47 protein-coding genes and 3 pseudogenes (1 of these 50 running past the window's edge) are annotated in these 57,671 nt (G+C 35.5%); 32 read left to right on the top strand and 18 right to left on the bottom strand.

The genetic code is table 11. The features are described 5' to 3' along the window. Nucleotides 1-287, bottom strand: the beginning of a protein-coding gene (gene rlmN, locus CICURV3402_RS04725; protein ID WP_158380055.1) for a dual-specificity RNA methyltransferase RlmN. Its footprint begins 892 nt before the window's first position; the window shows 287 of its 1,179 coding nt (coding positions 1-287); the start codon lies at nucleotides 285-287; its stop codon lies off the left edge, out of view. Between the two features lie 59 nt (nucleotides 288-346). Beyond that, complete coding sequence (gene ndk, locus CICURV3402_RS04720; RefSeq protein WP_158380054.1) at nucleotides 347-772, bottom strand: nucleoside-diphosphate kinase; 426 nt, start codon at nucleotides 770-772, stop codon at nucleotides 347-349. A gap of 926 nt (nucleotides 773-1,698) precedes the next feature. Between ndk and CICURV3402_RS04715 the strand changes: the two genes are divergently transcribed. Both CICURV3402_RS04715 and CICURV3402_RS06785 read left to right on the top strand, forming a co-directional pair. Further along, a complete protein-coding gene (locus CICURV3402_RS04715; RefSeq protein WP_158380053.1) occupies nucleotides 1,699-1,800 on the top strand; it encodes a M15 family metallopeptidase in 102 nt (33 codons plus the stop codon). A 709-nt stretch (nucleotides 1,801-2,509) separates the two neighbouring features. Next, nucleotides 2,510-2,575, top strand: a complete 66-nt coding sequence (locus tag CICURV3402_RS06785; protein ID WP_235667676.1) for a DUF4354 family protein — start codon at nucleotides 2,510-2,512, stop codon at nucleotides 2,573-2,575. Between the two features lie 486 nt (nucleotides 2,576-3,061). Here the strand turns inward: CICURV3402_RS06785 and CICURV3402_RS06780 are convergent, their stop codons facing one another. The 5 genes and pseudogenes from CICURV3402_RS06780 to CICURV3402_RS04690 form a co-directional block, all read right to left on the bottom strand. Then, nucleotides 3,062-3,238, bottom strand: coding sequence for a hypothetical protein (locus CICURV3402_RS06780; protein ID WP_235667668.1), 177 nt, complete (start codon nucleotides 3,236-3,238; stop codon nucleotides 3,062-3,064). A gap of 111 nt (nucleotides 3,239-3,349) precedes the next feature. After that, nucleotides 3,350-3,418: pseudogene (locus CICURV3402_RS06775) on the bottom strand (hypothetical protein); the annotation flags it as partial. Nucleotides 3,419-3,576: 158 nt separating this feature from the next. Continuing rightward, nucleotides 3,577-4,299, bottom strand: coding sequence for a 16S rRNA pseudouridine(516) synthase RsuA (rsuA, locus tag CICURV3402_RS04700; protein ID WP_158380117.1), 723 nt, complete (start codon nucleotides 4,297-4,299; stop codon nucleotides 3,577-3,579). 28 nt (nucleotides 4,300-4,327) lie between these two features. Further along, a complete protein-coding gene (gene pgl / locus CICURV3402_RS04695) occupies nucleotides 4,328-5,332 on the bottom strand; it encodes a 6-phosphogluconolactonase (protein ID WP_158380052.1) in 1,005 nt (334 codons plus the stop codon). A 16-nt stretch (nucleotides 5,333-5,348) separates the two neighbouring features. After that, nucleotides 5,349-5,489, bottom strand: a complete 141-nt coding sequence (locus tag CICURV3402_RS04690) for an AcrZ family multidrug efflux pump-associated protein (RefSeq protein WP_158380051.1) — start codon at nucleotides 5,487-5,489, stop codon at nucleotides 5,349-5,351. Nucleotides 5,490-5,720: 231 nt separating this feature from the next. Between CICURV3402_RS04690 and CICURV3402_RS04685 the strand changes: the two are divergent. The 5 genes and pseudogenes from CICURV3402_RS04685 (at nucleotide 5,721) to CICURV3402_RS04665 (ending at nucleotide 9,278) form a co-directional block, all read left to right on the top strand. Next, nucleotides 5,721-6,609 (top strand): annotated as a pseudogene (locus CICURV3402_RS04685) (coproporphyrinogen III oxidase). Nucleotides 6,610-6,932: 323 nt separating this feature from the next. Further along, nucleotides 6,933-7,361 (top strand): 50S ribosomal protein L13, encoded by a 429-nt coding sequence (gene rplM / locus CICURV3402_RS04680; protein WP_158380050.1) that lies wholly within the window; start codon nucleotides 6,933-6,935, stop codon nucleotides 7,359-7,361. Nucleotides 7,362-7,375: 14 nt separating this feature from the next. Beyond that, nucleotides 7,376-7,768 carry a 30S ribosomal protein S9 gene (rpsI, locus tag CICURV3402_RS04675; protein WP_158380049.1) on the top strand — a complete coding sequence of 131 codons (393 nt, stop codon included), beginning with the start codon at nucleotides 7,376-7,378 and terminating at the stop codon, nucleotides 7,766-7,768. A 201-nt stretch (nucleotides 7,769-7,969) separates the two neighbouring features. Further along, a complete protein-coding gene (gene sspA / locus CICURV3402_RS04670; protein WP_158380048.1) occupies nucleotides 7,970-8,710 on the top strand; it encodes a stringent starvation protein SspA in 741 nt (246 codons plus the stop codon). Between the two features lie 94 nt (nucleotides 8,711-8,804). Next, complete coding sequence (locus CICURV3402_RS04665; protein ID WP_235667667.1) at nucleotides 8,805-9,278, top strand: ClpXP protease specificity-enhancing factor; 474 nt, start codon at nucleotides 8,805-8,807, stop codon at nucleotides 9,276-9,278. A gap of 600 nt (nucleotides 9,279-9,878) precedes the next feature. Here the strand turns inward: CICURV3402_RS04665 and CICURV3402_RS04660 are convergent. Next, entirely contained in the window at nucleotides 9,879-10,049 is a 171-nt protein-coding gene (locus tag CICURV3402_RS04660; RefSeq protein WP_187306958.1) for a hypothetical protein, read from the bottom strand. Between the two features lie 60 nt (nucleotides 10,050-10,109). Here CICURV3402_RS04660 and yaaA point away from each other — a divergent pair, with 60 nt between their 5' ends. Beyond that, entirely contained in the window at nucleotides 10,110-10,286 is a 177-nt protein-coding gene (yaaA, locus tag CICURV3402_RS06770) for a peroxide stress protein YaaA (protein ID WP_235667666.1), read from the top strand. A gap of 346 nt (nucleotides 10,287-10,632) precedes the next feature. Here the strand turns inward: yaaA and nadC are convergent, their stop codons facing one another. Next, a complete protein-coding gene (gene nadC / locus CICURV3402_RS04650; protein ID WP_158380046.1) occupies nucleotides 10,633-11,616 on the bottom strand; it encodes a carboxylating nicotinate-nucleotide diphosphorylase in 984 nt (327 codons plus the stop codon). A gap of 84 nt (nucleotides 11,617-11,700) precedes the next feature. Continuing rightward, complete coding sequence (locus CICURV3402_RS04645) at nucleotides 11,701-13,065, bottom strand: amino acid permease (protein ID WP_158380045.1); 1,365 nt, start codon at nucleotides 13,063-13,065, stop codon at nucleotides 11,701-11,703. Between the two features lie 335 nt (nucleotides 13,066-13,400). Between CICURV3402_RS04645 and CICURV3402_RS04640 the strand changes: the two genes are divergently transcribed. The 10 genes from CICURV3402_RS04640 to CICURV3402_RS07680 all read left to right on the top strand — a co-directional run bounded on the left by CICURV3402_RS04640 (nucleotide 13,401) and on the right by CICURV3402_RS07680 (nucleotide 26,931). Further along, nucleotides 13,401-14,093 (top strand): SPOR domain-containing protein, encoded by a 693-nt coding sequence (locus CICURV3402_RS04640; protein ID WP_158380044.1) that lies wholly within the window; start codon nucleotides 13,401-13,403, stop codon nucleotides 14,091-14,093. Between the two features lie 87 nt (nucleotides 14,094-14,180). Continuing rightward, nucleotides 14,181-14,717 (top strand): ATP-dependent protease subunit HslV, encoded by a 537-nt coding sequence (gene hslV / locus CICURV3402_RS04635; protein WP_158380043.1) that lies wholly within the window; start codon nucleotides 14,181-14,183, stop codon nucleotides 14,715-14,717. Nucleotides 14,718-14,723: 6 nt separating this feature from the next. Then, on the top strand, nucleotides 14,724-16,058 hold the full coding sequence (gene hslU, locus CICURV3402_RS04630) for an ATP-dependent protease ATPase subunit HslU (RefSeq protein ID WP_158380042.1): 1,335 nt from the start codon (nucleotides 14,724-14,726) through the stop codon (nucleotides 16,056-16,058). A gap of 847 nt (nucleotides 16,059-16,905) precedes the next feature. Next, nucleotides 16,906-17,199, top strand: coding sequence for a hypothetical protein (locus CICURV3402_RS04625; protein WP_158380041.1), 294 nt, complete (start codon nucleotides 16,906-16,908; stop codon nucleotides 17,197-17,199). Nucleotides 17,200-20,591: 3,392 nt separating this feature from the next. Beyond that, complete coding sequence (locus CICURV3402_RS04620; protein WP_187306957.1) at nucleotides 20,592-20,801, top strand: hypothetical protein; 210 nt, start codon at nucleotides 20,592-20,594, stop codon at nucleotides 20,799-20,801. A 115-nt stretch (nucleotides 20,802-20,916) separates the two neighbouring features. After that, nucleotides 20,917-21,111 (top strand): hypothetical protein, encoded by a 195-nt coding sequence (locus CICURV3402_RS04615; RefSeq protein ID WP_158380040.1) that lies wholly within the window; start codon nucleotides 20,917-20,919, stop codon nucleotides 21,109-21,111. Nucleotides 21,112-22,939: 1,828 nt separating this feature from the next. Then, entirely contained in the window at nucleotides 22,940-24,394 is a 1,455-nt protein-coding gene (phrB, locus tag CICURV3402_RS04610; RefSeq protein WP_158380039.1) for a deoxyribodipyrimidine photo-lyase, read from the top strand. Then, on the top strand, nucleotides 24,384-25,127 hold the full coding sequence (locus tag CICURV3402_RS04605) for a type 2 GTP cyclohydrolase I (RefSeq protein ID WP_158380038.1): 744 nt from the start codon (nucleotides 24,384-24,386) through the stop codon (nucleotides 25,125-25,127). Before phrB ends, CICURV3402_RS04605 begins: the two co-directional genes overlap by 11 nt. A gap of 154 nt (nucleotides 25,128-25,281) precedes the next feature. After that, nucleotides 25,282-26,568 (top strand): serine--tRNA ligase, encoded by a 1,287-nt coding sequence (gene serS / locus CICURV3402_RS04600; protein ID WP_158380037.1) that lies wholly within the window; start codon nucleotides 25,282-25,284, stop codon nucleotides 26,566-26,568. Between the two features lie 291 nt (nucleotides 26,569-26,859). After that, complete coding sequence (locus tag CICURV3402_RS07680) at nucleotides 26,860-26,931, top strand: hypothetical protein (protein ID WP_407079081.1); 72 nt, start codon at nucleotides 26,860-26,862, stop codon at nucleotides 26,929-26,931. Between the two features lie 2,432 nt (nucleotides 26,932-29,363). On the opposite strand, the gene CICURV3402_RS07675 is transcribed toward CICURV3402_RS07680, so the two are convergent. The 3 genes from CICURV3402_RS07675 to CICURV3402_RS04590 all read right to left on the bottom strand — a co-directional run bounded on the left by CICURV3402_RS07675 (nucleotide 29,364) and on the right by CICURV3402_RS04590 (nucleotide 31,152). Beyond that, the gene (locus tag CICURV3402_RS07675; RefSeq protein ID WP_235667675.1) at nucleotides 29,364-29,762 is read right to left on the bottom strand and encodes an exodeoxyribonuclease VII large subunit; all 399 of its coding nucleotides are present in this window, start codon (nucleotides 29,760-29,762) and stop codon (nucleotides 29,364-29,366) included. Between the two features lie 313 nt (nucleotides 29,763-30,075). Continuing rightward, complete coding sequence (locus CICURV3402_RS07670; RefSeq protein WP_235667674.1) at nucleotides 30,076-30,261, bottom strand: exodeoxyribonuclease VII large subunit; 186 nt, start codon at nucleotides 30,259-30,261, stop codon at nucleotides 30,076-30,078. 741 nt (nucleotides 30,262-31,002) lie between these two features. Continuing rightward, entirely contained in the window at nucleotides 31,003-31,152 is a 150-nt protein-coding gene (locus tag CICURV3402_RS04590; protein WP_187306956.1) for a hypothetical protein, read from the bottom strand. 1,667 nt (nucleotides 31,153-32,819) lie between these two features. Here CICURV3402_RS04590 and mgtA point away from each other — a divergent pair. Both mgtA and cspE read left to right on the top strand, forming a co-directional pair. Further along, a complete protein-coding gene (gene mgtA / locus CICURV3402_RS04585; RefSeq protein WP_407079080.1) occupies nucleotides 32,820-35,516 on the top strand; it encodes a magnesium-translocating P-type ATPase in 2,697 nt (898 codons plus the stop codon). 303 nt (nucleotides 35,517-35,819) lie between these two features. Then, nucleotides 35,820-36,038, top strand: a complete 219-nt coding sequence (gene cspE, locus CICURV3402_RS04580) for a transcription antiterminator/RNA stability regulator CspE (protein WP_158380036.1) — start codon at nucleotides 35,820-35,822, stop codon at nucleotides 36,036-36,038. A 215-nt stretch (nucleotides 36,039-36,253) separates the two neighbouring features. Here the strand turns inward: cspE and CICURV3402_RS07200 are convergent, their stop codons facing one another. Continuing rightward, a complete protein-coding gene (locus tag CICURV3402_RS07200; protein WP_268904304.1) occupies nucleotides 36,254-36,376 on the bottom strand; it encodes a hypothetical protein in 123 nt (40 codons plus the stop codon). A 910-nt stretch (nucleotides 36,377-37,286) separates the two neighbouring features. Between CICURV3402_RS07200 and CICURV3402_RS04575 the strand changes: the two genes are divergently transcribed. The 6 genes from CICURV3402_RS04575 (at nucleotide 37,287) to CICURV3402_RS04555 (ending at nucleotide 41,197) form a co-directional block, all read left to right on the top strand. Next, a complete protein-coding gene (locus CICURV3402_RS04575) occupies nucleotides 37,287-37,424 on the top strand; it encodes a hypothetical protein (protein ID WP_187306955.1) in 138 nt (45 codons plus the stop codon). A gap of 386 nt (nucleotides 37,425-37,810) precedes the next feature. Continuing rightward, entirely contained in the window at nucleotides 37,811-37,969 is a 159-nt protein-coding gene (locus CICURV3402_RS04570) for a hypothetical protein (protein ID WP_187306953.1), read from the top strand. 616 nt (nucleotides 37,970-38,585) lie between these two features. Next, nucleotides 38,586-38,714 carry a phage tail tube protein gene (locus tag CICURV3402_RS06750; protein ID WP_235667665.1) on the top strand — a complete coding sequence of 43 codons (129 nt, stop codon included), beginning with the start codon at nucleotides 38,586-38,588 and terminating at the stop codon, nucleotides 38,712-38,714. 739 nt (nucleotides 38,715-39,453) lie between these two features. Continuing rightward, nucleotides 39,454-39,633: a hypothetical protein gene (locus CICURV3402_RS04560; RefSeq protein WP_158380033.1), complete on the top strand. Its 180-nt coding sequence runs from the start codon at nucleotides 39,454-39,456 to the stop codon at nucleotides 39,631-39,633. Between the two features lie 703 nt (nucleotides 39,634-40,336). Next, nucleotides 40,337-40,459: a hypothetical protein gene (locus tag CICURV3402_RS07195; protein WP_268904303.1), complete on the top strand. Its 123-nt coding sequence runs from the start codon at nucleotides 40,337-40,339 to the stop codon at nucleotides 40,457-40,459. A gap of 591 nt (nucleotides 40,460-41,050) precedes the next feature. Continuing rightward, nucleotides 41,051-41,197 (top strand): hypothetical protein, encoded by a 147-nt coding sequence (locus tag CICURV3402_RS04555; RefSeq protein ID WP_187306952.1) that lies wholly within the window; start codon nucleotides 41,051-41,053, stop codon nucleotides 41,195-41,197. A gap of 1,686 nt (nucleotides 41,198-42,883) precedes the next feature. Here CICURV3402_RS04555 and CICURV3402_RS07665 read toward each other — a convergent pair. Further along, nucleotides 42,884-43,096, bottom strand: a complete 213-nt coding sequence (locus CICURV3402_RS07665; protein ID WP_222837050.1) for a DNA cytosine methyltransferase — start codon at nucleotides 43,094-43,096, stop codon at nucleotides 42,884-42,886. A gap of 1,258 nt (nucleotides 43,097-44,354) precedes the next feature. Between CICURV3402_RS07665 and CICURV3402_RS07375 the strand changes: the two genes are divergently transcribed. The 5 genes from CICURV3402_RS07375 (at nucleotide 44,355) to CICURV3402_RS04530 (ending at nucleotide 49,006) form a co-directional block, all read left to right on the top strand. Next, the gene (locus tag CICURV3402_RS07375; protein ID WP_320410067.1) at nucleotides 44,355-44,591 is read left to right on the top strand and encodes a primase C-terminal domain-containing protein; all 237 of its coding nucleotides are present in this window, start codon (nucleotides 44,355-44,357) and stop codon (nucleotides 44,589-44,591) included. Nucleotides 44,592-46,333: 1,742 nt separating this feature from the next. After that, a complete protein-coding gene (locus CICURV3402_RS06745) occupies nucleotides 46,334-46,459 on the top strand; it encodes an MbeB family mobilization protein (protein WP_407079079.1) in 126 nt (41 codons plus the stop codon). A 90-nt stretch (nucleotides 46,460-46,549) separates the two neighbouring features. After that, complete coding sequence (locus CICURV3402_RS06740; RefSeq protein WP_235667664.1) at nucleotides 46,550-46,696, top strand: hypothetical protein; 147 nt, start codon at nucleotides 46,550-46,552, stop codon at nucleotides 46,694-46,696. Between the two features lie 248 nt (nucleotides 46,697-46,944). After that, a complete protein-coding gene (locus tag CICURV3402_RS04535) occupies nucleotides 46,945-47,097 on the top strand; it encodes a hypothetical protein (RefSeq protein WP_187306951.1) in 153 nt (50 codons plus the stop codon). 805 nt (nucleotides 47,098-47,902) lie between these two features. After that, on the top strand, nucleotides 47,903-49,006 hold the full coding sequence (locus CICURV3402_RS04530) for a cupin domain-containing protein (RefSeq protein WP_158380031.1): 1,104 nt from the start codon (nucleotides 47,903-47,905) through the stop codon (nucleotides 49,004-49,006). A gap of 664 nt (nucleotides 49,007-49,670) precedes the next feature. Here the strand turns inward: CICURV3402_RS04530 and CICURV3402_RS04525 are convergent. Both CICURV3402_RS04525 and CICURV3402_RS07190 read right to left on the bottom strand, forming a co-directional pair. Next, a pseudogene (locus tag CICURV3402_RS04525) lies at nucleotides 49,671-50,059 on the bottom strand (Rpn family recombination-promoting nuclease/putative transposase). Nucleotides 50,060-50,124: 65 nt separating this feature from the next. After that, nucleotides 50,125-50,247, bottom strand: a complete 123-nt coding sequence (locus CICURV3402_RS07190; RefSeq protein ID WP_268904302.1) for an Rpn family recombination-promoting nuclease/putative transposase — start codon at nucleotides 50,245-50,247, stop codon at nucleotides 50,125-50,127. 4,281 nt (nucleotides 50,248-54,528) lie between these two features. Between CICURV3402_RS07190 and CICURV3402_RS04520 the strand changes: the two genes are divergently transcribed. Continuing rightward, nucleotides 54,529-54,744, top strand: a complete 216-nt coding sequence (locus CICURV3402_RS04520) for a hypothetical protein (RefSeq protein WP_158380029.1) — start codon at nucleotides 54,529-54,531, stop codon at nucleotides 54,742-54,744. A gap of 152 nt (nucleotides 54,745-54,896) precedes the next feature. On the opposite strand, the gene cyoB is transcribed toward CICURV3402_RS04520, so the two are convergent. Then, nucleotides 54,897-56,888: a cytochrome o ubiquinol oxidase subunit I gene (cyoB, locus tag CICURV3402_RS04515; protein WP_158380028.1), complete on the bottom strand. Its 1,992-nt coding sequence runs from the start codon at nucleotides 56,886-56,888 to the stop codon at nucleotides 54,897-54,899. Nucleotides 56,889-57,671: the final 783 nt, after the last annotated feature.

Raw genomic sequence — 57,671 nt, 5'->3', positions numbered from 1 at the left:
GCACGAATTTCTGCGATTTTTTGTAATTTATCACGTAAATGTTTGTTGATATCTGTCATTAAAGAAAAATCATCATAACAATAATGATAGATCCACTTCATGATTTGATCAGCTCGAAAAGGTTTTTCACCTATTTTGATAAAAAAATCTCGTAATTTTTGTCGATTAAAATTCAGCAAATTGATTTTTTTGTTAGTGGGTTTGATAGTCTGCAGTGTGTTTTCAGATGGGATTATGCTTATAGGAATATCTGATAACGAAACAGAATACGGTTTTAATTGAGACATAAAAATGATCGCCTTTTTTAAAAATAGATCACAGATATTTATCTTTTAAATAAATGATTTTATCTAGAAAAAATTTCGTCAAATTTAAAAAAATAAGCAATCTCACGTTCAGCAGATGCAAGGGAATCTGATCCATGAAGTGCATTGTCTGTCAGGCTGTCTCCAAAATCTGCACGAAGGGTTCCTGCTAAGGTTTTTTTAGGATCGGTTTCACCCATGATTTCACGATTTCGTTTGACTGCATTTTCGCCTTCAAGGACTTGGATCATAACTGGGCCTGATGTTATTGATTGAATTAAATTCGTAAAAAAATCGCGGTTTTTGTGTTCTACGTAAAAACTTTCTGCTTGCTCTATCGTTAGAAGTAGCATTTTTGCTGAAATTATTTTCAATTTCGCCGTTTCAAAACGGGTGTAAATTGCGCCGATTACATTTTTAGTAACCGCTTTCGGCTTGATGATAGAAAAAGTACGTTCTACTGCCATAGAAAATTCCTGATGATTGAGCTGGTTTTTATATCACATAAAGATAATTCAAAAAGCTTAACACAGGTTAAAATGAAAACCTTCTTTTATTAAAGTGAATCGAACTTAAGTTTTAACTTTGAGATCTAGATCTATTGTTTTTAATTTAAAGCCTCAATTTTAAATTAAAAAATACCGATTAAAGTCATCATAGGAGTTAAATCCCAGCATCGAAGTGTTCAGCATTTCATTATTGTGATTTTTAGTGGCATTAGATTAACTTCTTGTAGAGAAATATAATAGAATTAAATTATTTTTATCATGAATAAATATATAGAGTACATGATCGCGTATTTCATATTAATTTATAGAAAAATTGAAGTTTAAAAATGTACTTAGTACTGGCACACTGATGTTGACTGGAATGATTTTTGATCATGTACTAATGCGAATAGCAGTGTCAGTATGTGATCGGCTAAGGAATGTGCCAATATGTAAAGTAGGGATACAATTACGAGTTCTCATCCTATGAGCTATAATCTTCTACGTCGTGTCAATTTTAGATACGTCAACTGTAACGGGGTGATAAAAACTGGCAACATTGTTTTTCTTGATTCTATTGCAGAATAAGTCGAAGAAATTTTGCCTGAATTATTCAAACAACGGTTTTTCATTCATAAGACCGTGGTTAGAGAACATTATCAAGGTAATGACGAAGCATCTATGGTTGATAACAAGACATCCGATTTTAATGGGCGTTCAATGACAGGTGGAGCCTCGTAGTTGAAGCACGTCTATGACGTCTCCATTGATATCAACTTATTGTAAAATCCTTATATGTTATATCTCGAGCAGGGTAGTGTAGTGCTAATATACTTCTTTTCAGCAGTAGCAAATTTTTTGTAAACAGAAATAATAATCGTTACAATAAAAAGCAACGAGCAGGCATGGTAGAAAATGTGATCGATGTTTTTGCTGGCTACGGTTTCATCATATGGGGTGGCGATTGGGATACTCAACTCTTGTTGACCATCAACACTTTAAAGTAGGAAGTTACAATTTTATTCATAAAATCATCAATCAATCGCCTTACTCTGCTCTTCAAATGTTTAATCAGTATATTCATCATTATAATGATTAATATCAAAACATATTCAATAAAGACTATGTGTCAAAATGTACCATTTGTATAAACGCAGTTTATCGGTGAAAAATATTTTTCATATAGAAATAAAAATATATCTGAGAATAAGAAATATTAAATATTTTTAATAAAAATAAAATAACCTAGATTATTGTTTGCTCTCTGATGATACAAATGTATCAATATTTAAACAGACATATATCCTACCTTACTGCCTTTTTAAGTTTTACCCTTTTTTCTTATAACTGAAAAATTTCTTTTCAATCAATAGATTGAAGTTGAATAAAAAATCGCTCAGTTGTAAAACCGAAATTTTTCCATATAATCATTTAAAGTAATAAAATGTATTTTCATTAAAAATGATGATACAAAAAATTATTTTACCTCTCTATAAATGAGAGAGAAATTTTTATTATGTCAATTTTATTGCTGGATGCTGTTTGACAGCGGCGGCAAAAACTGTAAATAAAATCAACGTTTTTTCTACCGTAAAATCAAAATGAGCTCTTTCTATAGATAGACAACATACTTATACAAAAACATTTCATGTTGCTTTAAGCAATAATACTCAACAAGATATATAACGATCAACTTTATGCTTTAAAAGCCTCGATTTGCATGGAAAAGAATTTAAAATTGATACAGTAGATAAAAAATTAATTCCAAATAAGTTAAAATAGGAAAATTAGTGAAAGAAATCGCCATTTTTGCATCGGATGATGCTTCAGTTTGTGACGAAAATATAGTAAGGTTCGCAAACGAGCGTGATAAAAAAGTTTAATTTTACTGGTTTTGTCTTACTTCGAGTCAAAAGCAAGTGGAAATCATATACTAAATTGACCTTATTCAAATAATATATCAAACAGTGAAATAAGAAAACACTGGCTATACATGACAGAGATAAAAAGAACACGCCGGTTGAGCGGACATATGCCCAGCCCACTGGCATGTTTTATCAATCCTTTTTGTTTTGTTTAATCAATCAAAATAGTTTCAGATGCTTGAGCGGAATAAAACATATCTCAACAACGACTGTTGTTTAAAAAGAGATAGGCTGGTAAAGCAGGTACATCACCAAACAGACCAGATGTGGTGACATTGATGATCAACTAAAAAGAGTTGCCTTCGAGGGTGTTTATCTCCGATATTTTTATTTTATCAAGGCCCTAAAATAACTCTTCTAATTTTTGAGCGTGACTCAAAGTACGACGGTTAGTGATAACGAGCTCGCAAGCCTCTTTCAATAATGCATAGATGATGCCCTCTGACGCCACTCCAGCTCCAACTAATAAAATATGAGCCCAATGAATTAACAGATTTAATCTTTTTGAATCAGTTAACAAACGTACCCCATCTGTGTTATCACCAAATAATTGATTTTTATCTAAAAGCTTTAATGTATTGACAACTCCGGTGCATTTTGCATGTTCTCTGTGTTGATCAAAAAGCTGGTATGCTCGTTCTTTTAAAGACGTTGTAATATTCGCACCGACCCCACCTTGGGTGAAGAAATCACTGACGATGGATTCAAAGTTTTCGTAAGGAACTTTTCTTTTTCAGTAAACATGAGGAATGACGACCTGCTCTGCGAAGCTTTGATGAATTTTGGGAGATAGGTTGTGTTCAAGAGGGTGACTAAAAATCGCATAGCTTTTGACAATTAGCTCTTTAGCTAAAGGAATTATGATCTCTGATCTATATGTTCAAATGAAATTATGCTGTTTATTTCTTGTTTTGTTAGTAAACGATACTGACCCGGCATCAGTGCTTCATCCAATTTAATACTGCCAATCTGCATACGGTGTAATTCTGTGACATGATGACCTATCGCCGCAAACATGCGTTTAACTTGATGATAACGACCTTCAGTGATGGTCAATTCTATTGATTGAGGTGTTACAATTTTAAATTGTGCAGGACGCGTTAGAGTTTTTTCATTTTTAAGGCGCAAACCGTCCAAAAACTTCTGTGTTGGATCGTGAGAAATTGGAGAAGCCAGAGTTACACAATAGGTTTTTTTACAATGATATTTTGGTGAAGTCAGACGATGCGACCACTGACCATCATCCGTCATTAACACTAATCCTGTGGCATCTATATCTAGACGTCCTACGGCGTGCAGTTCACTAGACACTGTTTCATCAAAAAAATCATTCACGACAGGATGATGAGGATCTTTGGTAGCACAGAGATATCCCTCGGGCTTATTGAGCATAAAATAATGCCCCATTATAGGATATTTCAATAATTTCTGATCAAACAACACGTTTTGTTCAGGTAATAATTTGACTGCTCCGTTCGTTATTACTTTTGAATCTAGTATAACCCGTTTTGCTTTTAAGGCCCGTGTCACCTGTTTTCGACTTTTTCCCAATTGATGAGACAAAAAACGGTCTAATCGCATTGAATGAATTGCATTCATGATAACGTTTTTAGGATGTTTCTAAATTTAAAATACTGATCCACATAGGGCCTTTGCCGACAGGGTAACGAGACAGGAGTGACAATTTTCCTATTAATGAATGAATAAGATAAACAGCAATTGTATTTGAAATCTGTCCTGCAGAGATTAAAAACTGTCCACTGTGATCGATATTAAATCCTCTTGGCTGTGCCTCTGTTGCTTGATAGCCTACGAAGGAAAGTACAATCCCCTCTTCTGAGACTTTAAAAATACTCAGCATATGAGAAGTGCGATCAGTGGTATACAGGTAACGCCCATCAGGTGTCATATGAATATCAGCCGCCCAAGGTTGACCAACAAAGCCTTCAGGTAAAGCGTTCACTGTATTAATTAAGGTATAATTTTTGTCTTTATCCCTGATCAAATACAGATCAATCGAGTTTTTTAATTCATTGATACAGTAAGCGATCCTATTGCTAGGATGAAATGCCATATGTCGAGGTCCGGCACCTTTTGATGTGATGAGCTCAGTTTGATAATGGGGGCTCAATATCCCTTCTATACTCAATTCAAAAAGTTTTATCCGATCTTCTTTTAAACAGGGAATGAACAATACTTTACCTGTGAGATCAAAATTAACTGAATGAGGCGCGCCTAAATTAGTTAATTGTTCACTCCATTTTTGCACAATCCCTTGCTGATCAATCGGGCTGATACTGACAGAGTTTCCACTGTAAGAAGCGGACAATAAAAAACGTCCGTCTGGATCTGTTGTGATATATGTAGGTCCGGCCGGTAAAGCTGCAGTGCTAACTTCCTCTAATTGACCGTCATCAGCGATATGATAAGTGACGATAGAAAATTCAGGTCGCACTCCCGCGTATAAATGGCTTTTATTCGGGTTGATGGCCATAGGTTGTACTTGCCCTGGGACTTTTTTTGTTTGGATCAGGGTTAATTTGCCAGATAAATTTAATTGAAAAACATCAATTTGGTGGCTCTCAGAACTTGCTACATAAACGATTTGTCGCATCCTAACTCCTTGTTTTTTAAAGCGAAGATGAGTGGTCATTTTTGTATGATATTAAGTTAAAAAATTTGCCAAAACCATAAATCAGCGACAGAATGATAGTGATCATCACAGGCACTATGAGTAAGAAAAATAAGAAACTTATTAATAATTCAAACATGATTAACAAATCCCAAAACGTAATTTAATTGATATTGACAATTAAGATAGTCAATTAATTTATCGATCGTCGTTAATTGAATGGTCGTTAAATATATAATAGACTATTTACAAAACTTATTATGGTATTAAGTTTTATAAAACATACCTATATATGTATCACAACAACCAACTAAAAAACTGTTTATAAAACTCAGCTTATCAAATCCTTCTAAAGGCAATCATTTCAGTGATAAATTTCAAAGCAATAGATGAAATTAAAATTTTTTTGCTTTTTTTGCAGAAAAAATTTGTGAAGACATCAAAAAAGTCGAAAACGATGGGAGTGTAAAAGTAATAAAATGGGCAAAAACGCAGGAGGGGTGGCATTAGCTATATGCTTTCAGGCGGCTTGGTGTTGGAGCAGGCGGGCGTTAATTTTTCAGAAGTTTTGGCTCATCCCTTCCTGTCTCTGCAACCTTATCTCCCCCAGAATTAGCAGGATATGCTTATCGAGCATTCGGGTTTTTGATTATTATCCATCCTATCAATTCGTATATACTGATAAGTCATGAAAACATTCGATTTTTATGGCTAAAAAACCGGGAGTTCCTCCCGTTTGGTGATTTTATGTGAGTGTTGATCTTAACCAATTTTACGGTTTTGAAGAGGATGTTCGTTATTAGCATGAGAAAGCCTGCGATCTCTGCCAACCTTTTTGTGATAATCGGTATAAAGAATATAAAATGCTGTGATGATTATTTTTCTCAAATACCGTAACGAGGAAATAGGTATTGGTGGATTATTTTTTGATGATCTGAATAAGCCTTATTTTTTAAACTGCTTTGAGTGTATCCAAGCGGTAGGAAATGGCTCTTCAAAGGCTTATTTTCCTATTGTTGAACATCGTAAAATATCTTCTTTGGGAGAAAAAGAATGTCAACTGCAGCTTTATCGCAGAGGCCGTTATGTAGAATTTAATTTAGTTTGGGGCAGAGATACTCTTTTTGGTTTACAAAGTGGTGGCGTACTGAATCTATTTTGATGTTATTGCCCACGACACGATGGTTCGTTGGGAATCAAATTATCAACCTGAGCCGAATAGCCCTGCAGCTGCTTTATACCAAGATTTTTATCCGTAAAGGATTGGCTGGCTTTTCCTAGGAGCACCGTTCATGGAGGATTTTCACCCAGAAACACATGATTTTTAAATCATTAAGAATTGCTGATAATAATATTTTGTGTTTAAAACTGAACTTAAGTTAAAAACCATTCGATTTTTAGCATTAAATTATCTATAATCTAAGGCTCCCGCCTTACAGTATCAATGGCTCCCAAAATTATATCCACCTACTATTCGAAGGGATAGATTAGTCGGAATTAATCTTGGTTTAAACGAAAAAACAGGTTTGAACGATTAAACCTTCACCAGTTTGTGACTTAATGATTAATTGAGTAAGTTTCAATGAAAACTTTTACAGCTAAAAAAGAGACAGTAGAGCGAGAGTGGTATTTAGTTAACGCAGATGGAAAGACATTAGGTCGTTTTGCAACTGAGTTAGCTCGGCGTCTCAGAGGAAAACATAAGCCAGAATATACCCCTCATGTTGATACTGGAGATTATCTTGTTGTGATTAATGCAGAAAAAATTTCTGTAACAGGCAAGAAGTGTAAAGATAAAATTTATTATCGCCATACAGGATACGTGGGTGGTATCAAACAAACCACATTTGAAGAGATGATTGCCCGTCATCCCGAACGGATCATTGAAATTGCCGTTAAAGGGATGCTTCCCAAAGGCCCTCTCGGGCGTGCCATGTACCGTAAACTAAAAGTTTACAAAGGGGCTACGCATGATCATATTGCGCAGCAGCCAAAAGTTCTAAACATTTAATCGAGATAATAGCAATGCCTAAGAATCAATATTATGGCACTGGTCGCCGAAAGAGTTCTGCAGCTCGAGTTTTTATAAAACCTGGCAGCGGTAATATCGTCGTAAACCAACGCAGTCTAGAAGTATATTTCGGGAGAGAAACTGCTCGCATGGTCGTTTATCAACCATTAGGGCTATTGAATATGATGAATAAATTTGATCTATATATCACGGTAAAAGGAGGCGGAATCTCAGGTCAAGCTGGGGCTATTCGCCACGGTATTACGCGTGCACTTATGGCTTACGATGAGTCTTTAAGACCAGAACTGCGTAAAGCAGGTTTTGTGACGCGCGATGCCCGTGAAGTTGAGCGTAAAAAAGTAGGATTCCGTAAAGCAAGACGGCGTCCACAATTCTCGAAGCGTTAGTACTTACTTTTTAAGTATCATTTTAATGATTTAAATAAACCTTATCAGGTTCCCTGTTAGGGATTATTTATCTTTTTTGTTTACATGTATTTATTACTAAGCCTATCTCGATCTGATCTGTAAAACATCCCTACAAAATGACCAAAGTCTGGTAGACTCTATTGTCTTTGGAATAACTATTTTAAAAGTTTGGAGATTTTTATGTCTGTTGCCGCTAATAAATGTTCGGTAATAACGCTTTTTTCAGGGTCCACAGACATCTTTAGCCATCAAGTTCGTATTGTACTGGCAGAAAAAGGAGTCAAAGTTGTCATTAAATATGTTCAAGAAAATGAACCTCTTCCTAAAGATTTTATCGCACTTAATCCTTGTGCTAGCCTGCCAACTTTAGTAGATCGTGATCTCATCTTGTATCGATCAAGCATTATAATGGAATATTTAGATGAACGATTCCCCCATCCCCCTCTGATGCCCGTTTATCCAATGATTCGTGGACATGCTCGCTTGATGATGCACCGTATTGAAAATGATTGGTACAGTCTATTTGATAAAATCCAAAAAGGGCCAGCTTCTGAAGTAGCATCGGTTCGCCAACAATTAAAAGAAGAATTATTAGCATTAGCTCCGATGTTTCAGCAAAAACCTTATTTTATGAGTGATACATTTAGCTTAATAGATTGCTATTTAGCGCCTCTATTATGGCGTTTGCCTGAATTAAATATCAAGTCAGAGGAACTTGTAACTGGCGTAAAAGAATTAAAAAATTATATGACTCGTATTTTTGATCGTGATCCGTTTCTTACAGCTTTGACCGAAGCTGAATCTCAAATGAATCTTTTTCATCAAGAGACTGATTTCAACACGCTCACCAAAGCGGTGAATTCAAGGCGATCTGAGTACTGTCATCAGAATCTATATAGAAGTCATAAGGATAAAGAGTGACTTGTTTATTAAAGAAAAGACAACCACAGAAGTCGCCGCCTGAAGTCAATTTCACAACAGATATAATGATAAAGTAATGACGGGAATTTTCACTATGATCCCACGACGTCCCTATTTATTACGTGCATTTTATGATTGGTTAATCGATAATCACTTGACTCCTTATCTGATGGTAGATGCCACTTCTGAAGATGTCATAGTACCTAGAGAGAGCGTTCAAGATGGTCAAATTATTTTGAATATTGCACCCTCTGTTGTTTTCGATTTGTCATTAACTAACAAAGAAGTTTGTTTTGATGCTTATTTTAGTAGTGTGCCTTTTTCTATAGTAATCCCTATCAGCTCAGTATTAGCCATCTATGCCCAAGAAAATGGATTGGGCACTTTATTTGAAGTAGAAATATTTGAATCAGCAGAAGTGCAGATATCGCATCATTTCTTAAATCTGGTCGACACTTCTATAAATACAGAAAAAAATACAGAAGAGGCATTAGGAGTTAAGAGGAAAATACATTCCCATAGAAAAAAATCAAAAAGTCAGCCTCCTACTTTGAGAATTATTAAATAGAGACTAACAATTTCAATTCAAAAAACAGATTTCCTTATTAAGTATTTTTGAGTGAATGCCAACTGAGTAACGATTTGGGCGATCAGTTTATAAAAAGTAGAAGCGATATCCTGTATGAAAAGGGTTTTGTCTTTTGAATTAAAAGCAGACAGAAGTGTTGTAATCACATCAGGGGGTGATATCGCCATCATTGCTCATTTGAATATTTTTTAATTTTTCTCTTTCTGCCGCCTGAAATGCTCGTTATGTATTAAATGAGAGAGTTTTTTAATGCAAGATCTGAAATAGTTAATTGTATCCCGTTTTTTCTTGAATTAGTATTTGTATTTTTTCTATTTTTGAGCCGTATTGAGCTTTGCAGCTTTTTTGATGGTAACTGAAAATTAATTTTCAAATCCATTCTTTGACGTTTTAAGATAGTATATCTTCGCCTTCTGTTATTGCCTTGAATTCATCATGACAAATATGACATATAGCCAAAGTATCATTAGATACGGTGATCTTCGATCATGGTATGACCATCGTTATAGCTAATTAATAAATATTATCACCCACACCCCCTGAAAGGAAATCATCTCCTATGCCATCACAAATAAAGTTTTATCCATGATAAATAAATATTTTATCGCCTTCTGCATTTTCATAGAGTACTTTATTGCCTGTGCCCGTTGCAATAATACGGGTATGCCTCTCACCGCTATGCAAAATATTTTGATTATGTCTAGCATCACCTGCACAAGAATCAAATTTTTTCAGTAAAAAGAGCTGCACCTGTTAAAAAAGCATATCCTCCTTTAAATGATGCAAAGCATTTTAAGAAATGGACACCTGATGTCAATTTGTAAAAATACACGCCACGCGATTTTAGATTTTAAAGGTGATGTTTATGCGGGTTTACAAGAGAAACATTTCACTCCGTTAGAATTTGATTTTGCTCAGCGAAATTTACGGATTTTATCTGGGCTTTATGATGTGCTTTGCCATCTGGATTTGATACAAGCCTATTGATTAGAGACAAGAACGAAGCGCATCAATGCTAAAGGTAAAGAGCTATATACTTTTTGGTAAAATAATTTAACTAAGACACTCCATCAGGCGATCAAATACAAAGATCAAGGCGACAATATTATCATCAATTTAGCCTCAAAAGAGTATTTTTAAATCTTAAAACCACAAAACTGGCCGGCGCATATCATAGAACCAATTTTTCTCGATGAAAAAATGGAAAATATAAAATAATCAGTTTTTACATATAAAAAGCCATAGGAATAATGAGCCGTTTGATGATTGAAAATCAGCTGACTGATAAAGAAAAAACGCATGATATTGATTCGGATGGTTATCAGTTTGATCCTCATTTATCTTCTAAAACGGACTGTATCTTTAAGCGTTTAGAAGCGTCGATATTCTCGTTTCTGGAATCACAAAAACGCATGGACATATCCAATGCTTGAATATTTTTTGTTAAATCGCCTACAGAAATGTAATCAATCCCTGTTTTGGCATAGCTCCGTAAGGTTTTTTGAGTGACATTACCAGAAACCTCTAACAAAGGACGATATTGAATAGCGTTTTTCATCACCGCTTTATCACGGATTTCAACGGCTTGTTGCATCATTAAAATGGTAAAATTATCTAGCATAATAATATCGCTCTGAGTTGATAAAGCCTTTTTGAATTCATTTAAAGATTCGACTTCAATCTCAATGGGTAATTTAGAATTTAAGGTTTTTGCCTGTTTCACCGCATTTTTGATACCACCTAAGGCAATGATATGATTTTCTTTGATCAAAAAAGCATCATTAAGATCGAGCCTATGATTGTCGCCACCTCCACAAAGCACCGCATATTTTAAAGCAGTACGTAAACCCGGTAATGTCTTGCGCGTGTCTAAGATTTTAGTGTCCAGCCCTGATAACAACTTGACGTAATTATTGACTTTGGTAGCAACACCAGAAAGTGTTTGTATAAAATTTAAGGCTGTCCGTTCCCCAGAAAGCAAGGTAGACACAGGCCCGAAGAGTTGACATAAAATTTGATTGGTTTTTAAAAGATCGCCGTCTTTGACCAGCCAAGTGATGGTGATCTTGGAATCTAATTGAATAAAAACTTCTTCTAGCCAAGCTTTCCCACAAAATATTCCGTTTTCACGAGTGATAATTTCAGCGGATACATGTTGATTTTGTGAAAAAAGTTGTGATGTGAGATCCAGTTGAGGATTCACTTGCCCAGCGAGATCTTCTTTTAAAGCGTCCGTCACCCTGCTAGGGATGTCATATTTCAATCTCTCTAGCAATAATTTACGCCTGATGTTTGTATTTTTAAGTCTATTTGGCATCAAAACTCCAAATTCTAAATAATAAAAAATTGATTGGTAAAAATTTTTGTAGGTTTTGGGGTTGACTCAAAATAAAATAAAAATCTATGTTACAATTTTATGAAAATAATTTTTTATCCAATAACTGAAACATAAAAAAGCAATCCAGACTGGAATTAATATGACAGAAATTTGCATAACAGGTGTTAGATACATGATCACTAAAATACCGACCAAAAAGATCAAGCAAACATAATTACTCAATGGGAATAAAGGCGATTTAAATTTTGGGGTTAATCCTTCACTTTGTTTTTCTACCCGAAATTTTAAATGTGAAAAACTGATCATTGCCCAGTTAATAACTAGAGTAGAAACTACAAGCGACATCTGCAACTCGAATGCTTTTCCAGGAATTAGATAATTAATAATGACACATAAACCAGTGCTAAAAGCAGAGACGCCAATTGCGATGACGGGGGCTCCTTTTTTACTCACTTTCAGTAAAAAATGAGGCGCATTTTGTTGTTTTGCCAAACCAAACAACATTCTACTATTACAGTAAACACAGTTGTTATAAACGGATAAAGCAGCCGTTAAGACGATGAGATTTAATATACTTGCCACTAAATTGCTGTTTAATTCGTGAAATATTAACACGAACGGGCTACCGTCTTCGACTACCTTGCGCCAAGGATAAAGTGACAACAGAACAAAAAGCGATCCAATGTAAAATAATAAAATGCGATAAATTACTTGATTTGTTGCTTTTGGAATACTGTATGCAGGATTTTTTACCTCAGCGGCTGTCATGCCAACCAGCTCTAAGCCACCGAAAGAAAACATAATCACGGCCATCGCCATCACGAGACCCATCATTCCATTTGGGAAAAAACCGCCTTGTATCCATAAATTAGTGATACTGGCATGCTCTCCTCCATGACCGCTGACTAACAAATAGACTCCAAAAATAATCATAGCCAAAATAGCCACAATTTTAATCCCAGCAAACCAAAATTCCATTTCACCATAAATTTTAACGTTCGATAGATTAAGGATGTTAATGAGAACAAAAAAAACATCGGCTGATATCCATATTGGAATTTCAGGCCACCAGTACTGTATATAAATACCGACTGCAGTTAATTCAGACATACCTACTAAAATAAACATGACCCAATAATTCCATCCCGCTGAAAAACCTGCAAAACGGCTACAGTATTTATTCGCAAAGTGACTAAATGAAGCTGCAACGGGTTCTTCGACTATCATTTCACCTAACTGACGCATAATCAAAAAAGCCACAAAGCCAGCAATAGCATAGCCTAATAGTACAGAGGGTCCCGCCATTTTTATCGTGTGAGCTATTCCAAGAAATAATCCCGTGCCTATTGCTCCTCCGAGCGCAATAAGTTGAATATGCCGGTTTTTAAGTTCACGTTTGAGCTCTATGTTTTTTTTATTGACACTCATTATGACATCCTTCATTTTTTATTGTGATTAGTGATCATGAAAGTGTGCCACCCTCATGTAATTTAGTACAACGTTGGTGGAGGCTATTAAGACGATTTAAATAGACGCCCTTTATACGTTTTTAAAATCCTTTAATACTAATAGATCTTTTTTTGTAAAAAATAGGGATTTGTCATTTTAATCTAAGAAATGATATGAATAGTTTAGCAAAATGAGCCTATTTCAGTAAAATAACCAATAAAATTGATTATCTGGTTTGAACCCTTATTTATTCAAAACTCTCTGATCTACAAAAATGTCAAATAAATCTTGCAGCACAGCGCGGAATAATAACAGTGATACGAAAAGATTATGTCCGAAGAGATGATTCTCAAATAATCTATAAAAGACAAAAAAAGAAATTAAATCGCGTTGGGATATCAAAGGCTGTAGTTACATTAGGTATTGCATTAGTAGTGATATTAATTGGCTGCTTTTATTTTATTTCACGAGATAAACCCAAAAGCATAAAGCTGTTAATGACTCAAAATATTAATACTAATTCTTTACTCCCTTCTAAGCCGCAAGAGCGTTGGTACTATGTTAAAGAATTGAAAAATCGTCCAATAGATGTATTGACGTCCTCAGAATCTTTTTATGATAACAATCCAAAAGTGCAAATTCCTTTGACACATGAACAACATGAATTGTTAAAACAGATTCAGTTTGATATGCGTTATACAGGAACTCAATTGCCCATCGTTTTAGATACTACAACGCCAAACATTCAAGCAGCCAGAAAAGAGATGATGAAAAAATCTCCAAAAAGTCAATGGTTACAATGCGCTGCTTTTCGTGAAGTTTACCAGGCCAATCAGCTTCGAGTACAGCTTGCATTAGAAGGAATGGAAAGTAAAATTCATTCATTAGATGGTTGGAATCGCGTGTTATTGGGGCCTTATAAGAATGCATCAGACGCTAGACGCGCTTTTCAAAAATTAAAAAAAATAGGAATAAATACCTGTATTTCTATTAATGATAGGGGTTGAAAAACGTTACTCTTCACCCAATCTATACTTGCTGTATTTTTGATATTTTGTATATCATTTTATTCAACCGATAGTGGAGGCTTTCTGGTGACAACAATCGTAAGCGTGCGCCGTCATAATCATGTTGTCATCGGTGGTGACGGTCAAGTGACTTTGGGAAACACAGTCATGAAAGGCAATGCAAAGAAAGTACGTCGTTTGCATCATGATAAAGTCATTGCTGGTTTTGCAGGGGGAACTGCCGATGCGTTTACTTTATTCGAATTATTTGAAGCAAAATTAAAATTTTGTGGTGGCCAGCTAACTAAAGCGGCTGTTCAAATGGCAAAAGATTGGCGTACAGATCGTATGCTCAGACGTCTAGAAGCATTGTTAGCTGTAGCAGATGAAACAGCCTCTTTGATCATTACTGGTAATGGCGATGTGATTCAATCTGAAGATGATTTAATTGCGATTGGTTCTGGCGGCCCTTATGCTCAAGCTTCAGCTCGAGCGCTACTAGAGAACACAAATTTGAGCGCGCGTGAAATCGTTAAAAAATCACTGACCATTGCAGGAAATATTTGTATTTATACAAACCAATATCCGACCATAGAAGAATTAACAATTAAAACTAAGGGATAGATAAGTATGTCTGACATGACTCCAAGCGAGATCGTAAAAAAGCTGGACGATTATATCATTGGCCAAGATGACGCAAAGCGTGCAGTTGCGATCGCTTTGCGTAACCGTTGGCGTCGTATGCAACTTGATACAGAATTACGTCAAGAAATCACGCCAAAAAATATTTTGATGATTGGTCCTACTGGTGTTGGTAAAACTGAAATTGCTCGTCGCTTGGCTAAATTAGCAGATGCTCCCTTTATTAAGGTTGAGGCAACAAAATTTACTGAGGTAGGCTATGTTGGAAAAGAAGTGGAGTCCATCATTCGTGATTTAACTGACACAGCAGTAAAAATGGTACGTCATCAGGCTATTGAGAAAATGCGAGATAGGGCAAAAGAACTTGCTCAAGAACGTATTTTAGATATTTTAGTATCTCCTGCGAGGAATTCTTTAGGTCAAGTCGAAGGATCACAAAATACCTCTACTGCTCGGCAATTTTTTCTTGAACCTTTAATAAAAGGTGAGCTGAATGAGCAAGAAATTGAAATTGATTTGGCAGTAACACCAGTGGATATAGAAATTATGTCTCCTCCTGGTATGGAAGAAATGACGAATCAATTACAATCTATGTTTCAAAATATGTCGAGTCAAAAACATAAGATACGGAAAATTAAAATCGGTGATGCATTAAAATTACTGATTGATGAAGAAGCCTCGAAATTAGTTAATCCTGAAGAGCTTAAACAGGTTGCTATTCACTCTGTGGAACAAAACGGAATTGTATTTATAGATGAAGTGGACAAAATTTGTAGACATGGTAGTAGTACATCAACCTCTGATGTATCTAGAGAAGGTGTTCAGCGTGATTTATTACCATTGGTAGAAGGTTGTACTGTTTCTACCAAACATGGCATGGTTAAAACAGATCATATCTTGTTTATTGCGTCTGGGGCTTTTCAAGTAGCTAAACCCTCTGATTTAATTCCTGAATTACAAGGGCGATTTCCGATTCGTGTTGAATTAAAATCGCTGACTCCAAAAGATTTTGAACGTATTTTGACTGAGCCTAGCGCATCTCTTACTTATCAATATAAATCTTTGATGAAAACAGAAGGGATCAAAATTGAATTTACCAAAGATGGAATTACTAGTATTGCTGATGCGGCAGGTCAGGTGAATGAAAATACAGAAAACATTGGAGCTCGTCGTTTACACACGATATTGGAACGCGTCATGGAAGATATTTCATATGACGCTGATAAAATTAAGAAAAAATCAATTACTATTGACTCAAAATATGTTGACACACATCTCAGTAAATTAATTAATAACGAAGATCTGAGCCGTTTTATTCTTTAATATTTTTTATTTGTTTGAAGGACTCGACCTTATATCACAACTATAAAGAGTTGAGATACAAGTCTTATTTGATAAAATACCTTATTCTCAAATTTAACGTTTGTCAGGAATAGAGCAACACGGCAAGAACATTTTACTCCTAAACGGCCTGCCATAGCACTGACGATTACTCATAATAGTAAAGTAAAGAATGACTACAATGCAGATTTAGTAATGGCCTTTGTGGATTCAAAGGCCCGTTGGAGGCTTTTTGTTGAAAAAGCTGATATCTCTATTGGGTTCAAACCATTTTCGCTTTTAATTTCTTAAAATTTTCGTTGATCATTACTGCATTTTTTCATTGGCTTAAATAATATTATCCGCAATTTGATTAACTTTCTCTTGTGTTAAATCGGTATTAATAAAAAGGGCTTAAATTAATTCATGGCGATCAATTTTTTTGTATTATTATTTGATTGCGTTTTTTTAGATGATCAAGTAATATTGAACGATCTGATCTGAATCGTTAGGATTCATCGCAATTTGTTTTAATGATTGAGCAAGTTCTTTCTTTGTTACCTGTAATTATTTTTTTAAAAATTCGGATTTTAAGATTAAAATATTACTTTTATATAAAAGTTGGATAACATTTTTTAATATTTTGAGGGCTCAGTTAAACATAAGTTTTAAAATTTTTAAAAAATCTGCTTCCCTGTTTCGATCATTTTTAAGAGACTATTACCGATAAAATCGCTTGTGACAGAGACGATATTACCTGTTATTTATGTGATAGAGCCTAAGAAGTTTCCTGTTTATTTAATAGCACTTTTAATTAAGATACTTCCTTAAAATAATAGCAAAAAGAAGTTTGGTTGCCCAGACGGGAAAATCATGCATAAAACCATTTATAGAAGCTAATTTTCTGGAAATAACAGTCCCAAAGAATACGCTAATCATGAGCGCAATAGCAGACTATATTGCTACGGTAGTTGCCACACCTTTAACAGGTTCACTAGATAGGGGATCTGTAATGGAAAGTCCGAAGCTAGTACTTAAAGTGAAAAATAAGAGCGAAGCCGATAAAACGGTAATAACATCAACTAAAATACTACAACAGGAAATTCCTTCCATCATTTTTAAATCTTTTTATTTCCATACCTAAAGCTCCTTTAATGTGCATATCTATTAAATAAATGTTAGCGAAAATAAGTATAGACAGCATTAAATAATCTGCATGAATTAAAAGTGTTTTTAGATAAAATAACTTATTATTCCAAAATTAAACTATGACTACTATGAAAAATTATTCCATACCGTACTGAATGTAATTTGACCACTAAAGTTTTAATATGATTACATCTTAAATATTGGGAAAAATTGCTAAACATTATGTAAAAATCCGTCTTTTTTTAGTTTGTGTATAAATCATTTTTTGTTTTATGAGCTAAAATATATTGACTCAATGACTTGGGATAATTTTTATTATCAGTTTGTAGAATTTAAATTGATATAAATAATTTCATAAAAATATATTAAAATGACTCTATATCTTCCGATACCGAACACTTCTTTATCTGATTTAAATTATGGTCTGCACTTTGTGATAAAAATTCATTTGGTTTTAGTCAATATAAGGATTTTTTTAGAAAAACAAAAGATAAAATCTACTATATTAATGTTGTATCAAAAGATTATAATAAAAAGGAATTATGTGTTGCTTTGTCTATTTAATATATAATTGAATAACATAAGTTTAGTTTAAGGAGCTGTGGCGGTAAAGGCTATATTTTATGATTAAAAAGTTTGGCAGACAGTGATAATGAAAATAATTTAAAAACAAAAGGAAATGAAGATATCTATAAAATTGAAAAATATTAAAAATCAACTTCGTCATCAACATCTTTCAAGTGAACTTGAAAAAATCATCAGGTTATATAGCAGCCAAAATATTGAAATTACAGGCAGGCAACTTTTATATCAAAAATCTAATTTTTACGATTGAAATCAATATATTAAATCAACTGCCTCTTCTTTAATTTCATTAGCCAATGAAGAGTATTCAGAAAGTATCAAAAGAAATGATTGATAAATCAATATGGCGTATTTTTTAAAAATGTCATGCCTTTAAAATCACGTTTAAAAACATATTTTTCTACTTTTTAAAATCATTTTTTGATCCTAATCTTGGTGCTTATTTTAAATACGACTTGATCAAACGGGAAGAAATTATATAAATTTGAAGATACAGAAGCAGGAGAGAAGACTAAAATAGAATATACGTGTTTAGTATAAAAGATAATTCAGCTTATAATGGTATTTAGAAAGAAGGACAATCACAGAAAAAAAGACATTTGATCAAATCTTTAGTGAAAAAAAATTCAAGTAAATTTTTATCCTAACGTGACAGGTTAATTCGTGTCTTATACTTTGAATGATGAGAATAAAATCCATGAAATTACTTTTAAAAGAATGAATCATAAACACTAGGAATGCACAACAGTCTCTCCTATCATAATTTTCATCAAATACGTGAAGCGGTTCTACGTAGAATTAATAAAAATGACATTTATTATAAATGAATATTTCAAAAACTATTTAGAGCATTTATAATCTTTCACAGATTGCATCGGGCGTGTTAAATAAGTCATGAAAATCATCAATGATATTGCCAATCAAAAATTAGATTTTTAATCTATTAAAAAGATAAAGAAATATTAAATTTATTAAAAAGTTTTTTCAAATATACAGATCGACTTTTTAATTATAAAGAGTTTATCAAAATTTGTTTTGATCCATTAAAAATGTTGGATATTAAAAGCCAAAAAATTATTAATAATTAACAGTGTTGAAAAGGAATTTAATATACTGAGTGATCAAGAAGCCTTAGTAAATTCCTGTTATTTAAGTGTAATTCAAAAAATTAAAATATTTAATTTTTATGGCCTCTAAAAAGGATATCCCATTCTGGGATTCAAGTGAATATTAGTGAGTATTATTGCACATAAATCTGTTTATATTACAAATAATATTTATATTGGTTTTTAATTTGGTATGATTGAGTTACTTAAAAAAATAAAAAACAAATTCCAAAAAAATTTTTCGTTAAAAATGACAGTTTTGATGTAATGAGTGATGATGATAAAAAATTAAAAGAATTTGAGGATTTATGCAAATCTTTTTAAAAATATAAAAGAAAAACCAATAATATTTTTTAAAAATCCCCGAAATTCATTTTTACCTATGAATCCTGCAAGTTATTTTTTGAGTTTTACTCAATTGAATTATGGACATATCCTGGTTTTAGATATCACCCGAAACAATCAAGATAATACGATGACATTATATGATCCGATGATTGACGATATAACAATAAAGATGTTTATTAACATAATACTGCATTGCATCAATTTCTTAATGATTATCTGGATTCTAAAGTCATGATTAATCGAACCCGAGGTCAATTAGATGGGTTTAAAAAATTTCGAGGCAATTATTATTTTAATAATAATGACATTAACTGAAAATACGTTAACTAATTTACATCAATATGAATCATATGGAGCAATTTATCTCTAATTTATCGCCTTGATAAACAACGTATTTTTGAATTACACAATGACTTTAAATGAAGTGACTGTGTCTCCTTCTTTAATTTATAAAATGAAGGAAAATAACGCGCTCCCTATTTAAAAAATATTTTTTAACAGTTAATGATATAAAAAGTGAACAGAATCGATACTTTTATACAAATCTCTAATTACTTTCATGGCATGTATATAATCATTAAAATTAGACATTTTTACAAAATAAAATTAACCACAAAAGAGATAAAAATATTATAAATTTAAAAAGAAGCCCGTATCCCTCTCTTTTTTAGCATAAGTCTCGATCTTGTGCAATATAGTCTTCATAAACTACATATTAATCTATCGAAATACTTAAGCATCAATTACCACTTTATTCTCCTCGTATCTAAAAAGGCGTGAATCAGTAGATCCAGTTTCTCCCTTTTATCAATATGAGGTTAGGTTTATTCATTTCTTCTTTGATTTTTATTATGCATATTTTAATTTTAAAAAATATTCAACGCTGTTGATCCAAAAATCCGGCAAGATTTGATGGTCAATCATTCTTTATTACTGTTAAGTGGCGGGCTTGTCGTAGGTATGAGTCTGAGCGCGATTTTTAAATAAAAGAGTGTCTTTTTAAGCTGATCTACTGCAGAAAAACTTGTTATGATGAGCAGACTAATAGGGATCCATAGGCGGAGTAGCTATTCTGGTCACCTCGTAATTATATGTTTTTTGTCAGTTAGAAGATATAAAAACTATTTTGAACTTAATACAGAAGAGTTTTTGAAAAATTGCGCACGTCCATTTGTGGGATTAGACCCCACTGTCGAATTATAAAATAAAGAATTAAAACAAAAAAGTAAATATGCGGAACGTGAAAAATATTATCAAATGTTGTACGTACATGCTCAAAAATATTATAAAAATTATCACTTCAAAAAATTAATATTTATTTTATAGTCAACAATATTTTAAGATAGAAATGAGACCGTATAAATTATTCATTTATAATAACTGGAATGAGACTTTACTTAGTCTGCACTATTTAACGGAAATAAAAGATAAATTTTATCCTAAAGAAGTCAATCAATTTATTGCTGATAATGTTCATCAACATAAAGATATAGAGATTAAGGATAGCGAATATCATTATCCTGAGCATTCAGCTTTAACAATAGTAAACGGTAAATGATCATATCAATGTGAATGAGGATGATTAAAATAACGCCAAGGTTAAAAAACATTTTTGGATAATCCGGACATTTTTTAAGAGGAATCGAAGGCTTTATTTGATGTCAGTAATGAGGATGATATTACGGTGGGGTATCGTCAAAGAAAAAATATTTTTTAAAATCAGCTACTGCTACAAACAATATACAAGAGGAGATAAAGTCGATATTTTTTACTTATCAAAGCCGGATTTATTGGCATCAGCTAGTTATTTTAATAGTTTAGGCGGCGAAGATATTATGAATTACTTATCAAGATTTTCCAGAGTATAGTCATTATTTCATTCATTTAACTTTAGGAGAAACTCATTTTTCATCATACTAATGATGAAAAGTTAATAGAAACGATAGAATATATCGAATAAGCTTATGGCAATCCAAAAACCAATGATGAATTTAAAGGAAAGCATGCAGATAATTATCTGCATGAAAGAGGCGGGCGGAAACGATCAAATTTTGGGATATTTAGGCGATGCTGTTCTGACTTTTGCATAAAGCTATATTCATGGCGGTAAGGGCAATGATCATTATATTTTTGCTACATTCGACCTCTAAAAATGTCATCGCCCATATTTATGATACTAAAGATGATTTTTCATTTTTCAGTTTATATCATCAAGTCAATGACGTCTCCTTCGTTCTTTTAGAACGACATAATAAGATTTATTCCCTCAAAATAACGTATCTTAATCAAAATTAGATAGAAACCATATGCTTTATACATGATATTCATTCATTTGAATGAGGGAGATATTGAGAAAAAATATTTAGTATTAAATAACGAATATCTATTTTCTACTTTAGATGGTTTTTTATGAATTCCTCATTGGCCCAACATCATATAGCAAAATGCTGAGGGTATTTTCCTTTCTCTCCTCAATTTAATGCACAATATAATCTATTGGATGATATTTAATATCACTCTGATATTCCCTCTTTTTCAAAAGAAAAAATGCAGGTCTCATTTCAAAAAAATACTTAACAAGATTACCCCGTTGTGGGTGACAAAAAAGTCATTTTCCCTGAAATCGTTAAATTGATAATGATAGATACTACTTGCAACGATCAATTCGTCAGTAATGCTAAGCATAATTTATTCGTCAATCGTAGAGGTAAAGATAAATTAGAAAGGAGAGGGAGAAAAAGACATTTATCGCATTGAATAACTGGATGTTCATAAACGTATAATATAGATCAATAATCATGACAATATAGCGGATCTCGACTATGACCGTACCTGTGGTAATTGAACAAATGAATATCTTCGCTTAGGTAGATTATGACATCATAATAAGTACCTGACCTTCACAGAAGAGCCAATTATTAAAATAAGTTTTAAGGGATTTATGCAAAGTCAATCCTATCGCCATATCACCATGATGTATAGTCTGCAGCAATTATATCATTTAGAGGTCGACAAAACACATAAAATTTATTTGGGTCAATATAAACCTTATCCTATTCACATAGAACATGTGCTAATTTATTACTGATAGATATTAACTAGCGTATCTGTTCTAGAGAGGTGATTGAGGCGATATAGACGTCTAATATTGAGTATACTATATTTTTATAGCCCTCATATTTATCTAAAAAAGAATACGAACTGCGTAAAGGATAAAATATCCGTTTTGCTTAAAAAAACAATGTACCTATTATTGATGAATATTACGACACAGACAATTGGTTTTCCCATGCACAAAGCATGGGAAAAGCGCCTGAATGAGGTATTTGCGGCATCATGTGTTTTGGTGTTTCAAGCACACTGCGCTCTATGCTTTTGAACATGTCTATGACAGTATATCGAGTTATCTTGGGATTTCACGTTGGAAAGATATGCAACAAATTAACGCATGCGGCTCCGCGCTGCGTGAAAATACCCTAATTTAATCTATTGGGACTACCATTGGCGTAAAAATAATGGCTTTGCACGCATGATTGAGATTATACAAACGAGGGCGTTTTTATCAAAAGGAACACTGTGGTTGCATTTATTCGCGTCGTGATATGAATGCGCATAGAAAAAATTACGGGCGGGATCCGAAAAATAGGGATGCTTTATTACGGAGATCAATAAAACATTTCATCAAACGAGGAAAAAATGCCCACACATTTAGTCTGGTTACGTCATGACCTGCGTGTCACAGACAACAGAGCATTAAATGCCGCTTGTCAACATTCTCAAGCAAAGGTGTTGGTGGTGTTTATTGCAACACCTATTCAATGGAAAACGCACCATATGGCACCGCGTCAAGCGGCTTTTTTATTGGCGCACCTTAAAGCCGTGCAAGCGCGGCTTATGGAGCTTGATATTCCTTTGCATTATCATGAATGTGATGATTTTCAAGATGCAGTAAAATGGCTGATCAATTTTTGTAATCATCACAAAGTAGATAAACTTTTTTACAATTATCAATATGAGATAAACGAATCTCGCCGTGATCACGCGCTTGAAAAAAAACTGCGCCATCAGGTGATTTGCCAGGGGTTTCATGATGCGGTGCTTTTACCACCTGAAAAGGTTTTAAAAGACAATGGTCAAATGTATCAGGTGTTTACGCCTTTTCGCCACGCATTTTTGAAACAATTACCGCTAAGTAATCTGAGCTCTATTCCTGTACCCAAAAAGCGTGATGCTCCCCAGATGCGAATTTCTCTTACTGACCTTTCTTTTGATTATCCTCTCTTAGATTTTGATACCAAACTATTTCCGATAGGCGAAGCCGCCGCTCAAAAACAATTAACACGTTTTTGCGATGCAAAGGTAAGTGCATATCATAATGCACGCAATATACCTGCCATTACAGGAACGAGTGGTTTATCACCTTATTTAACGCTTGGGATCTTGTCACCAAGACAATGTCTGGGTTGTTTGCGCGATGCGTTTCCAGAAGGAATCGTGAATCACAAGGGCGCTTTTGATTGGCTCAATGAACTGATTTGGCGCGATTTTTATCGCCATCTTTTAATGGCGTATCCTCGTTTGTCTCAGGGTCATCCTTTTATTGGTTGGACAAAATTTGTGAAATGGCATCATTCAGATAATCTTTTTAAAAAATGGCAGCAAGGGCGCACAGGTTATCCCATTGTAGATGCGGCGATGCGTCAACTCAATACTACAGGTTGGATGCACAACCGTTTACGGATGATTACGGCGAGCTTTTTAGTGAAAGATTTGCTGATAGATTGGTGTTTAGGGGAACAGTATTTTATGTCTCAATTACTTGATGGAGATTTAGCTGCGAATAACGGGGGTTGGCAATGGGCGGCTTCTACAGGCACAGATGCAGTGCCTTATTTCCGTATTTTTAACCCAAACACTCAGGGAAAACGTTTTGATCCAAAAGGCGAATTTATTCGCCATTGGTTACCAGAATTAAGCGCAGTACCAGAGAGTGAGATTCATCAACCTGAGTCTTGGGCGGGCAAAAATCAAAAAAATGTAGATTATCCTTCTCCTGTAGTCGATCATAAACAGGCAAGACAAGCGACATTATCCGCTTTTATTGCCGCTAAAAATTTGTCTGAGGAAATGGAACGCAATCATGCTCAATAAAGAATTAGAAAAAAAGATTGACGAAGAGTTAAAATCAGAGCAATTTCAAGATTATGCACCCAATGGGTTGCAAGTGGAAGGGAAAAGAGAAATTAAAAAAATCATCACAGGGGTGACAGCTTCGCAAGCTTTGTTGGATATAGCGGTTGCGCGAAATGCGGATGCTGTCCTGGTCCATCATGGATATTTTTGGAAAAATGAGCCTGTGGTTATCTGCGGCATGAAGCACCGGCGCCTCAAAACATTACTCACACATGACATTAATCTTTATGCCTACCATCTCCCGTTGGATGCACATCCTTCACTAGGCAATAATGCAAAACTGGCCGAGTTGCTTGGTATTACCAGCATGGGAATGATAGACCCATTAGTGCCTTACGGTGAATTTGCAGTGCCTGCTGACGCCATGCATGTAAAAGAAATATTGGAAAAAAAACTTCAGCGTCAGGTGTTGCATTGTGGTGATTCTGGGCCTGTGTATATCAAGCGAGTTGCGTGGTGTACTGGTGGGGGGCAGGGATATCTCCAGAAAGCGGCTGAATTTGGCGTAGATGCATTTATTACGGGCGAAGTCTCTGAGCAAACCGTTCATATAGCGCGTGAGATGGAGTTGCATTTTTATGCGGCGGGGCATCATGCGACAGAGCGTTATGGTATTCAGGCATTAGGGGAGTGGTTAGCTAAGTGTTATTTATTAGAGGTATTTTTTATTGATGTGCCGAATCCTGCATAAGTTTATGCATTCAATATTCTGCTTCAGTCATTTTGGATCCAAACTAAAACGTTTTATTCGAATTGATATTTTTTGAGCAAAAACCACGTTATAATCGTTATTAAAAATCCCTTAATTGTACACAAATGTTCACCTAAAATAGGCAGATAAATACATGCTTGATCCACATCTTTTACGTAAAGAGCCTCATATTGTTTCTGAAAAACTAGCTAGAAGACATTTTTCTCTTAACTTGGGTATGCTATTTGATCAAGAACAACATCGCAAAATGCTACAGGTCAAAACAGAAGCACTTCAGGCAAAACGAAATTTACTTTCAGCCTCTATCGCCGAAAGAAAAAAGACAGGAAAGAACATTGATTCTCTTTATATCAAGGTTAATAAACTTAAAATTACATTAGACAGTGCTCAAAAAGAGCTCGAAGAATTACAAAAAAAAATCAGGGCGTTTCAGCTGTCTCTTCCTAATTTAGCTGATGATTCAGTACCAGAAGGTAAAAATGAAGAAGATAATCGAGAAATCATGCGATGGGGGCAACTAAAAAAATATTATTTTCCTGTGCTGGATCATGTCGCTCTGGGTGAAAAATTAACAGGAATTGATTTTGCTGCTGCCGCCCAGCTGTCCGGTAGTCGATTTGTCGTGATGAAAGGGCATATAGCCCGCCTGCACAGAGCACTTGCTCAATTTATGCTCGATTTACATACAAAGCAGAATGGCTATACAGAATTTTATGTGCCTTATTTTGTCAATCACGATAGCTTATTGGGCACAGGTCAACTCCCCAAATTTGGCGAAGATTTATTTTATATAGAATCTATGGGGTCAGAAGATAAAAAATACGCCTTGATACCGACTGCGGAAGTCCCTTTGACCAATCTGGTACGAAATCAAATTTTAGAAGAATCCTCATTGCCATTAAAAATGGCTGCGCATACACCTTGTTTTCGTTCTGAAGCAGGTTCTTATGGGCGTGATACCCGCGGTTTAATACGGATGCATCAATTCGATAAAGTTGAATTAGTTCAAATTACACGTCCAGAAGATTCAATGAGAGTGTTAGAAGAGCTGACAGCACATGCTGAGCAGGTGCTGCAAAAGCTGGAATTACCTTATCGAAAAATGTTGCTTTGTACAGGAGATATGGGATTTGGCGCGAAGAAAACCTATGATTTAGAAGTCTGGTTAGAAGGTCAGAAGACGTATCGAGAAATTTCGTCTTGTTCAAATATGGGTGATTTTCAAGCACGTCGAATGCAGGCACGCTATAAAACTGCATCAAAAAATTGTTTTGTTCATACTCTAAATGGATCCGGCCTGGCTGTGGGTCGTACTTTAGTCGCAGTGATGGAAAATTATCAACAGGAAGATGGCAGCATTGCAGTGCCACAGGTTTTGAAACCTTATATGGAGGGGCTAGAGTATATAAAAAATATATAGAATAACTAAACAGGATATTCTCAATAAACTCAAGTCTTTTGAGGCACAACGATTCACTGGCTCTACACTAACGTCATTGACCCCTAGAAGATATTCGATTCCCTATCACAAATCAAAGGCCGAAAATAATCGCACTATTGATAAATGATCTAAATTTAAAAAGAAATCGATTTTTAAAATAACATGAGAAAAACAATTGAATATTATTGAGTGATCATTATTAAATTTGTTATCAGTTTTGGTATTGTAATGACTCATATGAATTTAGTGGGTAAAACACAATGATTACAGATGATGCCCATCGATTTTATAGGTAATTTTGAATGCGGCAGGATCATAGGCGGGGTGATTTATAATGAATAAATCCCAATGTATCAGTATGTTATTAATTTATTGCTCGGTGTTTTTCTTATTTCTTTTTTAATTTTATCAGTATAAATTTCATTTATTTCGAGCAATTGCAGTATGAGATCCCATTCTAATTATAAACAATAGCAGTTTTTAATAGAAAAAATTCGTGTAAATAAAAATAGAATCGATATTCTCAGAGTCGCTTCCTAGTTACATTCTAAGGGTATTTCTTCATTTAAAGAACTAAAATATGCGTAAATTGAACCTGATTGCTAAATTACCGCTATTTCTAAAAAAATGATGCGCCATCTATTATTATAAAGGATGGTAAAATCAGAATTGATAAATAAAAGAAAAGTGAAAAAATAACGATTGGTTATCAAATAAATTAAAGTTTTACAATATTTCAGATATAAAAGATGTATTTATTTCTGCCTTTTGGAAAGGTGAAGTGATTTTTATTATGAACAATGTAGAAATAAAAAATATTAAAAAAGACTTTTTAAGGAGCATTTTGTAATGTTCAAAATTAAAATAAGTTTTTATATTTCAATATAATTTATTTTTTCACTGCTCAGGAAATGTTAATAAAACAATAGTGGATGAAGATATTTAATTCATTAATATTTGATTAATATTGACGATATTACTGATTGATTGTGAATTAAATTCATATTAATTTGATACAGAAGAGACAATCAATTTATTAACATCCATTGTATAATAAAAATATTTTTTCTTGTTGTGTATTGATACTAGAGTAAGAGATTTCTTTAGATTAAGGAAAACTAGAACTGACATTAGCAAGTGAGTAAGTGTCCGTCGAAGTAGTAGAGAGATTTACTGAAGCAGTAGAATTCAGAGTCTCTTACTTCAGTGCAATCTCATATCTTTGAGAGTATAATAAAGTTATTCTGATGTGTTTTTCCACACTTTTAATACCGGAGTGATTATATTTAAAACCCAGGTTGTTGGTTGTGTATTTTTTTGAAATATTCTTTCTATAAATTGCAAACGTTCTGCAAGATTTTTATGATTGTGAATAGAAATATTTAGGTAAGTCTGAGTATTTTGGGGTTTATCATCTACATTTATACGAATCTATTTTAACGAGTGATCTTTAATATTATTGATTTCTTTTATATTATTATCAATAAGTTTTTTGTTAGCTTTAATATTATCTTTATTAGCATTTATCTTGCTTTTATTATCAGTAATACGTTTATTTGTTGCTTCTATCGTATTCTCTAGAGAGTTCATTCTATTGTTTAATTTTGTATCTATTACACTAAATTTTTTCTATATCTAAATTTGATGATATTGAATTTTCTTTATAACCTTTATTTAAAGACTTCGATACTGAATTTCATAATATTACCAGTTCTAGTAGTTTCGTTTGTATCTAATTCTGTAAATTTTTTCGTATAAAGAATATTGTAGTTTATTTTTCTGCATTAAATTCTTCGATTGTTAATTTATTTTGTATTTCTAAGATAATTTTCTTCACTTAATCTAAAATATCAAATAGATTTTTTTCTTTTTTTGAATCACATTAATTTTCATTGAAATTGTATGATGTATATGTTTTAATATTGACAACATTTATTTTTTCTAAAATTATTAGTGTTTTATGACATTATTTGTTTCCTTTTTTAAAAAATTTCTTTACAGAAAATTCAGTGAGTTTGTTTAATTAATAAATAATGATTAAAAATATCATTTTTACTTTATTTCAAGTAACCGAGTTAAAATACAAATCAACTATAATAATTTTTTAAATTAAAAATTAAAATTTATTAAATAAAATTTAAATAAACTATTTATAATTTATATGTTTTTATAAAAAATTTTTATTAAAAATAAATTAAATATCCTTGATTATTATTGAGAGATTTTCATAGTTTTTCTTATTTTGATTATTGTAAATTTATATCAATATTATTGAAAATAATATTCGCAAAAATTTTAAAAAGAGTTTTTATAATATCTTTTTAGTTAAAAAGAGAATGAATTTATAGTGATAAATAAAACAGACGGAGGATTTAAATAAAAATAGGGAGCGTTATTTAGAAAAATAATCTGAATAATCGAAAATCGTTTTTAACTTTTTTAAATTCTACAACTTAGATTTTTAGACAGCCTCTCTGTAATCTAGTGCTTACTTCATCCCCTATTTATACCTGCTTAATTTTTTCCAGCATAGATCCAGAAGAAAAACACGTTACACTATAACCTCTTGCTAAAGTCGTCAGTGGACTGACCACTTCCAATCAACTAGATACCACCGCAAAACGTTATGCATAATGATATATTTTTCTTTCCATGGTTGCTTTCAGTTGATAGAACTCTTCTTGTATTTGCTTTTGATACTGATAAATCTGGATCTGAGGAACTCGACGTAATCCGCTTTTTTTGAGGTGAGCTTTTTGATTTATTAACCCCCCTCACCTTTGCTTGAACAATTTTTCCAGTCTGATTTTAAAATGTATCAACTGCGTTTTTTGTCGCTCTAATTCTAACTGTAGATGCCGTTGCTCAATATAATGGCTCAGATTCGTAAATCGTTGGCGCAGCTTTGAAAAATAATAATTCATGGACATTGCCATACGTTGTTGATGTGATGCACGCTTCTGGATGATGTCTCTCCTATCTCTTGTAACCCCCTCGGCTGCAGAATAAGGCGTGGAAGCACGGAGATATGAAACCAAATCAGCAATACTGACATCTGTTTCATGCCCAATCCCACTGATAATCGTGAGGTTGCTATTAAAAATGGCGTGCGCTACTCTCTCATCATTTAAACAGGATAATTCTTTAAGAGAACCGTCCCCTCGCGCCAAAATAATCAGATCGCATTCCGCCCGCCGATTTGCAATGCTGAGCGCTTTTACAATCTGAGGGTGGATATTCCCCCTGTACCTTGGTCGGATAAATCACCACAGGTAAAGAAGGGTCATTGTGTTGTAACACTTTTAAAAATATCAAACAACGCAGCGCCACTGACCGAACTAATAACCCCAAGTTGCTTCACTGAATTGGGAAGGGGTTTTTTGTGTTTTTCTGCAAAGAGTCCGTCTGTAGCTAATTTTTTTAAACTGTTTAAATTTCTGACGCAACATCCCCCTCCCCTACCGGTCGGTTACATGCTTTCCACAATCAGTTGATATTCTCCTCTTGGTTTATAAAGACTGATACAAGCGCGTGTAAGAACCTGAAGGCTATTTTGTACTTTGAAAAAAAATGGCGATTGTTATTACGGAACATAGCGCAGCGAACCTGTGTTTGTTCATCTTTTAACGTAAAATACCAGTGACCCGACGAAGATTTATAAAAATTAGAAATTTCAGCGATCAGGCAAATTTGCCCTATGTTTTTTCTAAAGTGTCATGCACATGGACAGTGAGTTGAGTCACTGTCTAAAGATCAGAGAAATGAGAAAGTGGCATAAAGTTTGAATTCGAGATAGAGTGTTAATGACAAGATATTATCTTGATTGCCATCTGCAGACAACCCAAAACCTCCGAGGGTACTGATGAGAAAAATACTGTCGGATAAACTGATTTAAATCGGTGAACGTATTACATACGTAGGGCTAAATTTGCCTCCTTTTTTTCTTTTTTTAATTCTTGATTATAAACTATTTTAAGTAATTCATTAAATTGACCACTGTTCTCTAAATTTCTTTGATGGTGTGCCGAATTTAGTAAAAGATTTATAAAAATTCTGGGTTGTATCTTTACGATAAGCAATATCGCTGGGTGCTACGCTATAAAGAAAATATTTTCCATTCAAAGGTTTCTTAAAATTTTTTTTATCAAAAAACCCGTATTAATAATTTCTATAAGATTTAGGTATTGATCTTTTTCTATATAAAAGCGGTAAAATCGCTTGCAATATCTCCTTTTCTGACAGATAAAGTATGTTGACAACCCTTTCATAATAATAGAACCAAGATTTGTTTTACCTGTCGCGTAAAACGTCAAGGCATGAATAAACGCCGATTTTATTATACTCAGCGTGTTTGTTTTTTAAAAAAATAACATTTGTCTAAATTGACATATATGTTACTGATATAAATTTCTTTTAATGATAGCTCTGTAAACGCATAAAATTGATTCTGATCAACATCATGTTTGTCGAAAATTGAGCATAATTATCATCTTCTTGAAAAGAAGATAATTGAAAATTCACTTGATGTTCATCGCTTGCAATAGGAATAAAATTTTTAAGCAAAATTTTTGATCAAAAATAGCTAAAGAACGTTTTAAGCGTGCATATATTTTATCTTTAGTAAAATGTTCGCTACTATTTGAAAATACCATTTCTGAAAAACATCAATATTAAAAACTAACTTAGGATTAAAATAAATTGATGTTTTATTTTAAAATTTTAAACCGGTTTTTTCTCATAAATATAAAATTGTATTTTTATCTATTTTTAGTAATTTTTAAAATTTTGTATTTATTAGCTTAGAAATAAGGTCCTTACTATATATATTGACAATATATATAATACTAATTCTTGTATGAAGGAGATTTCAGATATTTTTTATATAACATATTATATTGTTCTTGATTTGTGGTTTTTAAAAGAGATATATTTAAAAACTATTAATTTTTGCTTTTTTGATCCTGGCTATTGATGTTTTCGAGTTCTTTTGTTATTTTTTGAAATGTGGGTTATTTCTTTTAAAATATTTTTATATTGTGGGATTTTTTTTGAAAAATCAGTTATATTTTTATAAGAATAAGTTAATTTTTAAATTAAATCTTTTGAATCAAGACGTTTACTAAAAAATGTAATTCATATGATAAATATGAGTACTAATAAACAAATTAAGTTCTTGTTTTTAAGCAAAAATTTATATAAACCATTTGTATAAAAATAAATTTTTTTATTTAATTTATCATTGTTATTTGTTTGAACACTTTTATTTTTATATGAAAATATTTTTGTGTTTTTTATATTGTTAGTTTTATATATTCGGCGGTTTCTCTTAATTGAGATTACTATTAGTATTGAATTTATTATCTTGTTATATTGGAATTTTAATTCATCTTCTATAAAAAGATGATTGTGTATTATCCAGTTTATTTGTTGATTTATAGTAATTTATTACATTTTTAATATAAAATCTGTCTTTTCATAAAGCTGCCTGTCCCATTTTCAGAAATATCTTTATATAAATAATTATTTTCTTTGTTGTAATATACCCCTTCAAATATTTTTACGAATCAACTCATAAAAATTATGATCGTTTGTGATCAATAAACGATTATATTTATCTTCCAAATTTCTTGCTGAATTTTCCATTTCAGTTTTTTAAATACTTTTTATAACCATGGTTTTATTCTGAGTTATAGATATAAATTATTTTCACGTTAATAATTTTTCTGAAAAATTTTCAGAGATTAATTTTTATGTTGTGATAAATACATTTTATTTTTAATAAAACTTTTAAAAAATTGAATTGTAATTTATCCTAATTATTATTAGAAATAATAAAAATTATTACTTATTATTTAATAAATATAAAAAATTTCATTTTTTATTAAAAACTCAACAGTGATTTACGTTGGGTCATTTCAGCTTTACATCAATACCTTCAAAAATTATACTCTTAAAAATTTTTAACGGAGAGTTTGATGGATACGCTAAGTTGTTATAAAAAATACATTGATGATTAATAAACACAAATAAAGAAGGTTGACTTATCTCCCTTGATTTTTTGCCTGCACCAAAAAAGCGTAGGCAGCACTCCTTTACTTATGGGGCTCGTCGAGTTCTACACACCCGAAATCCACAATATGTTTTATGCGTTTAAAACATGTCGGATATTGTAAACAGGTTTTTGAGCACAAACAGATACGCGCAAAGTGTAAAAAGCGAGATAAATGATGATCACAATTCTTGATAAAACCTTTGGGCGTCATAAACCCAAAAAATCTTTTTTGATCCAAAAAGAGGCTAAAAACAGCTTAGATGCTACCTTATTTAAACTGAATACGCATTTGCAGGGATTAACAGAGGAAGACGCGAAGGAGCGACTTGAGAAATCAGGAATCAATAATGTCGCGCATGAAAAAGCACCTAATGCGTTGATTCAGTTGATTTATGCCTTTAATAATCCTTTTATTTTTGTGTTAATCGTTTTGGGCGCGATTAGTTTTTTTACAGATTATTGGTTGCCCTTACAAAGATCTGAATTTGCCGATTTAACTGGCGTTGCAATTATCTTTATCATGGTGATATTGAGCGGTTTTTTGCGTTTTTGTCAGGAATATCGCACCAATAAAGCCGCTGAAACGTTGAAGTCAATGGTGCGTACCACGGCTACCGTATTGCGGCGATCGGATCGCAATGGGCAAGGCGTGAAAAAAGAGGTGTCTATTCAAGATCTGGTTCCTGGAGATATGATTTATTTATCAGCAGGAGATATGGTGCCGGCAGATGTTCGTTTAATTCACTCCAGAGATCTTTTTATCAGTCAGGCGATTTTGACCGGTGAATCCATCCCTATTGAAAAATACGATGCGCTTAGCTGTATTACTCAAAAATCGAATGCTGTGAATACGGATAATGAAAACCAACTCTTGGAATTATCTAATATCTGTTTAATGGGCACCAATGTGGCGAGTGGGACGGCCACCGCCGTCGTGGTGGCGACAGGAGATAAAACCTATTTTGGATCCTTGGAAAAATCTATTGTGGGGACAAGAGCTCAAACCGCCTTTGATAAAGGCGTCAATAGTGTGAGCGGGCTTTTAATTAAATTTATTTTGGTGATAGTACCCGTGGTGTTATTGATCAATGGTTTTACAAAGGGTGATTGGATGGAAGCTACTTTGTTTGCTTTAGCTGTTGGCGTTGGTCTCACCCCTGAAATGTTGCCTATGATTGTGAGCGCTAATCTGGCTAAAGGGGCAATTACGATGGCTAGACGCAAGGTGGTCGTAAAACGTTTGAATGCCATTCAAAATTTTGGGGCGATGGAGGTACTTTGTACAGATAAAACAGGCACTTTGACGCAAGATCGGATTATTTTAGAACATCATTTAAATGTAAGGGGAAATAAAGACAGTAGGGTATTGCAGCTGGCTTGGCTGAACAGTTTTAATCAAAGCGGTATGAAGAATTTAATGGATCAAGCGATTATTAAATTTAGCCGAGCAAAACCTGAAATTGATTTGGTTCGGGGTCATCTCAAAATAGATGAGTTACCTTTTGATTTTATTCGTCGACGTTTATCTATTGTCATGCAGGATGAGGATCAAAAACAAAAATTGATCTGCAAAGGTGCCGTTGAGGAAATGTTGTCTATCGTGACACACATACGCGATGGGGATACAGTTTATCCATTATATGAAGCGAGACGAAACGCATTGTTAGCGTTAGCCAATGAATATAACCAAGATGGTTTTCGCGTGTTAATGTTGGCGACTCGTACATTAGAAGCAGAAGGGGTGAATTTACCTTTAAGCGAAGCCGATGAAAGAGATTTGATTGTGGAGGGGTTGTTAACCTTTCTTGATCCTCCAAAAGAAAGTGCGCAGGCCGCTATTGCCACACTCTGTGAACACGGAGTGTCGGTTAAAGTGTTGACCGGCGATAACCCCATTATTACTAGTAAGATTTGTCGTGACGTGGGGTTAGATCCCGGAGAGCCTTTAAGCGGCGTTGCAATTAAGCAAATGGAAGATGAAGAATTATCGAAGCAGGTGGAGGCACGCACTGTTTTCTGCAAATTAACGCCGTTGCAAAAATCACGAGTACTGAAAATGCTTCAATCGAACGGGCATACTGTGGGTTTCCTGGGTGATGGGATCAATGACGCGCCTGCGTTACGTGATGCCGACGTGGGAATTTCTGTTGATAGTGGCACTGATATTGCAAAAGAATCCGCCGATATTATTTTGTTAGAAAAAAATTTAATGGTGTTGGAAGAGGGCGTTATTAAAGGGCGAGAGACATTCGGGAATATTATCAAATATTTGAATATGACAGCCAGTTCTAATTTTGGAAATGTGTTTTCCGTTTTAATCGCAAGTGCATTTATTCCTTTTTTGCCGATGTTAGCCATTCATCTTTTATTACAAAATTTGATGTATGACATTGCGCAACTTTCTTTGCCTTGGGATAAAATGGATAAAGAATTTATGCGTAAACCTCGTCAATGGGATGCCAAAAATATTAAGCGTTTTATGATCTGGATCGGACCGACCTCATCTATATTTGATATCACAACCTATGCTTTAATGTGGTTTATTTTTGCCGCGAATACAGTTGAACATCAAGCTTTGTTTCAAGCAGGTTGGTTTATTGAAGGTCTTCTTTCGCAAACCTTGGTGATGCATATATTGCGGACCAAAAAAATTCCTTTTATTCAAAGTACCGCTGCGTTACCGGTATTATTGACGACAGGATTGGTAATGGCCATAGGGATTTATATTCCTTTTTCCCCGTTGAGAACGTTAGTAGGTTTACAACCTTTACCATGGCAATATTTCCCTTGGTTAGTAGCAACATTAATCAGCTATTGCGTGCTGGCTCAGTTGATGAAGCGTTATTATATTCGACGTTTTGGTGAATGGTTTTGAGTATCTATTTTTGATTATTCTGGGTGTCATTATTTAAAAAATAACATGAGATAATGGCGACCTTGTCTTAAATAGGGCGATAAAAAAGTTGCTTTATATAACTTTTTATGATTGAATGTGAGCCGGCCTGTGGTACAGATTTATTTATGAACGACATATTGAGTAAAGTAGTTCATTTTAAGCGTTATCCTCGATAGCTCTTCACTGACAATTTCCTTCATAGTGCCCTCCATAAGTAACGACTGATAACTGGCTTTAACACGCCCACTGATGGCAATATTTTTTATATACAGGAAATACAAGATGTCTTCTCAAAAACAAAAAGGTTCAGTAAAGTGGTTTAACGAGTCTAAAGGCTTCGGCTTTATTACTCCTGCTGACGGCAGCAAAGATGTGTTTGTGCATTTTTCAGCTATTGAAAGTTCAGGGTTTAAGACTTTAGGTGAAGGTCAAATGGTCGAATTTAGTATTGAAAATGGTGCTAAAGGCCCATCTGCCGGAAATGTTTCAGTGATCAGCTAATTTTATACGCCTTAGGATGAGGTTGAACCTCATCCTTTTTTATCCTCTTTTTTAAAGTTCAGTGTCTTCATTTTTAATCATTTCTTAGATTGATTTTTTATTGCTGCTGCCATAGTTTTTGGCGCTTCCTTCCAGTCTTTCGCCAATGTATACACCAAGGCATCCTATCCATTGTTTATTTGTTTTAGTTCAAAATAAAACGACTGTTTCTTCATTTACTCATGATGTTCTATTAACCAGTCACCAGAAATGATCATACTACCATCGTAACGCCCCCGAAAGGCATCTACTCCGATACTTAGTCTCCATTGATTGGTATTGATCAATTGGCTTGACAAAAACCAACCTAGCAGAGCATGGCTTAAATTTATGAGTAACGCTTACCGCAATTGCTAATCCAATGAGCTCGCCCATAGATGATGTTGGCAGTGACGTAGCGGACACCATTAGTTTCATAAGTCAATTCATCGCTGGCTAAATAATCAGAAAGTTGTACAGGCTTAATCCAGAGTGTTTACGCCGTTTGAGTATATTCGGTCGAAAGCGAATCTTTCAACAAAGGCAGAGGTAGTTGATAGTAAATTATTTTTTGTAAGTCTATTTTATCACTACAGGCGTTGAGTAAAAAATACAAAGCGTCAGTTTTACATGAGCTGCGCGACCTAATGGAGACGCGTGCTTTCAGTGTTATTATTGATCAAAAGCCTAATTATAGGCCTTTGGTATTTGCTAAGAAAACATAGGTAAAAGTAGACCCTACGCAACGTTTGCTGATGATATAATCTGTTTCTCTAGTCATTCTGAGCCGGGTTAATACCTTATTATACACTACGGTATCATGAGATGGCTAAAAACTTAACAGCTAGATAACGAACTGGGCGGCTTGCCGCCTGAGGTGTAGGTAAATATTAAAATATTGTCTGTGTTAGAGAAAATTTTGACTGTTTCTGAGCTTGGATCGATAATTTTACCGACACCGCACCGATACCGACACCGATGGTAATAAAAGAGGTAATAATCCGGACGGTGAAACGGCGTTAGTTGCCGTAGTAGTCACCAAAGGCAACAGGGGTACGTCATTATGGTGCAGGATTATCCCGAAAGCAGAAGGTTTACGCTTCGGTAAGATTAAGCGATGAATGCTGAGGTTAAATTAGAGGATTTACAGGAATAGATATTAATTAATCTCTGATTAACAGTCATGAACCAACCCGAAGGATTCAGAAATATTCTTCTGTCTGATCGATAGTGAATATCGATTTAAGCAGTGAAGGTTATATTGGTCAGCTGTTAATGCTGGTTTCTGTCGAGTATTTTCAGGAGCTGTGGTATTTTTATCCTGTCATTTCAGATGATATTAAAGAAGTTGATATTACGTTACGTTAGTTATCCCAGATGGCATAACTCAACCGAAAGTTAAAATCAACTTTGAGGGTTAAATTTATGTTCGTTAAACCAAGAAAGAGTTGTGAAGTTCGCAATTTGTTTAAGCGTATATTATTGCCGAATGAGGAGGATGAGATTGTAGATAGCAATCTTTTTTGGCAACGTCGGGTCCGCAATAAAGACATTATTGTACTAACTAAAAAGAAAACAAACCGAAAAGGAGTAATAAATGATCCCTTTGTAGAATGTGCTAAGTAATTTAAGAATGCCATTATTTTTCTGAGGTTGACAATTCTCAGGTAAATACCGTCACTGATAAGTGTCTTATTTATTCTAGTTCGGCAAATGCTAATGTCATTTGTAGTTAGGGCTTTATGCTGGCGGCCATGATGCATGTGTATTTACAAAATGACAGTAATGGAAGTATTTATCTGTTGCCGGTGGCTGATGCTTCTACTGGAATGACGGGGTCGGATGGTAAATTAACAATTACCGGGGTTCCGACTGCCAATGAAGTTATTTCATTCTTTTTACCTGCAGGATAATGATTAAGTTTAAATTGAGAATGTGATCACCACATAGCAGTTAAATGAGTATAGCTAGTTGGATGACAGCTATGTACAGGTTAAGACGTTGTTCTTGATGATGTTCTGTATGCGGGACATGTGTTCGATCGTTACATCTAAATTTAGCCGCGTGAAGTTAGCCAAAGATGGGACGAGATTGCGACAGACTCAGCCATTGTTACGCTATCAACTATCAAAGTTGAATTGATTGCTGAGTATGAGTCTCGAGAATGGCAAGGCTATGTTCAGGAGAGTAGGGGTTTTCTGTTGCTCTGATTGTTGCACAGAACACGAAGAATCTCAATCGTATGATGTTCTCTGGGATGGTTTATTAATTAATCAGTTACGGATTTTCGCTATTTTAGCACAATGCCGCTTACAACCATCATCATAATGTTTCAGGATCTGTTATCGTTGATACAACCGATTTACTCATGGGGGCTACTTATGTAACTGTTAATGGTTTAATACTGATTGTCGAGGGTTCATTTAAATATAGACCCACTCGCGTTAAACGTGAAATACTGCTCTGAATAGATGGAGTTCACGGTTACAAAGAAAAACCATCAGCAGGGTCTATTTAGGGTCTATTCCAATGTTATTGCGTGATAGTCGTGGGACGTCTGTTATTCGATTTAACAATCAAACTAATATCACTATAGTTGCTCAATTAGCCAATGGTAAAACTATTCTTGCTAGTAATATGTGGACCGTCGATGAGTAGTAAGTAGATTCAGAAGATGCGAAGTTTGATGTTAAATAGGAAGGTCTTTCAGTTACTGCGAATTAATTATGACAACCGTAATTAACGATTTAGATTTTCTTGATAATCTGTAATCATTATTTACACTCGACCTTATTAAGCAGTTATCCATTCGTCCGTAGATGGTAAATAAAAATTTTGTAGTAACCAACAAATGCAGGCGACAGGCCTGCCCGGGGCTGGGTCGGGATCTCTATGCCATTTACGGGGTAGCTATGAGCCTAATTAATACAGTGACAGACTTTTTTGATCTAAAGTGGTCTAAAAAGTGCTTTGAAACGCTTCAGAAAGTACAATTTAGAGGTATCCCTATCTCATTCACCATTCTTGTGGGGGGGATCATTTGGCTGTAAAACGCCCGTCTATGAGTACTATTATCGTGATACACCGTGTGTTGAGGATTTTGGAAGGGAAACACATCTTATTGCGGTATATGAAACAGCCAGCGCCGGAACACTGATTCACCCGCATATGGTGAGTTAACGGTAAGTATTTCTTCTGGAGGGACCAAGATTGTTGAGCAATGAGATAACGGCCGCTACTTTGAGTTTACGCTTAGGGCAAACGAGTCCGGGTTGAAGGTGTTGCCGGTTACGACCGTCAACAGCATAACCGATGTTTTTGACAGCAAGAATTATGGCCAGTTTCAGCCATCGAGTAATATTGGTCTGGCGAGAGTAACCAAATCTATCCGGTCCTCATGCAGAAGCAAAAAGCCGTTAGCGCTCAGAATCGCGGCAAAGTGGCCACATTCGGTGATGAGTTAGCTAATCTGTCGACGCATAAAACTTATGCAGGCATCGCCAATGAGCTGTTATCCGCCGTTGTGTTGTCGATAAGTGAATTACAGGATCAGATCCGAATTGTGCGGCTGATATAGGATGCAATGATACATACCGTGAGAGAATGCCATTAGACTTTGATATTTCCATAATGAACTATTTTCCAGGTGGCAACGACAGTTGGTTAGTCCTGGTGATCAGTGCGTTGTGCAGTTGAGAGAAGGCATAGTAAACCGGCTACGTTGACCGCTAGTGCCCATCAATCCGCCTAAATCAGTACTGATCCAGGCCTTGGCCACGTTATTGCAACGCGTGACTGGTGATTTTCCGGTCACCGCACTGTAGTTGCTACCGGAATAAGAGGAGTCATTAGGTCTGTTGGATAATTGCATGATTAGCGAAACATATACCATTGATCGCCGTTTCCAGGCTGTTATCCTGGCTGGTGGAAAAGGATCACTATAAAAATAGTTTGATATCAGTTTGGCTAAAACGTTAGAATATGACATTACCATTGATAATTTTCGTCAGGCTCTGGTAGGGTTTAGCGTATGTGGTTAGGCAATTAACGAGGATGACTGGCGATTTATCTAGCGGGTTAACGCCCAGTAAATAATGGGGGATGTTCAGGCTAAATATAGTGTGACTTATTGTGGAGCGTCGCTGGCTACCTGAGGCAATAAAATTCTGGAATGTAGGGTTAACCAACTGGCCACGTCGTTCAGAGTGATGTTATTTGGTTATCACTGATTAAATAAAACGTTTTTTTAAATTAAGAAAATTAACTTTTGAGTATTTTCTATGCCAAAAATTGGCAATATTACCAATAACGCCACGCTAGACGGTGAATGTACCGCTGGTAATATGGGGCTAGTAGGGCAAGGCCCTACATTATTACCTGTTAAGCGGTTTCATACCATGTAGCGCTCGCTATGTAATGTTACCACCAAAAATGGTAGTTTATTACATCCTGATGATGACACCCAGATTTTTGAGATTTTAAACTCAGTGTTTTTATTTCAAAACAAAAACAGGGCAGACATCTTGGATAAAGCGCAATTTATAGAAAACCTGGGTTTGTCAGAACTGGTAGATTGTACAAAAAATGTACTGTATGAGAGGCATGTCGGTGAAATGCCAGGTAAAATCCACGTGTACGACACCCTCCTGCTGTCAAAGAACAGCAGGATCGCTAAATACTAGAGAGACGGTAATATTGAGGAGACTGCTGGGATGGACTATGAATCCAGTGGATAACCACCAAAATCTAGGAAACCGTATAAAACCGGGACAAGTGTGGGGAAGTCAAGCGCACCTTTCTCCGGGATATCAGATTATTTAGTGCGCATCGTATGAGTGTTGAGTAGCATCACCGATAACTTCCCGCAGGTGCAGTGGTAACTGTGTTTAAAACGAATTGTATATAAGAGATGCGTGGTGTCGATGATTATGCCTATTACCGATTCATAAAAACATCAACGGTCAGTGGAGAACCGTAGGGAAAGGATAACTCACATGAAACTCTATCGACATTTTAAAGAAACCACAGCTGAGGACTTATCTTCCGATCAAAAAACCAGCGAAAACAGACCTCTCAGTGCCTCTTATATGCAGATGAGCAGGGTCGCGACTGGTATGACATTCAAAAAACCTTTAAGCTAGACAGGGTTACAGTGGTGTTGGATGAAAAAAACTGTGGTCTCAATTTCAAAAGATGCCTCTACCTGATTTCCGTTCAACGCCATCGTGGTAGATCTCAACTCTCTCCCAGAGGGGGCGACATATCACGGGAACTGGATATTTGACGGTCATCAGGTTATCAAACGTATCGACATCAAAGCAGAAAGCCGCCAGAAAGCCATAAGAAAAAATCGCGGTTAATGAACGTTATCACGATAGCCCTGGTGTCACTGGCGGATGTGGTAGAGTTGGGTTGCGCCCGAACAAGAGCTCCAAGTTCTTAAAAGCTGGAAAATCTATCATGTCGCCCTTCAGCGACTTGACTCCTCAGTATAAGAAATAAACTAACTAAAACCACAGAAGGGGTAGCATGAATCAGATTTGTAATCTCTTCTTTATTTTGTTAGTTTAATTATCGGTTCAGATTAAAACTAAATTCACTTTATTTTCAGCCATGTACTTTTTTCTCTACTCTCAATGTAACAATGTTCAGTGATAAATGAGAGTGTTATTATTCTTAACGATAGCGTCAAGCCAATGTGAGTTGTTATGTTTTGTCCATTTCCCATATAGCTGATTAAATTTTTTCTACTCAACGTTGCTTGTCATTTTATACTTTTTATTTTCTAACCACTGATTCATTTTTTCTTTAAAACGTTTTCTATATTAACTGGTTTCACATAATTCCCGCCTAAGGATCAACAACTCAATAGTTATCGTAATATGAGAAATAAATAGCGTCCTTAGCTGTGCGAAAGGAGGCACCCCTACTAAACTAAACGTATGTGTTCCTTTATTATCCACTTTGCATTGGGTAGCATATCCTCAACTTTTATTAATAAATTGAGTAGAAATACAAGGCATTTCCTCATAGTTGCCTGCTCCCTTTTGACACGATTCACTGTAGTTGGTCATATGCCCTTGAATATTATGCCTTCGAATATTATGAAGCGCATTAATAGCTTTGTTTTGGCGCTCTAAGTTTTTAGGGTCTAAAAATTTAATTTTATTTACCGATTTTACCTATTTTAAATTGGCATTTGACTAATTCAAATGTTTTTTTTCTAAAAACTCATTAGAGTGTATTTTATTTTTAAAGCTTTAATTAAAGGTATTTCACCTGTATGATATGTTGTGTTTTGAATAGGTACTTTACCTTGATGAGGAATTTTATTTTTTATAAATCGTTTATTAAGAAACTTAATGATATTTTTAATATTTTAAGTGAATAGGTAAATTTTTTCGTAGAAGAATGAGAAGTTGTATCAACTTCCATTTGTCGATACGGTATTTTTTGTAAAAATCTATGGATTTTATATTATTTCTTTCTTTATATTTTAAAGATTTTAATAATAGATAGATTATTCAAATAAAAAATTTAATCTCTAATAAACCTCAGCGAGGTGCTCTAGACTTTTCAATGTTATTCACTTCTCTTAAATCCAGTTTTAGATAACTCATTTTATTTTATTAAATCATTTTTAAACGTTGAGACTTTTTAATTTAAAATATTTTACAAATTTCAATGAAAATAAATGTTAAATAAAGTTTATCTGAGTCATTTTATTCAATTTTTTGTAAATTAATTAATTTCTTTCAAAAATACATTTTTGTATGTGCACTTACATTCTTTCGGTTACGTGTCGCGCTGTCTACTACATCAACCATTCAGGGAAACAAGGGCAATGCAATTGAATTGCCATCTCGATCTGAGCCAACACGTGGTCTCATGATGCGGGCGACTTCCTGCATGACCAGCATGAAGACACTATTTCTGCACTGACGGTAAGCCTGCGTATAACTGACAGGTCTCTGCAAAGAGTCAGGGAAGCCTATCAGTCGTGCGCATTCATGTGGCGTCAGGTGTGTCTGGCAGTTCATTGTTGGTGCCCTTACATACAAGGATTTTTGACACATCCTTTTGATATCTGGATGACAGTATGTGTATAACACTGTTGGGATAGACCATAAAGCCGAACCCATTGCCGGCGGTGCGGCGATTTGTAATGCACGTCATAGCTCACCTTGTCCCTGAACGTTTACAGGATCACGTTGAAGGTGTGGACCTTTGTATGACAGCAGGTTCTTGATGTTTTACAGAAGGAAGGCCTGTAGTACCTGGTTGCGATAATACGAGACACGTAAAAGAACAGGGTCTCCTGCGTGGTGCATTCGAAATCATGTGGGTTACCCAGCGAATTCTATTTACTTACGCCTGTCATACTGCACGGCTGTCCGGGAAACTTGCCGCGCATACATCATGGTCCGGCATATCCTCTGCCAGATATGGAACGATATCCTCAACAAAATGATGGTAGACACCGTAGTTCTCAACGTAGTTCTTTTCGAGAACCTGTTCCATTGGCCGGTAAAAACGCATTCAATGACGTGAGCATCGAATGCCCATATGGATGTTGCTAATGACTGCGAATAGCTCAATGAAGCGAAAGTGGCGACAACCTTCTGTTGTGCCGGCTGCAGGTTGTTACAACAGGTTGCGCAACATCGAGTATTGACGGACATGGTGTTTTGCCTTTTTCCCATCGACTTACGGTTTTGGTTTCCTTGCATGCATGTTCGGCTATTTAGCGCTGCGTGAACCTGCTGCGAGCCTGTTTCAGGAGTTCCGTCGGCTAGGCATGTGTCATATATTGCTCTCCGGCAATTTTTGCGGACATTAATCCGTGCGCGTGTGCATGTATGGGGGCATGTTACTCAACAAATCGGAAAATAAGAGTACACAGACACCTGAAGTAAAATCGGGGTCAAATATCATTTTCAATGACCGCCGTGTCTCACTGCTTATATTATGACGTCGTCCGGCTGGAGGGGTGTTTAAGAAAGGAAATTGATTGGAAAATGAAAATTAAAAAAGAACTGAATATCCTGATTTTGAGAAAAACACAGGTCATATTAAAAATTAAGTGATTGTTAAATGACACTTAAAATATCACCTTGGATCCGATTTTATTGTCTTTTATTGCTTATTTTAACCGAAAGTTTATTATCTGTTGGTTTTGAAATAATTTTTATTTAAAAATTGCCTATTTCGGGGTTAATTTTCAAAAATCTGAACCACGGTCACTGAAAAATTGCCGTGTGACAGACGGAACTCTACACGCTGGGCTGGGTAGCCGATTTGCTTGACCTGAGCGTGGAGAACGACAAAGAAATAGTTGACGACTACGGCTTAAGCCGTAAACGAACCCTGTTCGACAAAACCCGAAAGTGGGCATACCGAGCCATCCGCCGCTGGACCAAATACGATCAGTGGCTGAAAGCCTGCTATGAGCGCGACAGCGCTTATGATTTGCAGTTTGATGCTCCTCTGGATGAAAATAATGTCAATGGAATAGTCAAAAGTATTGCTAAATAGACAATTTTCAAACATCTCAGAAATTCTGAGTTAAAGAATATATAAAAAACGTACACATCAAAAATACAAGCTTTGAGAGGTAGCGTTAGAGGTTGCAAAAGCAAAGGTGGGAGCGCAAGAAAAATTCTAATGGTCCTACATCATAACGGACTATAAAACTATGGCTTTTACTTTATATTAGTCGTTCAACCTATAATAGGTTGAAAACAATTTTAAGATTTCTGTAAAGGTCTTCTGTAAAAAGTTTAGATATTGATTTCATTAGATGCGTTGCTGTTATTTCAGTGATTTTAATACATATAACTATGGGGCGTTTTCTGATGCCACTCTCATGCATAGTAATAAATCAGCATGTATTTCTAGTCATATTTATTACACATTAACCAGATTTTGCGTTCCTATTTTTATCATATCGGCTTATTTAGTTTTGAATAATAAATCGAATAAAAAATTGGCATGAAAGATTAGTAAGGCTTAGTTTGCCATTTGTTACATGGTCGGTTATTTATTATGTGAGATGCTCTATCATTCCTAATAAACCTACTAATGAATAACACATCATTTCATCTTTTTCCTCCATTATAGGTTATACGCTTCTTCTTCCTGCGATTAAATTTTTGTTTACCAATGATAAAAAAGATAGATTGAAGTATATTTTCGTTATTGTCTTTTCATTGTACATTGTCATCCATGCAGTTACTATGTGGCTAAATTATTTTGTTGGGGACTATAAATTTATCCTCAGTATAAATAATTGTTGCCTAACATTAGCGCCTTTATTGATTTATACATTCGCATTCCCGTATTTTTATAAAAAAGTTAACGTGATCAATTGAGGTGGGTTGCTTAACTACACTGATAGTTAATTTGATACTTAATGTTCTGATTTCTAATAAATTAGACACACCTAACGAATGGTTTTATAGCTCTACATCACTACTGGCTTTTATTTCATCTTTTATTTTTATTTTGTTTAATGTGCTTATGTTAGTAGACTTTTCATGTCTACCAAGGATGGTTTGTAAGGTTATTTTTATTTTGGACAGTGTTTGCTTAGGATATACTGATCTCACTGGTTAATATATTTAATTTTCAATAACTATGGTTTCTTATTTTCTCGCCGTGCTATCGTTGATCAAATACTAAATATAGTAATAGTCTTTTCTGGTTCTATCGTGTTGACGTTCTTAGTGCACAATATTAAACTGTTACGCTATTTCTTGTATCTCAATTTTTGTGAGATAAAAACAAGCCTATATCATAAAAAGCTTTCTACTGTAGAAGGCTTTTTTGTGCAGTCAGCACGGAATATAACATACTGCACGATACCATAAGTCAGTACACACAGCGTCCCCTCTACGAGAAGTTTTCTATGACTAGTTCAGTAGGCTCGCCGATCCATGAAACCCACGACGTCCACTCCGAAAAATTCTCACAGTAGTACGAATTTTCTCTCAGCGGAGCCTATCAGAAAGTGAACGAAAGAAATCACAAGCCGGCTCGCCAAAACTAAGTATTAACGAATTTCCGATCGCCGCGACCAGACTCACCTTGCTGAGTAGCTGCGACTTTGACCGCGTGGACCGTCCCCGCGTAAACGCTTGCTAGACACTGACTAACGACCGGCAGGATGTGGTGACGCCGCCGAAAATATGTGGCATACCGTGTGCGGGAAACTAAAAGTAGCATTAGTATTTCTCATTCGGACGGCGGCCGAAATATTAGGTTAAAAGAAATAATTTATGAGCGCGATTTTAAATTTGGCAAATAGATTCAAGGAGAAATCAAAGCAGCAGGTGCAGGATACCGAGCAGCGCGTGAAGCGCGAGTTCGTAAGTCTGGAGCTTTCTATCAGCGCGGAGCTGTAATGAAGCTCTTAGAGCATCAGTTATGTTATCCGTGAGCAGAACGGCAGGCTACAGGTATACTTAGATCCTCCGTTTGAACGGAGATAGCGTGTGTATTCGGTTCGCCTTTCTGATCGGCATCCTTGGCGGGATAATCTGGTTTCATGGCACGATTATCACATCACGCCTGAGCGACATGGACACCATCAGCAGCTTTTAGCACATGTTCTGGACTACCTCACAGGCGCTGACGCATAGCGCCAGGGTGCGTCATCACTTGAGAAAGCAGCTGGACAGTTTGCGCGAACAGGTTTAGAACTTAATCAGGAGCGTCAGCCGCTTGACGCGCTGAGTAAGTAGCATGACCGCATACGTGCGGAGAAGCTAAGCGAACAGAAGCCATCGCCGCAGAAAAAACCAATCGGCTACCATGGCTTCTCGATGTGACCGCTGTCCTGAATCAGAGCATGGTGTACTATATGCCCCATTGCAAACAGGAGGCAGTCGTGAGTCACGCTATTAATTTTATCGAGGCCCCGATATTTACTCATCAGATAAAACAGATTGTCACGGCTGAAGAGCTCAGGGAGCTGAAAACGACGCTGATTAAGTCGACAGACAAAATCACTTTCATCTATCCGGTGGGCTGTGCAAAATAAGATGGCGACGGGCAATCAGGGGACAGGCGGCAGCGAGAGGGTAATACTTCCTGGCACCTTGATGATGAATTACCCTCTCCCATCTCTGAGTTTGCTTCTCATTTTCAGCAGAATGATTTCTATAAAATGGAGCACCAAGATCGCCTTCGCTCTATTGAAATCCACTCCTATGAAGCTGATTAACTGATGCGATCTTATTATTTTGCTAAGGATCCCCTCTATGAAGAACAGACACGATTGTGTATTGGCACCATTTTCACGCCAGAAAAGTGGGGAATGTATTACTCAAAAATAGTTATTGTCACGCGCCAAGTCTAGCTACTTTTTATTTTATCGGCCAGTAAATATCTTTACCGCAAAAGAACTCGAGGTTATCTTTTGTGTATCATAAAATATGAGTAGAAAGCTTATTACCCTGCATTTTGGATTATCACACCGTATAGTGGAAAATAAATTACAGGTCATTTATCGTGAAGCACAGGATCACTTTTTATATCAGTTCAGCGAGTACTGCTGTTATAAAGGTGACTATCATTATACTCCATAGAAACTCCTGAGGCCGGCTTGTCATCTACTAGATATGAGTCTGTGACAAGCGGCTGGGCTCTGTCTTGTTGAATTGACTGCAACAGAATTTTACTTCTTTTTATATCCTACGAATAATAAAAAATATCAATATAAATAAGAAATGCCAATCAATGTTTTATTTGATATCATCATTTTAATAAAATGCGATACCATTAAAAAACTTAATGGTAGGCGCGTTTTATTAATTTTGATAATAAAAACAGGGAGAATGTAGTACATGCATCTCATCGTTAATTGGGAAAATTTTTTGCATCACCACTGGCAAAATCGGCCTGTTTTGTTAAGAAAAGCAATTTCTGATTTTATCAATCCTATTTCACCTGAGGAACTAGAAAAACTAGTGAGAGAAAAAGTGATTGAGAACCAAGTCATTCAAAGGCGTCACGGAAAATGTCAGTTAGTGCATCAAGCATTTAATGGATATGCCTTATTAGGTCAACGGAACTGGTCACTAAAAGTTGAATCAATAAACCATTGGCATAGAGCTTCTGAAGAATTCCTGTCTTTGTTTCGTGTTTTCCCCGATTGGGTCAAAGAATCGCTGACGGTATTTTTTTCAGTACCCGGTGGTGGGATTGGCCCTCAGACTAAACCGTCTGACGTGTTGGTGATACAAGGGATTGGACGCAGCAGATGGCGTGTAGGAGATCGATGGTTATGGCCGGTTGGTTATGGTCAGAAAGACTTTTCTGAGTCTATCATTAATGAAGAGCTGAGTTCCGGGGATATTTTGTATATCCCCAAGGGATTTCCACATGAATCGATGTCGTCCGAAACCGATATGAGTTACTGCCTTCATTTTTGGACAGACAACAGCCTACGTATGATAAGGAATTGGACTGAATCGCTTTCAGATGAAAATCATCGAGGCATTGAGTATTCCCCCGCGCCTGATTTACTCCTGCGTGAAGACCCAACCGAAATTCTGCCTCAAGATATTACCGCTCTCCAAGCCATGATGAGCCAATTTTTACTCCAGAAGAGAGAACATCTGGAAAACTGGTTTACCCAGGAGATGTCTCAAACTTCTTATGAGTTACCGAAAGCACCAGAGGCTCAGGTGTACTCCCCTTCACAAGTTCAAACCTTATTACAAAATGGCAGTCGATTGAATCGCTTAATGGGGTTACGTATGTTACACATCGGCGACCGATATTTTGTCAACGGGGCGTCGCTTTCCTTAGATTATGCCGATGCCTGGAATATTCTGGCTCGTCACAAGACTATTGAGGGCCCCCTACTCAGTCACATGATACAAGACGACGATTTTATCGCACAATTAACTGTGCTGATTAACCAAGGATATTGGTATTTTGAATAAATAGAGTGTGGATTTTTTATTCTGTGTCCATGTCTATAAAAACGTTTTCCTCGCCGCTCGCCCAATCAGCTTTGGTTGGAGATTTCAGTTATGTGAAGCAGAAAAAACTGAGCTTAAGTGACTGCATGATTAATGTCTTTTCTGGCATTATCGTGGGATCGGGATTATATCCTTAAAAACGAAGACGTGACTCTTCCTAGATGAGTCTTATACTAAGTGTTCTAAGACAGGGATTATCCCTTGTTTTTGCAATAGTTTTTAACTGATCCAGAGAACTAATTTTTATAAATACCCAGCAATTTTTTACTGCTCTATTTAACAGGTCTCATTTTTGAAGCATTTTGAATGCACGTCCAGGTATTTATTCCAGGGAATAACTCAGTCTTTTGTTTTCAACGGCTCATGACCTTCCTTTAGAAGGTGTCACAATCCCCATTTAAATGTGAGCGAGTCTCAGAGTCTATCGAGTTTATGATCAGATAAACCCGTAGACATGTTGACGGTATAACGGTCAACCTCATGAGCTAAAAATTGTTTAACCATCTCAATTTTGTTTTTTCATTTTTTCTTGAAGGTCTTCAAGTTTGCTTTTTGCATGCCTATCTCTGTAATTTTTTAAGCCATTGTCATTACTATCCACTCATGTTTCTCTGATTTTGTTTCACTATCCTATGATAAACTGCATGTGGGCTATCACGTTCACCTCTTGAATCAGATAGCTCATCATCGTCATGACTTGATGATCTGTATATGCAGTATACGATAAGATGTCTACAATTTCATTGAGTAACTCACTCATATCCAGGTAGCGAATGTGCTTCTGGATCAATTCTAATAACATCATCCGGCGATACTGCAGAATCTCACCATCGTCTAGCGTTGTCACATCCGCCAGTCTGAATGGCGGCGTATAAATACGCCCCGCCGAGGCTTTATCTTTAAACACTTCATCCAATAGGTGCTGTAGGGATGCGGGCTTGTTTCGCCCACGTAAAATAAAATCGGAAATACCAACAGTAGCGTTTTATTACCAGCATCTAGATGCTTTTGCATCGCGGCCATACTATAGTGCATTAATCGCTAGGTAATCAGTTGATCTGGGGTCAACTGGGATTCAATCAATATGTAGAGGTATCCTTTTTTTTGGGACTCAATGAATACAAAATATCACTTTGATACGTCTTGATGTCTTCATCGACAAAAGACCCGGACTCCACTTTTATTGTCGTGAAATCATACAAGGCTTTAATTTCATCAGGGAGCCATATCTCAAAAAAGTCTTTCGCTGTCTCTTTTCATAGAGAAACTGTCAAAAAACAGCGTCATAGGGAGTCGGGATGAACTTATTAGTCATCGTGATACATTAAATGTCAAAGTGATAGATGAGGTTATCATAGAATGCGTGGATTTTCGCTAGTATGAGGGGGGCCGATTTAAAATGCCTTTTTAAAAAGGATTTTTTACTTAAGAATGCCAGCGCGCCACGATTCTCGCAAAGCGTCAGCCAATCGCCGCTTCAATATCGGCGATTTTATTGATGTTCTATAGTCGATCCGTTGATTTATCACAGTGAGATGTCACAGATTCAGAAAAGAATATCAGCCATAGATTAGTTAAAACCGATGAGACTGTATGAGTCAGAATCATGAATGAATGTCAGAACATCAATCAAACAGCAGGGGATGCTTACTAGTTAATATTCAATGGGATATCGATAGGTGCAGACTGTACAATCCGACTTGGGAGAAACTACACCCTTCGGGGGTCTTCTTCATTCATAGTGACTCCAAGTTTAACTTTAGGGGTACAGTCATTGGCGGTGAAAACGTGAATTTCTGGTCGGTATGTATATATTATCATAACTCAGGTGTCTGGTTGAATGAGATTCAAAAGCAAACTGATTCTAGTAGAAGATTCATGGAAAATAACGGGTGAGAGAGTTCATCTAAAACAACCGAGTGCGGATTAATCACCGTGATACTTTTCCTCTTTTTTTTGAAAAAAGCGTTCATTAGAGTCAGCAGTATTCACAATATCTTGAGATAAATACATACGGGAAAATCCCGAGTGGTTAGTGGATTTTTTTTGTAGTAGAGATAGTCACCAAAGCCCAGTAAAACAGGTAAAACTAAAACTGAGTTTTTATGACTTCGAATGAGAGAATGAAAAAATTATTGATTTCTATAGCACATCCAGACAGAGTAAAGAATAAAAAACTCACCTGAAATAGCGTCATAACTCTGTTTAAAGAGTGAGCCTGATATTATTTTTAATATTATCTAAGATGACTGCTACCGTCCTGTAACTAATATTTCGCATGGCGGAATCGCTTTTTTAGTCAATCCAAAATAAAAAAGCATTGCCGTTTCAAGTTGCTCTGTCGTGGCAAGCTCTGGAAAAAGCTGTCGGAATTTTTTGATTTGCTTCAGGTTGAAAGTTTTTATAAGAGTCCCTCCCTTAAAGGTTAACATCCAGACTAGAGAAGGTTGTCTTCTTTGAACATCTCGTTAAAAGAGCTTCGTTCTTTGTGGGTCAATAAGACTTCGCAATAAGGAGTATTTGAGTTTTTAGAGATAACCCAGTATATATCGATAAATTTAGAACAGGTTTTAAGAAAAGGTTTGGTAACAGACATAGTTTCGATCTCTATTACAGGTATAAAACTTTACCTACTTGCTACTAAACGGGCTGCTAAGATATAATAGTGTTAGTAGACCGATGTAAGAGAAACCGGAGAGCTATTCAGCTCTCCTCGATACGCCTTACCATAATGCAGAGGTAACTATGGATTACGACGGGCATAAAAAACCGCATATAGCGGTAGTCCGCTCTTACATTTAGACTACTAAACCTAGTTACCTACCATTGGTAAAATATCAAATGTAACTTGAGGGTTTTTATGTCAATGGGTTTATTGAAGGTGACAGTAGGAAGGGAATATTACTCATTAATTTAACATTGTAATAGCCAACCCATTCGCGTTTGTGTTTTAGATTTAATGCCATTTAGGACATTGGAAGGTAGTATTAGGTAGTGACAGGGGACCAATAGGCATGCCCGCTGAGACGTGAGCGTAAACGAACTACTGAATGGTTATGTACCACGGAACTGTGCTTTTGCTCACTGTCAGATGGTTTTATATCTTTCTGATTGAAAAGAAAACATAGATTAATTTATATACAATTTTTTCCACGTTTTATTTCTTTTTTTTTTAAAAGATTCACTGTGATTTTTAATTTATTCATTAGGCTGTATCTATCCATCATCAAAATTGAATTGCATCTAAGTGTTGAAAAGTGTTTTTAAACGAACTAATGCTCATTTTTGTGGAAGTTTATGCGCATCGTGATTCTAATTTTAAGTATCTAATGGTGGCGACGACGACAATAAGCGTGTTCTCGTGACTATATTTAAATGAAACGAGTGACTTGATCGAGGAGCCTGAAGCGCGGCTGTTATTTGTTATGAATGAACAACCCCGCTAAATCATGTATGCATACCATAAAAGGGTAAAATAGATCTATAACCTTTATTTGGTATGTAGTGTGAATAAATAAAAAAGTTTGATTTTATCATAAGTATTTTTATTATTTTAATTTTATTAAAAACAAGTTTCCCTGCAAACCTTAAATATCTTTTATCAACGCTTCTCTTCAATTTATAAAAATTGAGTTATCACTGATGCAATAACCAAAAACTCCATTGATTGTAAGTCATCCGTACCATCAAAGAATTTTATATCTTCAAATAATTTTGATTTTAACGAAAATATTTTGAAAATCGACTTAACAGCGCCTTCATTAACTATAGCAATTTTTTAGGTAGATTAGAGTTTTCAAAAAATGCAACAAATATTGATTAAATTTCTATGTTTTATAAAAACATGAATAAATATTATATGTCTTGAAATAAAAATTTATTTATCAAAACGGTGATAAGTTAATAAATATAAAAGAAAAGTATTTAATACTCAATAACTTTTGCCACGAAAAATAAAATCTATTTTTCTCATTTTGTGTTATTTTAAATTTTCTTCTTAAATATAACCCCTTGATATCATCTCCTAAACTCGAAATTTGAATTTCATTCTCTATGTCTCAAAATGTACAGGAGGAGAGCTAAAATATTTCTTAGGAAGCTGTACGCCGATTAGTAGAGCATTTTCCAAAAAAATAATCAAAACATTCTTCATATCTCGTTGTTTCAATTAAGAATAGAGGAACACCGCTTACCAGAGTTGGTTAAATAACTTTCCGTTTTTCTCAAAAAATACATTCTTGCCCACTTTAACGATACAGTCTTCTTTTACCGATACACAGGAAAATATTTTTTAGACTCTGGAAAATGTACTTAGAAAACTTGCAGAAGACCAATGAAAAAGTCGAAAATTATGGTGTGGGACTACTACCCGGCAATATTAACCACCACATCACTGTTTTTTATCATTCAGGCGTAGACCAACAAGATCAAAATAAGCTATTCCTCTTTATGAATCATCTTATTCGATGGATAACTATTAAACTAGGTTTTTCCTTTACAACTGAAGCGATAGGTATTTGAAAGCTTAAGACAGCAGGTAACGTTGAGGAGATCATCCACCAGTTTAAAATCAGACCTTAATCAGAAAAAATCTGTGAGATTGTGCGTTAACTACGCTTATGACGAGTTCTGGTCTGGCGTTATCATACGTGAGCCCCTTGCCTCTTTCTCATGATAGTATAAGTCGATGGTTGTGATGCTCAGTGGAACGAAAAACTCACGTTAAGCAATATCCTCTCGACTGGGTATTGCCTGTTCCACGATCTATAAAATTGTAGTGGAAAAAAGAGCGCGTAATTAATTTTATTATCGTTCGATATTCTGTTGTGTAATAAATTTAAAGGTACAGATAATATTAGGTCGGCATATGTAAACAGGTGCTCACCTGGATTGTAATGAGATCAACATACGTAAGATCCATTATCACTAAGTTATTCACGCTCGCCGATTTACGCTGGGCTTTATGCAGCGATGATAGAGAAATAACTTTTTCCAAAGATAAATCTGTTTATACAGCCTACTTTACAGAGAAAACTATGGAATTATATGACATGAGGAAGCTAATTAATTTAGTTGCTGTAAAAAACAATGAGTTGATAGGTTTTATTTCTTTGTTTTTATTAGATCAAATATCTTTGGCGCTTCTGATATAGAGCAAAACGCCTCGTCTGTTAAAACATCCTCCACACACCTAAAAAAATCGTGGTGCCGCAGGGGAAAAGCACTCTGCTCGACCAGATAGCGCGTTTAGTGACTCTCAAATTTTAACAAAATAAACTGATGAAGCGGCCTTGTCTTTTCGTGACGCCCCTCGTACAGAGCACGAGAAGAGATCTTTAAAAAAGATAGTGTAGGAAAAGTAGAGCCGCATTATTTTAGCAAGTCTTCAGTATTATCTCTTCTTATTATGCACTTACAGAATATGGCTATCACATTACTTTGTTATTATTACTTGAAGCGGAGCGTTTGTTTAAAAAGTCGAGTTGACGGCTTTATCAGAAAAATTACGAATACAGCCTCTGCTCATTCCTATCAAATTGACATTAGATAAAGCCAAAATGATGTATTTGGAGCAGCATCAACATTTGCTCACAGTAATCGGCATTGACTTAGCCATAGAAAAAAGATGGCCGTGCTTGGGGGGTTCTTTAGCATTACGGGCTTACGATCTGCAAAATCTCATCCCACAGAGTTATTAGTATATTTGTCGACCTATAAAAATCCTGTTGCCAGAAACTCTATCCGAGTTGAGTATATGGTACGCTTCAGTCAACTACCATGGTGATGCCGTACTAAAAAATGTACTCTGATGAGCCCAACAATTTGACTGGCGTTGTTGATCATAAGAGATTCAGTTAACCTGATTCGGATCTGCTTTACTCAGATGTATATAATGTTCATTTTCAATGCGCTCAATGTCTGAAACGGATACGTTATAATCTACATTTTCGTCGAAACTTTTCGCAATCCAAATGGCACCTATTCCTATCACCCCCACTATCGACAGCCACCAGATAGACCAAACCATGGCAAAACCAAAAATGACACTAAAAGCGCCAATAATGATACCCGCGGCACTATTTTTAGGCATATGAATTTCTGTATATTTTTCTGGACGTTGATAAGCTTCTCCCTTCTCTTTCATGTCAAAAAACGCATCAAGGCTTTTGATTTCTGGCACCACCGCAAAATTGTAAAAAGCCGCAGGAGAGGAGGTCGCCCATTCCAGGGTACGCCCTCCCCACGGATCCCCTGTTAAATCCCGATTTTTTTCACGATCACGGATACTGACGAAAATTTGAATGAATTGGCAGAGAATGCCACAGGAAATTAGAACAGCACCTCCTGCTGCTACCATCAACAGAGGATGAAATTGTGGATTAATATTTTGGCTCAGACGACGTGTCATCCCCATTAAGCCCAAGATGTATAGGGGCATAAAGGCGCCGAAGAAACCGATCAGCCAAAACCAAAATGCCCTAATTCCCCATTTTTCATTTAAGGTAAATCCAAACGCCTTAGGAAACCAATACGTGAGGCCGGCAAAACAACCAAATACTACACCTCCAATAATCACATTATGAAAGTGTGCAATTAAAAATAGGCTATTGTGCAACACAAAATTCGCGGCAGGCACAGCCAGTAATACCCCTGCCATACCCCCTACAGAAAAAGTGACAATGAAACCTAGGGTCCATAACATTGGTGAATGAAAATGAATACGCCCTTGGTAAAGGGTAAACAGCCAGTTAAAAATTTTCACTCCGGTTGGGATAGAAATAATCATGGTCGCGATCCCGAAGAAGGCGTTGACATTCGCCCCAGAGCCCATGGTAAAAAAATGGTGGAGCCAAACAATAAAGGCTAAAAAAGTAATGACAATCGTCGCCCAAACTAAGGAGGTATAGCCGAATAACCGTTTCCTTGAAAAGGTGGCCGTGACTTCAGAAAAAATACCAAACACAGGCAGTACCAGGATATACACTTCAGGGTGACCCCAAGCCCATACTAAATTGATGTACATCATCATGTTACCGCCCATATCATTTGTAAAGAAATGGGTACCCAGATAGCGATCTAATGTCAGTAAGGCGATGGTGACAGTTAAAATAGGGAAGGCAATAATGATCAAGATGTTTGAGCAAAATGAAGTCCAGGTAAAGACAGGAATTTTCATCATTGACATTCCAGGTGCGCGCATTTTGAGGATGGTCGTAAAAAGATTAATGCCAGTGAGCAAAGTCCCTATCCCAGAAATCTGTAAGCTCCATATCCAATAGTCTACGCCCACGTCAGGGCTGTATTCTTTACCGGATAAAGGTGGATAAGCCAACCAGCCTGTTCCTGCAAATTCCCCTACGCCTAAAGACAGGTTAATTAAAACCATTCCTGCCACAAAAAGCCAAAAACTTAAAGAATTGAGGACGGGGAAGGCCATATCTCTGGAACCAATCTGTAATGGCACCACCAAATTCATTAAACCAATCACGAGGGGCATCGCCACAAAAAAGATCATGATCACGCCATGAGCGGTAAAAACCTGCTCGTAATGATGAGCAGTCAGAAAACCCGTTTCGCCTGTAGAAGAGAGTGCCTGCTGGCTCCGCATTAAGATCGCATCAGCAAATCCCCGTAATAACATGACCAGGGCGACGACAATATACATGATGCCGATTTTTTTATGATCGACAGAAGTCAGCCATTCCCGCCATAACCATGGCCATTGACCAAAATAAGTGATCGCTGATAGCAGCGACAACCCTGCTAGCATAACGACGGCCAAGGTCACCATAATGATAGGTTCATGGACAGGGATTGCATCAAAAGTGAGTTTCCCTAGCATTTTAAATCCTCCACTGAGGCAGAGCCTCATGGGTTTAAGAAATTCATCACTGAATCAGAGGGTATTTTGAAATGAATACGGACATTCATCGGAAAGGCCCATTGACTCACTATCTATATCTTTTTTGGGATAAATACCCACAGATTTCCATCAAGAGAAATAACTGAATGGTGATCGGGTGGTTATAGGAAGATAATTCGTAAGCATTTTTCTAAGTGATGAGGCCAAAAAAGGGCGACTATCCTGCTGGGGGTCATCCAAACCAGAATTCCAGTTTTTTGGAATGAGTTTAGTTTAGAGAATAAGTGACCTTAGCAATTAATAGTGCACCCACGAAAGTCAATATGAACATTTTTTGATATCTCCCAAAGTTTTCTCGACCCCTCTTATTCCTTGCGGCGCAATCAAAATAGCCTCACGGGCACTCGGTATGATCGAAGCAACAAAGGAAAATAAAATACTCAAAAATTAGATTAATCTTTTAGCTGTCATGACGGACAACCTCAATGGCAAAAAGGGGGTATCAACATCTAATTTTTCCAAGTATTATAGCTGTTTCATTACCATTTAAAATCATTTTTTAAATAAAAATTATAAAATATGGCCTGGTAATTGAAAACTCAATAGTGCCTATTAAAATAGTGTCTCGTTCTCCCTGATGCTTCTAGATCAGACAAGGCTTTTCATGAATTAGCACATCTAGGCTGACAATTCGCAGCTCATGTCTGGTTCGACACTGATATCATCATAATTAATAGCTTTTACGATAAATTTTGAATTTGT

Source organism: Candidatus Williamhamiltonella defendens (assembly GCF_900699045.1).
In the GTDB taxonomy this organism is placed as follows: Bacteria; Pseudomonadota; Gammaproteobacteria; order Enterobacterales; family Enterobacteriaceae; genus Hamiltonella; species Hamiltonella defensa_A.
The sequence above is the reverse complement of the archived record's forward strand: the minus strand, read 5'-3'. Positions and strand labels throughout refer to the sequence as shown.

Bases quoted from the DNA above. Each gene is read 5' to 3' on its own strand.
- ndk (WP_158380054.1), bottom strand. From the start codon at position 772: ATGGCAGTAGAACGTACTTTTTCTATCATCAAGCCGAAAGCGGTTACT.
- CICURV3402_RS04715 (WP_158380053.1), top strand. From the start codon at position 1,699: ATGGTAGAAAATGTGATCGATGTTTTTGCTGGCTACGGTTTCATCATA.
- rsuA (WP_158380117.1), bottom strand. From the start codon at position 4,299: ATGCGATTAGACCGTTTTTTGTCTCATCAATTGGGAAAAAGTCGAAAA.
- pgl (WP_158380052.1), bottom strand. From the start codon at position 5,332: ATGCGACAAATCGTTTATGTAGCAAGTTCTGAGAGCCACCAAATTGAT.
- CICURV3402_RS04690 (WP_158380051.1), bottom strand. From the start codon at position 5,489: ATGTTTGAATTATTAATAAGTTTCTTATTTTTCTTACTCATAGTGCCT.
- rplM (WP_158380050.1), top strand. From the start codon at position 6,933: ATGAAAACTTTTACAGCTAAAAAAGAGACAGTAGAGCGAGAGTGGTAT.
- rpsI (WP_158380049.1), top strand. From the start codon at position 7,376: ATGCCTAAGAATCAATATTATGGCACTGGTCGCCGAAAGAGTTCTGCA.
- sspA (WP_158380048.1), top strand. From the start codon at position 7,970: ATGTCTGTTGCCGCTAATAAATGTTCGGTAATAACGCTTTTTTCAGGG.
- CICURV3402_RS04665 (WP_235667667.1), top strand. From the start codon at position 8,805: ATGATCCCACGACGTCCCTATTTATTACGTGCATTTTATGATTGGTTA.
- yaaA (WP_235667666.1), top strand. From the start codon at position 10,110: ATGTCAATTTGTAAAAATACACGCCACGCGATTTTAGATTTTAAAGGT.
- nadC (WP_158380046.1), bottom strand. From the start codon at position 11,616: ATGCCAAATAGACTTAAAAATACAAACATCAGGCGTAAATTATTGCTA.
- CICURV3402_RS04645 (WP_158380045.1), bottom strand. From the start codon at position 13,065: ATGAGTGTCAATAAAAAAAACATAGAGCTCAAACGTGAACTTAAAAAC.
- hslU (WP_158380042.1), top strand. From the start codon at position 14,724: ATGTCTGACATGACTCCAAGCGAGATCGTAAAAAAGCTGGACGATTAT.
- CICURV3402_RS04620 (WP_187306957.1), top strand. From the start codon at position 20,592: ATGAGACCGTATAAATTATTCATTTATAATAACTGGAATGAGACTTTA.
- CICURV3402_RS04615 (WP_158380040.1), top strand. From the start codon at position 20,917: ATGATATTACGGTGGGGTATCGTCAAAGAAAAAATATTTTTTAAAATC.
- phrB (WP_158380039.1), top strand. From the start codon at position 22,940: ATGCCCACACATTTAGTCTGGTTACGTCATGACCTGCGTGTCACAGAC.
- CICURV3402_RS04605 (WP_158380038.1), top strand. From the start codon at position 24,384: ATGCTCAATAAAGAATTAGAAAAAAAGATTGACGAAGAGTTAAAATCA.
- serS (WP_158380037.1), top strand. From the start codon at position 25,282: ATGCTTGATCCACATCTTTTACGTAAAGAGCCTCATATTGTTTCTGAA.
- cspE (WP_158380036.1), top strand. From the start codon at position 35,820: ATGTCTTCTCAAAAACAAAAAGGTTCAGTAAAGTGGTTTAACGAGTCT.
- CICURV3402_RS04570 (WP_187306953.1), top strand. From the start codon at position 37,811: ATGATGCATGTGTATTTACAAAATGACAGTAATGGAAGTATTTATCTG.
- CICURV3402_RS06750 (WP_235667665.1), top strand. From the start codon at position 38,586: ATGTTATTGCGTGATAGTCGTGGGACGTCTGTTATTCGATTTAACAAT.
- CICURV3402_RS04560 (WP_158380033.1), top strand. From the start codon at position 39,454: ATGCAGAAGCAAAAAGCCGTTAGCGCTCAGAATCGCGGCAAAGTGGCC.
- CICURV3402_RS07195 (WP_268904303.1), top strand. From the start codon at position 40,337: ATGCCAAAAATTGGCAATATTACCAATAACGCCACGCTAGACGGTGAA.
- CICURV3402_RS04555 (WP_187306952.1), top strand. From the start codon at position 41,051: ATGAAACTCTATCGACATTTTAAAGAAACCACAGCTGAGGACTTATCT.
- CICURV3402_RS07665 (WP_222837050.1), bottom strand. From the start codon at position 43,096: ATGAACTGCCAGACACACCTGACGCCACATGAATGCGCACGACTGATA.
- CICURV3402_RS06745 (WP_407079079.1), top strand. From the start codon at position 46,334: ATGAGCGCGATTTTAAATTTGGCAAATAGATTCAAGGAGAAATCAAAG.
- CICURV3402_RS04530 (WP_158380031.1), top strand. From the start codon at position 47,903: ATGCATCTCATCGTTAATTGGGAAAATTTTTTGCATCACCACTGGCAA.
- cyoB (WP_158380028.1), bottom strand. From the start codon at position 56,888: ATGCTAGGGAAACTCACTTTTGATGCAATCCCTGTCCATGAACCTATC.